This is a genomic window from Trinickia dabaoshanensis (assembly GCF_002879885.1).
Lineage (GTDB): Bacteria > Pseudomonadota > Gammaproteobacteria > Burkholderiales > Burkholderiaceae > Trinickia > Trinickia dabaoshanensis.
On the sequence record NZ_PNYA01000026.1, the window covers coordinates 1 to 56,540 of the forward strand.

Annotated in this window: 52 protein-coding genes (1 of these 52 running past the window's edge); 31 read left to right on the forward strand and 21 right to left on the reverse strand. The window is 61.6% G+C overall.

Annotation, left to right across the window (positions count from 1 at the left end):
* Positions 1-164: 164 nt before the first annotated feature.
* The 4 genes from C0Z18_RS24215 to C0Z18_RS24230 all read left to right on the forward strand — a co-directional run bounded on the left by C0Z18_RS24215 (position 165) and on the right by C0Z18_RS24230 (position 6,771).
* On the forward strand, positions 165-1,772 hold the full coding sequence (locus C0Z18_RS24215; protein WP_233217464.1) for an ABC transporter ATP-binding protein: 1,608 nt from the start codon (positions 165-167) through the stop codon (positions 1,770-1,772).
* Between the two features lie 405 nt (positions 1,773-2,177).
* On the forward strand, positions 2,178-3,284 hold the full coding sequence (locus tag C0Z18_RS24220) for a triacylglycerol lipase (protein WP_102647998.1): 1,107 nt from the start codon (positions 2,178-2,180) through the stop codon (positions 3,282-3,284).
* Between the two features lie 3 nt (positions 3,285-3,287).
* Entirely contained in the window at positions 3,288-4,337 is a 1,050-nt protein-coding gene (locus C0Z18_RS24225) for a lipase secretion chaperone (RefSeq protein WP_233217465.1), read from the forward strand.
* Between the two features lie 493 nt (positions 4,338-4,830).
* The gene (locus C0Z18_RS24230) at positions 4,831-6,771 is read left to right on the forward strand and encodes a S53 family peptidase (RefSeq protein ID WP_102648085.1); all 1,941 of its coding nucleotides are present in this window, start codon (positions 4,831-4,833) and stop codon (positions 6,769-6,771) included.
* An 85-nt stretch (positions 6,772-6,856) separates the two neighbouring features.
* On the opposite strand, the gene pdxR is transcribed toward C0Z18_RS24230, so the two are convergent.
* A complete protein-coding gene (gene pdxR / locus C0Z18_RS24235) occupies positions 6,857-8,377 on the reverse strand; it encodes a MocR-like pyridoxine biosynthesis transcription factor PdxR (protein WP_102647999.1) in 1,521 nt (506 codons plus the stop codon).
* Positions 8,378-8,628: 251 nt separating this feature from the next.
* Between pdxR and C0Z18_RS24240 the strand changes: the two genes are divergently transcribed.
* The 4 genes from C0Z18_RS24240 (at position 8,629) to C0Z18_RS24255 (ending at position 13,214) form a co-directional block, all read left to right on the forward strand.
* On the forward strand, positions 8,629-9,723 hold the full coding sequence (locus tag C0Z18_RS24240; RefSeq protein WP_102648000.1) for an ABC transporter ATP-binding protein: 1,095 nt from the start codon (positions 8,629-8,631) through the stop codon (positions 9,721-9,723).
* A gap of 88 nt (positions 9,724-9,811) precedes the next feature.
* Complete coding sequence (locus C0Z18_RS24245) at positions 9,812-10,873, forward strand: ABC transporter substrate-binding protein (RefSeq protein ID WP_408647113.1); 1,062 nt, start codon at positions 9,812-9,814, stop codon at positions 10,871-10,873.
* 156 nt (positions 10,874-11,029) lie between these two features.
* Complete coding sequence (locus tag C0Z18_RS24250) at positions 11,030-12,295, forward strand: ABC transporter permease (protein WP_102648087.1); 1,266 nt, start codon at positions 11,030-11,032, stop codon at positions 12,293-12,295.
* Positions 12,296-12,377: 82 nt separating this feature from the next.
* Positions 12,378-13,214, forward strand: coding sequence for an ABC transporter permease (locus tag C0Z18_RS24255; RefSeq protein WP_102648088.1), 837 nt, complete (start codon positions 12,378-12,380; stop codon positions 13,212-13,214).
* Between the two features lie 30 nt (positions 13,215-13,244).
* On the opposite strand, the gene C0Z18_RS24260 is transcribed toward C0Z18_RS24255, so the two are convergent.
* Positions 13,245-14,036, reverse strand: coding sequence for a helix-turn-helix transcriptional regulator (locus C0Z18_RS24260; protein ID WP_456300768.1), 792 nt, complete (start codon positions 14,034-14,036; stop codon positions 13,245-13,247).
* Between the two features lie 98 nt (positions 14,037-14,134).
* On the opposite strand from C0Z18_RS24260, the gene C0Z18_RS24265 reads away from it, so the two are divergent.
* Together C0Z18_RS24265 and C0Z18_RS24270 are read left to right on the forward strand one after the other, a co-directional pair.
* Positions 14,135-15,214, forward strand: coding sequence for an alcohol dehydrogenase catalytic domain-containing protein (locus C0Z18_RS24265; RefSeq protein ID WP_102648089.1), 1,080 nt, complete (start codon positions 14,135-14,137; stop codon positions 15,212-15,214).
* 154 nt (positions 15,215-15,368) lie between these two features.
* Entirely contained in the window at positions 15,369-16,001 is a 633-nt protein-coding gene (locus tag C0Z18_RS24270; RefSeq protein WP_102648002.1) for an arylsulfatase, read from the forward strand.
* A 12-nt stretch (positions 16,002-16,013) separates the two neighbouring features.
* Here the strand turns inward: C0Z18_RS24270 and C0Z18_RS24275 are convergent, their stop codons facing one another.
* A complete protein-coding gene (locus tag C0Z18_RS24275) occupies positions 16,014-16,901 on the reverse strand; it encodes a LysR family transcriptional regulator (protein WP_102648003.1) in 888 nt (295 codons plus the stop codon).
* A 103-nt stretch (positions 16,902-17,004) separates the two neighbouring features.
* On the opposite strand from C0Z18_RS24275, the gene C0Z18_RS24280 reads away from it, so the two are divergent.
* Genes C0Z18_RS24280 through C0Z18_RS24290 form a run of 3 tightly spaced genes read left to right on the forward strand, consistent with a single transcriptional unit; the run spans position 17,005 to position 19,331 of the window.
* Positions 17,005-17,619, forward strand: a complete 615-nt coding sequence (locus tag C0Z18_RS24280; protein WP_102648090.1) for a nitroreductase family protein — start codon at positions 17,005-17,007, stop codon at positions 17,617-17,619.
* Positions 17,616-18,509, forward strand: a complete 894-nt coding sequence (locus C0Z18_RS24285; protein WP_102648004.1) for an EamA family transporter — start codon at positions 17,616-17,618, stop codon at positions 18,507-18,509. Before C0Z18_RS24280 ends, C0Z18_RS24285 begins: the two co-directional genes overlap by 4 nt.
* 12 nt (positions 18,510-18,521) lie before the next feature.
* Positions 18,522-19,331 carry a dienelactone hydrolase family protein gene (locus tag C0Z18_RS24290; protein WP_102648005.1) on the forward strand — a complete coding sequence of 270 codons (810 nt, stop codon included), beginning with the start codon at positions 18,522-18,524 and terminating at the stop codon, positions 19,329-19,331.
* Between the two features lie 60 nt (positions 19,332-19,391).
* Here C0Z18_RS24290 and C0Z18_RS24295 read toward each other — a convergent pair whose 3' ends face one another.
* Entirely contained in the window at positions 19,392-19,700 is a 309-nt protein-coding gene (locus tag C0Z18_RS24295; protein ID WP_102648006.1) for a DUF4148 domain-containing protein, read from the reverse strand.
* 277 nt (positions 19,701-19,977) lie between these two features.
* On the opposite strand from C0Z18_RS24295, the gene C0Z18_RS24300 reads away from it, so the two are divergent.
* Both C0Z18_RS24300 and map read left to right on the forward strand, forming a co-directional pair.
* On the forward strand, positions 19,978-20,190 hold the full coding sequence (locus C0Z18_RS24300; protein WP_102648091.1) for a ParD-like family protein: 213 nt from the start codon (positions 19,978-19,980) through the stop codon (positions 20,188-20,190).
* On the forward strand, positions 20,187-20,951 hold the full coding sequence (gene map, locus C0Z18_RS24305; protein ID WP_102648007.1) for a type I methionyl aminopeptidase: 765 nt from the start codon (positions 20,187-20,189) through the stop codon (positions 20,949-20,951). The genes C0Z18_RS24300 and map overlap by 4 nt, the downstream gene beginning before the upstream one ends.
* A gap of 15 nt (positions 20,952-20,966) precedes the next feature.
* On the opposite strand, the gene C0Z18_RS24310 is transcribed toward map, so the two are convergent.
* The gene (locus C0Z18_RS24310) at positions 20,967-21,941 is read right to left on the reverse strand and encodes a helix-turn-helix transcriptional regulator (RefSeq protein ID WP_102648008.1); all 975 of its coding nucleotides are present in this window, start codon (positions 21,939-21,941) and stop codon (positions 20,967-20,969) included.
* A 100-nt stretch (positions 21,942-22,041) separates the two neighbouring features.
* Between C0Z18_RS24310 and C0Z18_RS24315 the strand changes: the two genes are divergently transcribed.
* Complete coding sequence (locus tag C0Z18_RS24315; protein WP_102648009.1) at positions 22,042-22,704, forward strand: glutathione S-transferase family protein; 663 nt, start codon at positions 22,042-22,044, stop codon at positions 22,702-22,704.
* Between the two features lie 244 nt (positions 22,705-22,948).
* Here the strand turns inward: C0Z18_RS24315 and C0Z18_RS24320 are convergent, their stop codons facing one another.
* A complete protein-coding gene (locus tag C0Z18_RS24320) occupies positions 22,949-23,257 on the reverse strand; it encodes a DUF4148 domain-containing protein (RefSeq protein WP_102648010.1) in 309 nt (102 codons plus the stop codon).
* A 301-nt stretch (positions 23,258-23,558) separates the two neighbouring features.
* On the opposite strand from C0Z18_RS24320, the gene C0Z18_RS24325 reads away from it, so the two are divergent.
* Complete coding sequence (locus tag C0Z18_RS24325) at positions 23,559-23,984, forward strand: VOC family protein (protein ID WP_102648011.1); 426 nt, start codon at positions 23,559-23,561, stop codon at positions 23,982-23,984.
* 100 nt (positions 23,985-24,084) lie between these two features.
* On the opposite strand, the gene C0Z18_RS24330 is transcribed toward C0Z18_RS24325, so the two are convergent.
* Complete coding sequence (locus C0Z18_RS24330) at positions 24,085-24,663, reverse strand: transglutaminase-like domain-containing protein (RefSeq protein ID WP_102648012.1); 579 nt, start codon at positions 24,661-24,663, stop codon at positions 24,085-24,087.
* A gap of 158 nt (positions 24,664-24,821) precedes the next feature.
* Here C0Z18_RS24330 and C0Z18_RS24335 point away from each other — a divergent pair, with 158 nt between their 5' ends.
* Positions 24,822-25,409 (forward strand): LysE family translocator, encoded by a 588-nt coding sequence (locus C0Z18_RS24335; protein ID WP_102648013.1) that lies wholly within the window; start codon positions 24,822-24,824, stop codon positions 25,407-25,409.
* A gap of 9 nt (positions 25,410-25,418) precedes the next feature.
* Here the strand turns inward: C0Z18_RS24335 and C0Z18_RS24340 are convergent, their stop codons facing one another.
* Both C0Z18_RS24340 and C0Z18_RS24345 read right to left on the reverse strand, forming a co-directional pair.
* Positions 25,419-26,258 carry a helix-turn-helix transcriptional regulator gene (locus C0Z18_RS24340; RefSeq protein ID WP_102648014.1) on the reverse strand — a complete coding sequence of 280 codons (840 nt, stop codon included), beginning with the start codon at positions 26,256-26,258 and terminating at the stop codon, positions 25,419-25,421.
* A gap of 104 nt (positions 26,259-26,362) precedes the next feature.
* Positions 26,363-26,581: a hypothetical protein gene (locus C0Z18_RS24345; RefSeq protein WP_199189535.1), complete on the reverse strand. Its 219-nt coding sequence runs from the start codon at positions 26,579-26,581 to the stop codon at positions 26,363-26,365.
* On the opposite strand from C0Z18_RS24345, the gene C0Z18_RS33260 reads away from it, so the two are divergent.
* On the forward strand, positions 26,582-26,791 hold the full coding sequence (locus C0Z18_RS33260) for a hypothetical protein (protein ID WP_199189536.1): 210 nt from the start codon (positions 26,582-26,584) through the stop codon (positions 26,789-26,791).
* Here the strand turns inward: C0Z18_RS33260 and C0Z18_RS24350 are convergent.
* The 3 genes from C0Z18_RS24350 to C0Z18_RS24360 all read right to left on the reverse strand — a co-directional run bounded on the left by C0Z18_RS24350 (position 26,788) and on the right by C0Z18_RS24360 (position 35,891).
* A complete protein-coding gene (locus C0Z18_RS24350) occupies positions 26,788-27,294 on the reverse strand; it encodes a GNAT family N-acetyltransferase (protein ID WP_102648015.1) in 507 nt (168 codons plus the stop codon). The two genes, C0Z18_RS33260 and C0Z18_RS24350, sit on opposite strands and share 4 nt — an antisense overlap.
* Positions 27,295-27,336: 42 nt before the next feature.
* Positions 27,337-29,739: a penicillin-binding protein 1C gene (pbpC, locus tag C0Z18_RS24355; protein WP_233217467.1), complete on the reverse strand. Its 2,403-nt coding sequence runs from the start codon at positions 29,737-29,739 to the stop codon at positions 27,337-27,339.
* A gap of 92 nt (positions 29,740-29,831) precedes the next feature.
* Positions 29,832-35,891 carry an alpha-2-macroglobulin family protein gene (locus C0Z18_RS24360; RefSeq protein WP_102648093.1) on the reverse strand — a complete coding sequence of 2,020 codons (6,060 nt, stop codon included), beginning with the start codon at positions 35,889-35,891 and terminating at the stop codon, positions 29,832-29,834.
* Between the two features lie 413 nt (positions 35,892-36,304).
* On the opposite strand from C0Z18_RS24360, the gene C0Z18_RS24365 reads away from it, so the two are divergent.
* The 6 genes from C0Z18_RS24365 (at position 36,305) to C0Z18_RS24390 (ending at position 42,977) form a co-directional block, all read left to right on the forward strand.
* Entirely contained in the window at positions 36,305-37,393 is a 1,089-nt protein-coding gene (locus tag C0Z18_RS24365) for an ABC transporter ATP-binding protein (RefSeq protein ID WP_199189537.1), read from the forward strand.
* Entirely contained in the window at positions 37,383-38,309 is a 927-nt protein-coding gene (locus tag C0Z18_RS24370; RefSeq protein ID WP_102648017.1) for a carbohydrate ABC transporter permease, read from the forward strand. Before C0Z18_RS24365 ends, C0Z18_RS24370 begins: the two co-directional genes overlap by 11 nt.
* Positions 38,306-39,169: a carbohydrate ABC transporter permease gene (locus C0Z18_RS24375; RefSeq protein ID WP_102648018.1), complete on the forward strand. Its 864-nt coding sequence runs from the start codon at positions 38,306-38,308 to the stop codon at positions 39,167-39,169. The genes C0Z18_RS24370 and C0Z18_RS24375 overlap by 4 nt, the downstream gene beginning before the upstream one ends.
* 123 nt (positions 39,170-39,292) lie before the next feature.
* Positions 39,293-40,624 carry an extracellular solute-binding protein gene (locus tag C0Z18_RS24380; RefSeq protein WP_102648019.1) on the forward strand — a complete coding sequence of 444 codons (1,332 nt, stop codon included), beginning with the start codon at positions 39,293-39,295 and terminating at the stop codon, positions 40,622-40,624.
* Between the two features lie 58 nt (positions 40,625-40,682).
* Positions 40,683-42,194 (forward strand): arabinosylfuranosidase ArfA, encoded by a 1,512-nt coding sequence (arfA, locus tag C0Z18_RS24385; RefSeq protein ID WP_102648020.1) that lies wholly within the window; start codon positions 40,683-40,685, stop codon positions 42,192-42,194.
* Between the two features lie 18 nt (positions 42,195-42,212).
* Positions 42,213-42,977: a FadR/GntR family transcriptional regulator gene (locus C0Z18_RS24390; RefSeq protein ID WP_233217468.1), complete on the forward strand. Its 765-nt coding sequence runs from the start codon at positions 42,213-42,215 to the stop codon at positions 42,975-42,977.
* A gap of 82 nt (positions 42,978-43,059) precedes the next feature.
* On the opposite strand, the gene acnB is transcribed toward C0Z18_RS24390, so the two are convergent.
* The 3 genes from acnB to C0Z18_RS24405 form a co-directional block, all read right to left on the reverse strand.
* Positions 43,060-45,645, reverse strand: a complete 2,586-nt coding sequence (acnB, locus tag C0Z18_RS24395; protein ID WP_102648021.1) for a bifunctional aconitate hydratase 2/2-methylisocitrate dehydratase — start codon at positions 45,643-45,645, stop codon at positions 43,060-43,062.
* A 273-nt stretch (positions 45,646-45,918) separates the two neighbouring features.
* Positions 45,919-46,209, reverse strand: a complete 291-nt coding sequence (locus C0Z18_RS24400; protein WP_102648022.1) for a hypothetical protein — start codon at positions 46,207-46,209, stop codon at positions 45,919-45,921.
* Between the two features lie 117 nt (positions 46,210-46,326).
* Entirely contained in the window at positions 46,327-46,863 is a 537-nt protein-coding gene (locus C0Z18_RS24405) for a peroxiredoxin-like family protein (RefSeq protein WP_102648023.1), read from the reverse strand.
* 90 nt (positions 46,864-46,953) lie between these two features.
* Here C0Z18_RS24405 and C0Z18_RS24410 point away from each other — a divergent pair, with 90 nt between their 5' ends.
* Positions 46,954-47,721 (forward strand): helix-turn-helix transcriptional regulator, encoded by a 768-nt coding sequence (locus C0Z18_RS24410; RefSeq protein WP_102648095.1) that lies wholly within the window; start codon positions 46,954-46,956, stop codon positions 47,719-47,721.
* Between the two features lie 35 nt (positions 47,722-47,756).
* Here C0Z18_RS24410 and C0Z18_RS24415 read toward each other — a convergent pair whose 3' ends face one another.
* Positions 47,757-48,260 carry a hypothetical protein gene (locus C0Z18_RS24415; RefSeq protein WP_146014090.1) on the reverse strand — a complete coding sequence of 168 codons (504 nt, stop codon included), beginning with the start codon at positions 48,258-48,260 and terminating at the stop codon, positions 47,757-47,759.
* A gap of 268 nt (positions 48,261-48,528) precedes the next feature.
* On the opposite strand from C0Z18_RS24415, the gene C0Z18_RS24420 reads away from it, so the two are divergent.
* Complete coding sequence (locus C0Z18_RS24420; RefSeq protein WP_102648025.1) at positions 48,529-49,233, forward strand: GNAT family N-acetyltransferase; 705 nt, start codon at positions 48,529-48,531, stop codon at positions 49,231-49,233.
* A 10-nt stretch (positions 49,234-49,243) separates the two neighbouring features.
* Here the strand turns inward: C0Z18_RS24420 and C0Z18_RS24425 are convergent, their stop codons facing one another.
* Positions 49,244-49,660 (reverse strand): GNAT family N-acetyltransferase, encoded by a 417-nt coding sequence (locus tag C0Z18_RS24425; RefSeq protein ID WP_233217470.1) that lies wholly within the window; start codon positions 49,658-49,660, stop codon positions 49,244-49,246.
* 109 nt (positions 49,661-49,769) lie between these two features.
* The gene (locus tag C0Z18_RS24430) at positions 49,770-50,591 is read right to left on the reverse strand and encodes a lysozyme inhibitor LprI family protein (RefSeq protein ID WP_146014091.1); all 822 of its coding nucleotides are present in this window, start codon (positions 50,589-50,591) and stop codon (positions 49,770-49,772) included.
* Between the two features lie 189 nt (positions 50,592-50,780).
* Here C0Z18_RS24430 and C0Z18_RS24435 point away from each other — a divergent pair, with 189 nt between their 5' ends.
* From C0Z18_RS24435 to C0Z18_RS24445, 3 genes are all read left to right on the forward strand, one after another.
* Positions 50,781-51,623 (forward strand): class I SAM-dependent methyltransferase, encoded by an 843-nt coding sequence (locus C0Z18_RS24435; RefSeq protein ID WP_102648096.1) that lies wholly within the window; start codon positions 50,781-50,783, stop codon positions 51,621-51,623.
* A 74-nt stretch (positions 51,624-51,697) separates the two neighbouring features.
* A complete protein-coding gene (locus C0Z18_RS24440; RefSeq protein WP_102648028.1) occupies positions 51,698-52,525 on the forward strand; it encodes an AraC family transcriptional regulator in 828 nt (275 codons plus the stop codon).
* An 82-nt stretch (positions 52,526-52,607) separates the two neighbouring features.
* Positions 52,608-53,033, forward strand: a complete 426-nt coding sequence (locus tag C0Z18_RS24445) for a cupin domain-containing protein (RefSeq protein ID WP_102648029.1) — start codon at positions 52,608-52,610, stop codon at positions 53,031-53,033.
* A gap of 81 nt (positions 53,034-53,114) precedes the next feature.
* On the opposite strand, the gene C0Z18_RS24450 is transcribed toward C0Z18_RS24445, so the two are convergent.
* The 3 genes from C0Z18_RS24450 to C0Z18_RS24460 all read right to left on the reverse strand — a co-directional run bounded on the left by C0Z18_RS24450 (position 53,115) and on the right by C0Z18_RS24460 (position 55,703).
* The gene (locus tag C0Z18_RS24450; RefSeq protein ID WP_102648097.1) at positions 53,115-53,861 is read right to left on the reverse strand and encodes a glucose 1-dehydrogenase; all 747 of its coding nucleotides are present in this window, start codon (positions 53,859-53,861) and stop codon (positions 53,115-53,117) included.
* A 159-nt stretch (positions 53,862-54,020) separates the two neighbouring features.
* On the reverse strand, positions 54,021-55,070 hold the full coding sequence (locus C0Z18_RS24455; protein ID WP_102648030.1) for an aldo/keto reductase: 1,050 nt from the start codon (positions 55,068-55,070) through the stop codon (positions 54,021-54,023).
* Between the two features lie 42 nt (positions 55,071-55,112).
* Complete coding sequence (locus C0Z18_RS24460) at positions 55,113-55,703, reverse strand: flavodoxin family protein (RefSeq protein WP_102648031.1); 591 nt, start codon at positions 55,701-55,703, stop codon at positions 55,113-55,115.
* 118 nt (positions 55,704-55,821) lie between these two features.
* Here C0Z18_RS24460 and C0Z18_RS24465 point away from each other — a divergent pair, with 118 nt between their 5' ends.
* A protein-coding gene (locus tag C0Z18_RS24465; RefSeq protein WP_102648032.1) for a LysR family transcriptional regulator crosses the window boundary here: on the forward strand, positions 55,822-56,540 show its 5' portion. Its footprint extends 187 nt past the window's final position; 719 of the gene's 906 nt are visible here — the first part of the coding sequence; the start codon lies at positions 55,822-55,824; the stop codon falls past the right edge of the window.

Below are 56,540 nucleotides of genomic sequence, written 5' to 3' on the forward strand. Positions count from 1 at the left end.
ATGGAACCGCTCGGCTATATCCCGCCCGCTGAAGCTGAGGCAAACTACTACCGGCAACTCTGCAACCCAGTTGCAATGCCGGCATCAACTTAAACCAACCAGCCTCCACGATTCCCGGGGCGGTTCAGGGCGCACTGCACGGCGCACTCCAATCGTTCGCGGCGATGATCGCGCTCGCGCTCGGCAGTGCCGTTTTGCGCTACCTGACGTACGCCGGCATCATCGCGCTGACGCTGCGAATGATGAGCGAAATCGCGGGCGACGCGTTCCATCGCGTGCAGCGCTTGTCGACCGACTGGCATGCGAACAGCTTCGCCGGCTCCACCGTGCGCAAGATCACGCGCGGTATGTGGGCGCTCGACATGCTCAACGACACGCTGCTGCTCGGCCTCTTGCCGTCCGTCGTCATGCTGGTCGGCGCGACGATCTTGCTCGGCATGCACTGGCCGATCATGGGTGCCGTCGTCGGCGTGGGCGCGGTGCTGTACATCGGCACGACCGTGGCGTTGACGATCGGCGTGGTCGCGCCCGCCGCGCGGCTTGGCAATGCGTGGGACACGCGCATGGGCGGCGCGCTCGCCGACGCCGTAACTTGCAATCCCGTGGTCAAGGCATTCGGCGCGGAGTTGCGCGAAGAGCAGCGTTTGTCGCGCGTGATCGGCAAGTGGCGCCATCGCACGCGCCGTGCGTGGGTGCGCGGTACGTTCAACGGTAGCCTGCAAAACGTCATGCTCGCGTTCATGCAAGCCGCCATGCTCGGCGTGGGACTCGTGCTGTGGCTCGAGGGCCGGGCCGGCGTGGGCGACCTCGCATTTTCGTTGACGATGTTCTTGGTCTTGCAAGGTTATCTGCGCGACGTCGGCATGCTCGTGCGTCAATTGCAGCGGTCGGTGAACGATATGGAAGAGCTGGCGCAATTGACGCGGCAACCGCTCGGCATCGACGACAAGCCCGGTGCGGGTTCGCTCGTCGTCGAGCGCGGCGAGATCCGCTTCGAGCACGTGACGTTCCGCTACGACGCGCACGCCGAGCCCTTGTACGCCGATTTCTCCGTACGGATCGCGCCGGGCGAACGGGTGGGCTTGATCGGACATTCGGGCTCGGGCAAGACGACGTTCATCAAGCTGATCCAACGCTTGTACGACGTCTCGGAGGGCGCCATCACCATCGACGGGCAAAACATCGCCGACGTCCGGCAAGCCTCGCTGCGTTCGCAAATCGCGATCGTGCAGCAAGAGCCGCTTTTGTTTCATCGTTCGCTGGCCGAGAACATCGCTTATGCGCGCCCGGGCGCCTCGCAGGTCGAAATCGAACGCGCCGCAAGGCTCGCCAACGCGCACGAGTTCATCATGTCGCTGCCGAACGGCTATGACACGCTCGTGGGCGAGCGCGGCGTGAAGCTCTCGGGTGGCGAGCGTCAACGCGTGGCAATCGCGCGTGCTTTCTTGGCGGATGCGCCGGTGCTCATTTTCGATGAGGCCACGTCGAGCCTCGATAGCGAAAGCGAAGCGTCGATTCAGCAAGCCATGGAGCGGTTGATGCAAGGGCGCACCACGTTGGTCGTCGCGCATCGGCTGTCGACGGTTCGCTCGCTCGATCGACTGCTCGTGCTGGACAAGGGCCGTATCGTCGAAGAAGGCAATCACGAGGCGTTGATCCGGCTCGATGGCGGCTTGTATCGACGCTTGTTCGAGCGGCAGGCGCTCGAGTTGACGAAGGGTTTGACGGCCGAGTCCCATCGCGCCGTGGCGGCCGCGATCGACGTCGCCTGAGCGAGCCGGGCGAGCTAGTAGAAAATAGCGGTTCAAGGGCTGGGTCCGTGGTGAACGGACCCAGCTTTTTTTTCGTCCGCATCGGATCAAAGACGAGATGCGGAAAATTACCCTCCTGGATTTGGTAGCGAGGTGTTATGCGAATCTTTAATCAATGGATAAAAATCGTAATCCGTGTTAATGCGGTTTTCATGTAATGGAAATGAAAAAACGTCGTACATAACGGTTTATTCAGATTAGTGACACTTTTCTAATTGAATGATTTCCCTTACGTCCAGCGTAATTTGATGCTTCACTCCAATGCGCCGTGTGGCGCCTGCAGCAAGGGTTCCATCGCGGTTGTGTTTAAAACGCCGTATGAATTTCTATTCGACATTTCATTTAAATGGAATTGGAGGAAATAGCATGGCTAGGACGTTCAAGAAGAAAATAATGAGTAGTTTGGCGGCGCTCGCCCTCGGCAGCGCCTCATTAGCGGGATTCGCCAGTTCCGCCGCGGTTCTTGCGCTTGCCGAACCGAGTGCCGCCATGGCGGATACGGGGCCGGCGGTGGACGATTACGCCGCGACGCAATATCCGATCGTGCTGGTGCACGGGCTCTCGGGCACCGATCGCTATGCGAACGTGCTCGACTACTGGTACGGCGTGGCAAGCGATCTCGAAGCGCATGGCGCCAATGTCTATGTGGCGAACCTATCGGGCTTCCAGGGCGATCTGGGGCCGAACGGACGCGGCGAGCAATTGCTGGCCTACGTGCAGCAAGTGCTCGCGGCAACGGGAGCGCAAAAGGTGAACCTCATCGGCCACAGCCAAGGCGGACTGACGGTGCGATACGTCGCCGCGGTTGCGCCCGACCTAGTCGCATCGGTGACGACGATCGGCACGCCGCATCGTGGCTCCGAATTCGCGGATTACGTGGCCGGCGTGCTCGCGAAAGACCCGACGGGTTTGGCCGAGCCGTTGATCGCGAAGTTCGCCAATCTGCTCGGTACGCTCTTCAGCAGCAACTTCAACACGAATCAAGACGCGATCGCCGCATTGACCGCGCTGACCACGTCGGGGGCGGCTCAGTACAACCAAGCCGTGCCGAGCGCCGGCCTCGGCGCTCCCGGCTCGTGCCAGACGGGCGCTGCGACCGAGACCGTCAACGGCAACGTGCATTACCTGTATTCGTGGGCGGGCAGCGCGATTCAGCCGACATGGTCCGCGCTCGGGTTGCAGGGCGCGAGCGACACGAGCGTATCGGGACCGCTCGATCCGGCCAATATCAAAGATCCGTCCACGGTGACGCTGTACGGTTCCGGGACGATCATGGTCAATCGGAACTCGGGTCCGAACGACGGGCTCGTATCGGTGTGTAGCGCGCTCTTCGGTCAAGTCTTGAGCACGAGCTATCACTGGGATCACGTCGACGAAATCAATCAAGTGCTGGGCGTGCTGGGTCAAAATGCGGAAGACCCGCTCGCGGTGATTCGCGCGCATGCCAACCGGCTGAAAGTTCAGGGGCTGTAACTCATGATGCGCCCTGCCGATGCAAAGAAGACCGCGGGTACGCTCGCGCTGTTCGGTCTAGCCGGTGCCGCCGCCGCTACCGCGATCTGGTTTTTCAATGCGCCGGCCAGGGCGCCTAGCGCACGCTCGCCCGACCCCGTCGTCGCGGCGAGCGGTGCCTTGCCGGCCCACGCGGCGCGCCCGGGTGCCACCCCGGTGGCGCCCTCGCTACCCGTTTCGCTAAACGGCTCCACGCCGCCGCGGCTAGCGCTCGATGACCACGGTCATTTGCGCAAAACACGCGGCGTACGCGAGTTCTTCGACTATTTCCTCACGGCGCAACACGAGATGCCGCACCCGGCGCTCGATGCGCTCGTGCGCCGGGAGATCGCGGCGCAACTCGACGGCACGGTGGCGCAGCCCGAGGCGCTCGATGCGTGGCAACGCTATGAGGCTTACCTCGCGGCGATGAGCAGCTTGCGCCAACTTTCCACGTCGGCGCCGGCGGACGGCACCGCTCGCACGAGCGATCTCGATGCGATGCAATCCTCGCTGGACGAGTGCGCGTCGGTCGCGACGCGAACGCTCGGCGCCGATTGGAGCGAAGCCTTTTTCGGCGCCGACTGGCGGCACGCGCATTACATGATCGAGCGCTGGCGGGTGCTGCGCGATTCGAGTTTGAGCGAGGCGCAAAAGGCGGCGCGCCTGCAAGCGCTCGCGCAAAGCTTGCCGCCTCGGGAGCGCGCCGCCCTAGAGAAAAGCGAAGACGCTCAGGCGCGCATTCAAGCCGTAGCGACGCTCGAGCAACAAGGGATGACGCTCGATCAGTTGCGAGCGAAGGCTACGCAGGAATTCGGGCCCCAAGCGGCGGAACGCATCGTGAAGATGCAGCAAAGCGATGACGCGTGGCATGCGAAATATGCCGACTACACCGTGCAGCGCGAGCGCATCGACGCGATGGGCCTATCGCCGGCCGAGCGCGAGGCGCAAGTCGCGCAGCTCAGGCAGCGGGTATTCGCCGATCCCGGGCAGGCACTTCGCGCGGCGTCGTTGGATCGTGGGGCGGGGCGGTAAGCCGCACGGGTATGGGGGTGCCCCTTGCCCCGGCTGGGGTATTCCCATCGCTTTCAGCCCGCGATGCCATATCGCATAAAAACAAACCGGTATTTACAGCTTCGGGCCGTCATCTTCTACAAATGCTTATCAATGAAATTCGCGGATGCTTATCGCCGCGTATTCGGTTTGACTGTTGAATTTTCGGCTGCTATGTTCACGCGGAACAAATGATTTCTAGTACCCGCGCGCCCTACTAACCAGTCGGTCTCATCGGCATCGTCCCATCGAAGGGCCGGTTCTTGCTCCACCCGGCCAGGTGGTCTCACGCGGGCAGCCCAGCGGCTGCTCGCAGGACGTCCGACGTTCATTCCATTTGCACATGGGAGGGCTCGATGTCGCCATAAATCGCGCGAAAAAATTCGATTATTCATCGGCCGCACATCATCGAATCCCGGAGCTAGTGCCATAAGCCATGCCGCCGGGTTTTTCAAAAAGAACCGCGGAGTTTCTCATGTCGAAGAATAAGAAAACCGATTCCATGATTTTCAAGCGTTTTTCATTGGCAGCGCTTCCTCTTGCGATCGCGCTTGCGCAACTGCCGTCGAGCGCACAAGCGGCGACGTCTTGGGTATCGACGGCGACGAGCGCGTTTTTGCTTCCCGGTGCGCAGCGCACGGCCGGCGTTCGCCCCGATACGAGCGTTGCGGCGCCGACCGGCTACGCACTCAACGTTTCCGGTATGCCGGCACTGACCGATACGAAAGTGACGCCGCTCGAAGTGAGCCAGCCATTGCATATCGTGGTGGTGCTGAAGGGCCGCGACGAGGCGGGGCTCGATGCGCTGTTGCGGGAGCAGAGCGAGCCCGGAAGCGCGAACTATCAGCGGTATTTGACCACCGCCGAATTCAACGAGCGTTTCGCTCCGACGCAAGCGCAGGTGAAAGCCGTGGTCGCGCACCTGCGGGCGAACGGCTTCGGCAACATCTCGGTTTCGGAAAACAACAAGCTGATTTCCGCCGAAGGCAACGTCGAGAATGCGCGCGGCGCCTTCAACGTGACCCTCAAACGTTTCAACTATCGCGGCAAATCGGTCTACGGCAACGATGCCCCCGCTCAAGTGCCGGGTGAACTCGGCGGCGCGGTGCAGGCCGTGTTGGGTCTGCAAAACGCGGAAGTGCCGCACCGGCTGATCCATCGTCTGTTGCCCCCGAGCGCGTTGATCGGCGAGCAAGACCATGCCGCGCAAATGCTTTCCGGTCAGCAGGTGGGCCACAAGCCCACCGATTTCGCGCAGATCTACGGCGCGAGCGGCCTGCCGCCCGCGACGAAAACGACGGTCGGCATCGTCACCTGGGGCGATATGACCCAAACGATCGCGGACCTGAAGCAATTCACGCAAAGCGCCGGTTTGCCGACGGTCAACACGGCCGTGGTGCCGGGCGGCCAGGGCACGCTCGCCGACGACGGCGATCCGGCCGAATGGGACTTGGATAGCCAGGACATCGTCGGCGTCTCGGGCGGCGTGAAAAAGCTCGTTTTCTACGCGGCGATCAATGGCGACAGCAGCGACAGTGGCTTGACCGATGCCACGTTGACGCAGACCTACAACACGGTGGCGACGCGTAACGAGGCGAAGCTCATCAACGTGTCGCTCGGCGAAGACGAAGCGGCCGCATACGCGGACGGCTCGCTCAAGGCGAACGACGCCGCGTTCAAGCAGGCGGCGGCACAGGGCCAGATCTTCTCGATCGCCTCCGGCGATGCGGGCGTCTATCAATGGTCCTACTCGCCGCAAGGCGCCCCGGGATTCATCGGCAATTACAACGGCAGCGGCACGGCGATCACCACGACGATTCCGATGACGAAGTACAGCGTGTCGTGGCCGGCGAGTTCGCCCTATGTGGTCGCGGTCGGCGGCACGACGCTCGCGACGACGAACAGGACGACCTGGGCCGGCGAGACCGTGTGGAACGAAGGCGCGGCCTATGCCGATCTCGATTTCTTCGGCAACCCGGCCGATAATGCCGCCCGCATCTGGGCGACGGGTGGCGGCGTGAGTTCGTACGAGGCGGTGCCCGCGTGGCAAACGGCGGTGCTCGGTTCGGCGGTGAAGAAGCGGGCGTTGCCCGATGTGGCATTCGATGCTGCCTCGAGTACGGGGGCGCTGATCGTCATCGGCGGCCAGGCAGACCAGCAGGTGGGCGGCACGAGCCTGTCGTCGCCGATTTTCGTGGGTGGTTTTGCGCGGATCGAGTCGGCGCACAACAACGTCATCGGTCTGCCGACTTCGTGCTTGTATAGGAAGCTATCGAGCAATAAGGCGCTCGTGCGCGACGTGACCGCCTCCAGCAACAACGGCTATGGCCAGTACGGCTATAAGCCGGCGACCGGGTGGGACCACGACACGGGTTTCGGCAGCCTGCAGTTTTCCAAGCTGAGCGCGACGTATTGACGGATCGCGTGTTCGAAACCGCTCCGCGGGCACCGCGCAACGCGTGTCCGCGGCCGGACGAAGCGGGTCAAGCGGGTCAAGCGGGTCAAGCCGCGCGCGCCGATCCGATCGCGATGTGCCGCTCGATGACACGAGCCAGCGCATCGAACGCCGGGCCGATCCGCTCATGCGGCACGCACGCGTAGCCGAGCAGCAGGCCCGTCTTCGCTGCGTCCTCGTGGCTGTAGTAAGTGGAGAGCGGCCTCACGATCACGCCTGCTTCGAAAGCCGCGGACGTGATGGCTCGGTCATCGGTGCCGTCGGGCAAGCCGAGCACGAAGTGCAGGCCCGCTTCGTCGCCCATGACCGGCAGCGCGTCGCCGAAGCGGGCGGTGATCGCATCGATAAGGATTTGGCGGCGCTCACCGTACATCGTTCGCATGCGGCGCACGTGCGATGTCAGATAGCCGTCCATGATGAACTCGGCCAGCACCGCTTGGTGCATCAGTTGGCCTTCGCGATAGAGTTCGGCCACGCCCGTGCGGAACGTATCCACCAGATGCTCCGGGGCGACCATATACCCGATGCGCAGGCCCGGATACAAGATCTTCCCCAAGCTGCCGACATAAATGACCCGTCCCGCTTCATCGAGTCCTTGCAGCGAGGCGATCGGGCGGCTGCCGTAGCGAAACTCGCTGTCGTAATCGTCCTCGACGATCCATACCCCGTGCTGACGCGCGTATTCGAGCAACGTCCGGCGACGGGCAAGACTCATCACCATGCCGAGCGGATATTGATGCGACGGCGTGACGACCGCGATGCGCGGCGGCGCCGAGAGCGCGGGCCCGCGCGGATTCAACCCTTCGTTGTCCACAGGCATCGGATCGAGTTCGAGCCCCGCCGCTTGCAGCACACTGCGCGCACCCCAGTAACACGGCTCCTCCACCCAGGCGCGATCGCCGACGTCGGCCAATAGCCGAACGGCAAGGTCCATCGATTGATGAATACCCGTCGTGATGATGATTTGATCGGGAGAGCATTTGACCGACCGCGCCACGCGCAAATAATCCGACAATGCGCGCCGCAACGGCCGGTAGCCGCTGCCGGGAGAGTAGGTCAGCAAGTCGGGGTTCGCCTCTTTCCATAGCCGCGCTTGCAAGCGGCTCCAGGTACGGGCGGGAAATTCGGTGACGTCGGGCACGCCCGGCATAAAGGCGCCCCATTGCTTGGGCGCCACGCCCGCGCGTCCGATCAGACGCCGGCCGCGCGCCGACAGACTTTGCTGAGCGAGCGCTTCGCGCGGCTTGCTCGGCTCGTTCGCGCGCGGCGCGCACCGGGGCCGAACCGCGCTCGCGTCCGGACGCGTGTCGGCTACATAAGTGCCGCTGCCCGTGGTCGAGAGCACATAACCTTCGGCCGTCAGTTGGTCATATACGCGCAGAACCGTGTTGCGTGCGATATCGAGATCGTCCGCCAGCATTCTCGAACTCGGCAACTTCGTGCCGGGAGCCAGTTGGCCTGTCAGGATGGCCTGCTGCACAAGGCGCAGCACCTGGCGGTACATCGGCTCGGCCGCGCCGCGTTCCAGTCTGGCCGCGAGCCAGTCCGACAGAATGATCGTATCCAAAGTGGTTCCCTTCGGAATAATGAAATGGTTCCGTTGCGTGGAACCGTGACCGATTATATTGGATTGCAACTGCGGTGCGGAGCTCGCTCGTCGATGGAGCCAATCCTCGCAACCGCGGACTGCGGAGCGAGGCGTGGTATGTAAGCGCTGAAATCATTGTGCCGAGCGCGAGCGGTGCTTGCGATCGAGCGCAGCGTGGGGCCTCGGCGAACGCTCGAGCGCCGCTCAAGGCGAAACGGAGACAACGGACGATGAAGACGGATCAGGTGATCGTGAGCTTTCGCGGCGTGCGAAAGACGTATGACGGGGAAACGCTCGTCGTCAAATCGCTCGACCTCGACATTTATCAGGGCGAATTTTTGACGTTGCTGGGGCCGTCCGGTTCGGGCAAGACCACTTGTCTGATGATGCTGGCCGGCTTCGAATTCCCCACCGGCGGGGAGATTCGTCTCGACGGCCAACTGCTCAACACGGTGCCGCCGCATAAGCGCAACATCGGCATGGTGTTCCAAAACTACGCGCTCTTTCCGCACATGACGGTGGAACAGAACGTCGCCTATCCGCTGACGGTACGCAACCTAGGCGCCGCCGAGCGCGCCCACCGGGTGGCCGAAGCGCTGAAGATGGTGCGCATGGAAGGTTTCGCCAAGCGTTATCCGTCGCAACTGTCGGGCGGGCAGCAACAGCGGATCGCGCTTGCGCGCGCACTGGTATTCGAGCCGAAGCTCGTGCTGATGGACGAACCGCTCGGCGCGCTCGATAAGCAGTTGCGCGAGCATATGCAATACGAACTCAAGGCGCTGCACGAGAAGCTCGGGGTGACGTTCGTCTATGTGACGCACGATCAGGGCGAAGCATTGACGATGTCCGATCGCGTTGCCGTGTTCGACAAAGGCATCGTGCAGCAGCTCGACACGGTGGACCGCCTCTACGAAACGCCGTGCAATGAATTCGTCGCGAACTTCATCGGCGACAGCAACCGCTTGCGCGGCACGATCGCCGATGTGGACGGAGAGTTTTGCCGCCTGCGCTTGAGCGACGGCACGCATGTCGTGGGCCGCAACGTGGCCGGTGCGCGGGCAGGGACGCCCGCCGTGGCCTGCATTCGTCCCGAACGGTTGCGTCTATCGACCGAAGCGGGCGAGCGGCAAGGCGGCAACGCGCTTGCGAGCGAAGTGCGCGGACTCATCTATTACGGCGATCACGTGCGCATGCGCTGCGCGCTGCCGCAACAAGACGAATGTTTCGTCAAGGTGCCCCTGAGTACCCAAGCACTCGACACCTACGTGCCGGGCGTGCCCGTCGCATTGGAGTTCGCCCCCGAGCATTTGCGCGTTTTCGCGTGAATGCGTGCGCTTACATCGAACAAATAGTCCCGTTAGCCCCCGCAAGACCCACGAAGACCCACGAAGATCCACGTTGAGGAGAGCCTAGATGAAGACGAACACCATCACGATGCGTCGCACTGCCGCGCGGGTAGCCGGCGCTTGTGCACTCACGATGCTCGGCGCGGCCGGCGTGTCGGCTGCCGAGCTGACCGTCGTCAATTTCGGCGGCGCCAACGCCGATGCGCAGAAGGTTGCCTACTACCAGCCGTTCGAACAGAAGACGGGCGACAAGGTGACCGCTGTCGAGTACAACGGCGAAACGGCCAAAATCAAGGCCATGGTGGAAGCCAAGCATGTGAACTGGGACGTCGTCGAAGTCGAATCCGGCGATTTGGGCCGCGGCTGCGACGAAGGCCTCTATGAAAAGCTCGACTGGTCGAAGATCGCCAAGAAGTCGGAATTGATTCCCGAGTCGCCGCGCACCTGCGGCGTGGGCTTTTTCGTATGGTCCACGGCGATCGCCTATAACGCCGACAAGCTGAAGACGGCGCCCACGGGCTGGGCCGACTTCTGGGACGTGAAGAAATTCCCCGGTAAGCGCGCCTTGCGCAAGGGCGCGCGCGGCAACCTCGAATTCGCCTTGATGGCGGACGGCGTTGCCCCGAAGGACGTCTACAAAGTACTGGCGACGAAGGCCGGGCAGGACCGCGCGTTCAAGAAGCTCGACGAACTGAAGCCGAACATCCAATGGTGGGAAGCGGGCGCACAGCCGCCGCAATTCCTGGTGGCCGGCGACGTGGTGATGTCGTCCGCGTTCAACGGCCGTATCGATGCCGCCCAACGTGAAGGCAAGAACCTGAAGGTGGTTTGGAACGGCAGCATCTACGACCTCGATTACTGGGTCATCCCGAAGGGTTCGCCCAACAAGGCGTTGGCCGAGCAGTTCATTGCTTATTCGGTGTCGTCCAAGCCGCAACAGGTCTATGCGCAGCATATCGCCTACGGACCCGCGAATCGCGATGCGATCAAGTCGCTCGATGCGAAGACGCTGTCGAACCTGCCGAATTCGCCGGCCAACGGGAAGAACGCCGTCTTGCAAGATGCGGCGTTCTGGACCGATTACGGCGACGAGCTCGAGCAGCGTTTTACTTCGTGGGCGTCGAAGTAACGTCGCCGCGCGTTTAGGTGGTAGCGGCCATGCCGGTGCGACTGCCGGTGTGGCCGAGTAACAGCACGCGGCGCCGCCCGCTTCAAAAGCCGGGCGGCACACCGCGAGAAGGATAAGGGCAGGGTGGGGGCAATGCAGGAGATGAGCGTGCAAACGATGACGATACCGGGCGAGCCGAGCGACGCATCGACCGCGACTTTAAAGCGCGAGTTGAAAGCGGCACACGCACGCAAGCGACTGACGGCGCTGCTCTTGATTGCACCGCTTGCGATTTTTCTGTTCTTGATTTTCGTCGTGCCGATTGCGGCGCTGCTGACACGGGCGGTGCAAAACCCCGAAGTGGCCGACGCGCTGCCTAAAACCGCTGCCGTATTGAGCCATTGGGATCGCAAGAGCGAACCGCCGGCGGGGGCCTACGTTGCGCTCGCTACCGACTTGGCCGCGACGCAGGACGGCCAAATCATGGGCAGTTTGGAGCGCCGGTTGAACGTGGAGATTCCGGGGTTCCACTCACTGGTTTCGAAAACGGCCAATGCGTTGCCGTTCACCGACGACGATAGCCACCCGCTCAAACTATCCCCCGAACAATTGCGCGCGAAGCTGATCGACCTCGACGCGCGGTGGGGCGAGCTGCCGTATTGGCGAGCGATTGCAAAGAACGGCTCGCGCTATTCCCCGTTCTACCTGCTGGCCTCGCTCGATCATCGAGAAGATGCGTTCGGCCGGATCGAGAAAACCGACCCCGATCAACGCATTTATCTGAATGTGTTCAGCCGCACGTTCGTGATCGGCGCGGTGGTCACGCTCGCCGCGTTGCTGCTTGGCTATCCGCTCGCCTATTGGATTTCGACGCTGAGCGAACGCCGCGCGAACTTGGTCATGATCCTCGTGTTGATTCCGTTTTGGACGTCGATTCTCGTGCGGGTGGCCGCATGGATCGTCATCTTGCAGACGGAGGGACTCGTCAACCGGACGTTGCTCGATCTGCACGTGATTCAAGCGCCGCTCGAATTGCTGTTCAATCGCACCGGCGTCTACATTTCCATGACGCACATTTTGTTGCCGTTCATGATTTTGCCGCTCTATAGCGTGATGAAGTCGATTCCGGCGACCTATCAACGCGCCGCGGTTTCGCTGGGCAGTCATCCGTTCGCCGCGTTTTGGCGCGTGTACGTGCCGCAGACTTATCCGGGTATCGGCGCGGGCGCGTTGCTCGTGTTCATTCTGGCGATCGGCTACTACATCACGCCGGCGTTGCTGGGCGGACCGAACGATCAGATGGTGAGCTACTACGTGGCGTACTTCACGAACGTGACGATCAACTGGGGCATGGCCTGCGCGCTCGGCGGTCTGCTGCTCGCAGCGACGCTCGTGCTGTATGCGGTGTACGGCCGCTTTACGAAAGCGCAGCCGAGCCTATAGCGACGCGATTGCCTTGCAGTTCTCGACCCGTTGATTGGATTGACCCGCGATGCCCCCGAAGGGCATCGAGCCGGAGCCGACGATGAAACTTTCTAAACCGCTGTTCGCACCGCATACGTCGCTCGTCGAACGCGCGTGGTATTTCTTGTTGCGCGGCGCCGCCGTGCTGACGCTGCTGTATTTGATCTTGCCGGTACTGGCGATCGTGCCGCTCTCGTTTTCCTCTAGCACGTTCCTCGTCTATCCGATCCCGAGTTGGTCGTTGCGCTGGTACGAGCATTTGGTCACCTCCGATGCCTGGCGCATGGCGGCGAAGAACAGCTTTATCGTCGCCCCGTCGGCCACGATCTTGGCGACGGTGCTCGGCACGCTGGCGGCGCTGGGCCTGGCCAAAGCGAACTTCCGCGGCAAGGCGATTCTGATGGCGATCTTGATTTCGCCGATGGTGGTGCCCGTGATCGTGGTGGGCGTGGGCATGTATTTGTTTTTCGCGCCGCTCGGTCTTGCCAATACTTATATCGGCCTGATCATGGCGCATGCGGCGCTGGGTGTGCCGTTCGTGGTCACGACCGTCGGCGCCACCTTGCAAGGATTCGACGGCAACCTCGTTCGGGCCAGCCTCTCGCTCGGGGCCAATCCGACTCGTACGTTCTTCCGGATTACGTTGCCGGTCATCGCGCCGGGCGTCATTTCCGGTGCGTTGTTCGCATTCGCTACTTCGTTCGACGAAGTGGTGGTGACGTTGTTTCTCGCGGGGGCCGACCAAACGACGCTGCCGCGTCAGATGTTCACCGGCATCCGCGAGAACATTACGCCGACCATCGCCGCGCTCGCCACGATATTGATTCTGTTTTCGACGGGGTTACTGCTGGCATTGGAATGGCTGCGTGGAAGAAACGCGGCGCGCGCGGTTGCTTGAGATCAGGCGGTATTGACCTTTTCTAGCGGCTTATTCTCCCGCCGGCGTATAGATCGCCAACTTCAGCGCCGGGTCGTCGTTCGCTTGAAACGTAGCGTACTCATAGCGTTGCACGCCCCGTTTCGGATGCACGAGCACCTTATGCCCCGAGGCGGGACCGCGCACGTCGTGCGCTTTCCACCACTTGGCGAACGAAGAACTCGCCGCCCGCAATTGCTCCACCAATTCGACGAATGCCGGGTCGTTCGCATGAACGTCGTATGTCGCGCGAAAGAGCGCGATCATCCGGCGCGCTTCATCGGCCCAAGTCGCGTCGAACAATTGCTGCGCGTTCGGTTCCGTGAACATATAGACCAGCACGTTGCGATTCGCCGGCGCCACGCGGCCGAAACCGAACAAATCCTGTGCCGCCTTGTTCCAGGCGAGGATGTCCCATCGTCGTCCGGTGACGTAGGCCGGCAGCGAAATCCGCGAGATCATCCGCACGACAGCGGGCGGGACGCGCTCGGGCACGAAGGAGCGCCGATCGTCGCCCGAGGCAAGGGTTCGCAGATGCGCGGCCTCCGCTTTATTGAGCCGCAGCGCTTGGGCGAGCGCATCCAGCGTGGCCTCGGATGGACTGACCGTCCGGCCTTGCTCGAGCCGCACATACCAATCCACGCCGATGCCCGCCAGTTCGGCGACTTCTTCGCGACGCAAGCCCGGTGTGCGCCGCCGCCGCCCCGTTTTGAGCATGCGCGGATCGGGCGCCAGTTTTTCCCTGCGCGAACGTAGGAATTCTCCAAACTCACTGCGCCTCGACTCGGTCACGTGCGATCTCACTCGGTGGTATCAAGCAATCCTAGGATAGTACCAGGCCTGGCTACGAATCCCGCGGCTGCCAAAATGGTCTCATGCAACCCCTACCGACGGAGCATACGATGAAAGCAGCCGTACTGAAATCCCTGGGCCAGCCGCTCGCGATCGACCACATCGCAGACCCCGAGATGCGCTCGGGCGAAGCGATCGTGGATGTCGTTGCCGCCCCGGTGCTGCCCTACGCGAACGAAGTGTTCAGCGGCGAGCGCCGCTATCCGATCGAACTTCCCCTCGTGCCGGGCTGCGGCGCGATCGGACGCGTCAGGGCGAGCGGACCCGACGCAACGCGTCTGAAGGTGGGCGATTGGGTGTTTTGCGATCCGACCGTGCGATCGCGCGACGATGCGTCGATGCCCGACATTACGCTGCAAGGCTGGAGCGCGCGCGGCGAGGGCGGGCTGCGTCTGCACCGGTATTACCACGACGGCGCATTCGCCGAACAGATTCGCGTTCCGACGGAAAACGCGATACGTATCGGCAATATCGAACCGGAGCAGGCAGCGCGCTGGTGCGCGCTGACGGTCATGCTCGTGCCGTACGGCGGGCTCCTCGCCGCATCGTTTCAAGCCGGCGAAACGTTGCTCGTGAGCGGCGCCACCGGAAACTTCGGCAGTGCCGGCGTCGCGGTCGCGCTTGCGATGGGCGCGGGTTGCGTCGTCGCCCCTGGGCGTAACGAACGCGTGCTCGACGATCTACAGCGCCGATTCGGCGAGCGCGTGCGGACGGTCAAGCTATCGGGGAATGAGGAGGAAGACCGCGAGCGGATGCGAGAGGCGGCCCCCGGCCCGATCGATTGCGTGCTGGATTTGTTGCCGCCGTCGGCGCCGACCACTGCGGTACGAGCCGCATTGATGACGGTGCGCCCCTACGGACGGGTCGTTTTGATGGGCGGCGTGGGCATGCTCGGCGGCGACGGCCTCGACTTGCCTTATCCGTGGATCATGCGCAACGACATTACCGTGCGCGGAAAATGGATGTGTTCGCCCGACGCTATCCCGCGGATGGCGGCGCTCGTTCGTTCAGGATTGCTTCCGCTCGACCACATCGACGTCACGACGTTCTCACTCGATTGCGCGAACGAAGCCGTGGAGCACGCGGCGGAACATGCCGGGCCGTTTAGGATGACCGTCATTCAGCCGTAAGGACCGCATCTCCGCGCTTGAAAATGCGTTGGGGGGTATCGGCGATACCGGTAACAACGGTTGCCTTGTTAAGCGAATGCGGCAACGGAACAATGCCTGGTGATTCGAATCCCGATTCGCGACGTTCCGAATCGACCCACGGAGGAAAAGAAGCATGCGCATTTCGCTTTTGCACACGATCGACGGCAATAGGCGCGTCTTCGACGACGCAGCCACCGCACTGGGCCTGGATGTGGGTGGCCTGCGTCACGAAGTGCGCGCCGATTTGCGCGAAGCGGTTCAGCAGGCCGGAACGTTCTCGCTCGAATTGAAGGAGAGAACGAAGCGCTGCATCGCCGATCTCGCGGCCGAATCGGACGTCGTTATCGTGACGTGCGCGACGCTCTCGCCCGTCGTCGATGAGATGGAGGAGCGGGTCATTCCCATCATAAGGGCCGATAAAGCGCTCGCTGCCGCTGCGGCAAAAGCGGGTGGAAGGATCGTCGTGTTGTGCGCGCTCGAGTCTACCGTCGAACCTAATCGGAAGCTGTTCGAAGCGAATGTTACGAAGACCGGCACATCGGTCGACGTCGTTCACGTGGCAGACGTATGGACCCTTTACGGTAGCGCCGATTTTGCCGCATGCTTTGCGGCCGTCGCACATGCCGCCGACGAAGCCTACGAGGCCGGGGCGACGGTCGTTGCCTTCGCTCATCCGTGGATGGCGCCCGCCGCCGATCTCGTGCGCGCGGGGCCGCGCCCGCTGCACAGTGCGGAAAGTGCGCTGCGCGCAGCCGTGTCCGGATGATCCGCGCCGCCCCTACCGGCTGAATTCTTCGATCAGGAATGCAACGAACGCGCGAAGTTTCGGCGTGACGTGCTGCCGCGAAGGATAGATCGCGTACAACGTGGTCTGCACCGTGTCCCATCCATCCAGCGCCGTCTGCAGCCGTCCTTCCTTCAGATCGTCTTCGACATACGGAAGCGGGATGAGACTCAATCCGAAGCCGGCGCGCAATGCGTCGCGAATGGCAAGGCTCGATCCCACCGAGTAGCGCGCATCGATTGCGATGCGCTCGATGTGCTCGCCCTTTTTGAACTCCCAAACGTCCGCGTGCCCGGATAGGCTGAAGCGGATGCAGTTGTGCGCTTTCAAATCGGACGGCACGCCGGGCTTGCCATGCGCCTCGAAATAAGTGGGCGACGCACAGACCACATGCGGCATGACCGCCAGCGGTCTCGCGATCAAGCTCGAATCTTCCAAGCTGTCGGTGCCGCGAATGGCAAGGTCGAAACCTTCCTTGACGAGGTCGACCCGCCTATCGTCGAGGTGCAAGTCCAGTTTCAGGTCGGGGTAGCGCGCTAGAAATGCCGGGATGGCGGCCGATAAGCGCGTCAACGTCACGGTCATCGGCGCGCTGACGCGCAGGATGCCGCGCGGCGACGCCTTGATCGGCGATAAAGCGTGATCCGCTTCGGCGAGCGCATCGAGCCCGCGCGCGACATGCTCCAAGTAGATGCGCCCTTCTTCTGTGAGCGCCATTCGCCGCGTGGTGCGATTGATGAGCCGTGCACCGATGAACGTCTCCAATTCGGCGATATTCTTGCTGATCGCCGCCGCCGATAGCCCGAGCCGGCGCCCGGCTTCCGCGAAGCTGTTGAGTTCCGCCACGTGGCGAAAGACCTGCAAGGCGGTATAGCGATCCATCGATCATTCACCATCGGTTGATTTTGTTGTTCTGCGGCGAACATTATCATCGTTCGGTCAATTCCGTATGCTGATCGCAATCTCTTCTTCGCCGGATTGCGCAATGATCAACCCTACCGTCGCTTTAATCGAACAACGTATCTCCACGAACTTATTCGACACGTCGCATCGACTGGACGACACCGAAATCGAGGAGCTCGTGCGGCTCGCCACGCGCGCGCCCACTGCCTACAACCTTCAGAATTGGCGATTCATCGCCGTGCGCGATGCCGCATCGAAGGCCACGCTGCGCGAACTTTCGTTCGGTCAACAAAAGGTATCGAACGCCGCGGTCACGTTCATCGTGTGCGGCGTGCTGCCCCGTTCGGAAGGTATTCCCGAGCGGCTACGGCTTTTCGTAGAAGCGGGGCATATGCGGCCGGAAATGTCGTCGGCTTGGCAAGAAGGCGCGCAGGCCAAATACGCGGACCCGCAGGCCGCACGCGACGAGGCGATCCGCTCGGCGAGCTTGGGCGCCGCAACGCTGATTTACGCCGCTCAAGCGCTCGGTCTTGCCTCCGGCCCGATGAACGGATTCGACGCCGATGCCGTGGCGAAAGCGTTCGAGCTCGCGCACGACGAAGTCCCGGTGATGCTCGTTGCCGTCGGTCGAGCCGCACCGGGTAATTGGCCGCAGAAGCCGCGTCGCGCGCTATCGGAAGTTTTGCGAATCATATGAAAACCAATGCCGCCGACGTGCTGTCGACCGCCGTGGCCCCGGTCGTCTGGGGCAGTACGTATATCGTCACGACACAATTCCTGCCCAATTTCTCGCCGATGACAGTGGCGATGTTGCGCGCTCTACCGGCGGGCTTGCTGCTGCTCGCCATCGTGCGGCAGGTGCCGAGGGGCGCGGATTGGCTGCGCGTATTCATTCTCGGCGCCCTCAATATCTCGGTCTTCTTGAGCATGTTGTTCGTAGCAGCCTATCGGTTGCCCGGCGGCGTGGCGGGAACGGTGGCGGCGGTGCAGCCGTTGTTCGCGGTGTTCCTCGCGAGGCTGATACTGTCGAGTCCCTTGCGGCGAGTATCGATCGTCGCCGTGCTGATCGGTATCGCCGGGGTGGCGCTGCTCGTGCTGACGCCGCGTGCCGCGCTCGACCCGATCGGGGTCGCGGCAGGGCTCGCCGGGGCCGCGTCGATGGCCGTCGGCAACGTATTGGCGCGCAAGTGGCAACCGCCGGTCTCGCTGCTCGCCTTCACGGCATGGCAACTCACGGCCGGGGGTATTTTATTGATCCCTGTGGTACTGCTGTTCGCACCGCCGATGCCCGCGCCGACGTTGATGAATGCGGGCGCGCTCGCATGGCTTGCGTTGGTCGGCGCCGCGTTGACCTATGTTCTCTGGTTTCGCGGCGTTGCGCGGCTCGAATCGGCTGTGCTCTCGCCGCTGCTTTTCATTAGTCCGCTCACCGCGGCGGTGCTGGGATGGGTGTTCTTGAATCAGACGCTGACTCGGATTCAAATCGCCGGTATCGTGTTCGTCGTCGGCAGCATTTGGCTTAGCCAACGGCCCGCTCGCGCGGCCGGCGCGCCGATTTCGACTACGAACCTGCGTTCCAACCGATGAGAGAACATTGCCATGCGATTCGTGCGCGTCGCCTTGATGGTGCTCGGTATTTTCGTTGTGTCGCCCGTATGGGCGAAGATGGTGGCCAAACCTGTAAGTTGGCAGCTCGACGGCACGACGTTCAAAAGCATGCTCGTCTATGACGATGCCGTGACGGCCAAGCGGCCCGGGCTCTTGATGGTGCCGAATTGGTACGGCGTCAACGACATTGCCGTCAAGAAAGCCGAAATGATCGCCGGCAAAGACTACGTGATTCTGTTGACCGACATGTACGGCGACGGCGTCCGCCCGAAAAGCGACGACGACGCGCGTACCGCTGTCGCGCCGCTCTATCACGATCGCGGTTTGATGCGCGCGCGCATGGTTAAAGCCTTCGAACAATTGAAGGGGCAAGCCAAGGATGCGCCGGTCGATCTCTCGCGGCTGGCGGCAATCGGATTTTGTTTCGGCGGCGCCGCGGTGCTCGATTTGGCGCGGACCGGGTCCGATGTGAAGGCCGTCGTTGCCTTTCACGGAGACTTGAGCACGGACAATCCCGCGTTGGCGGCGAAGATCAAAGCGCGGGTACTCGCGATGAACGGTTCGGCGGATACGTTCACGATTGGACAGGTGCCCGACTTTACGAAGGGGATGGAGCAAGACTCTGCCGATTGGCAGTTCGTCGAAATCGGCCATGCGGTGCATTGCTTCACCGAAACCGAGGCGACGGCCAAGACGGGAAACTGCCGGTATGACGCGAAGGTCGCGGCGCGTTCCTATCGGCTGATGCGCGATTGGCTGACCGAAAGCTTCGCGGTGGATTCGAACGCCGCGGGAACCTAAGCGGCTGCCGCTCCGGGCGCCGACTGAGGCGCCTCCGAGCGACTTTCAAGCGCGACCAACTCAGATGCCGAAGAAGATCGACTTGGCACCGTCGGCCTTGGCCGAGGCACCCGAAGCCGACGAACCGGCTTGCACGCCACCAATCCCTTGATTGTTGCTGTTTTGCGCATTAACGCGAGCTTGCGCCAGTTGGGCATCGGCCGGGTAGTACGGGTCGTTGCTGAAATTCACGCGGCCGCCGGCTTGTGCGAATTGAACGAGTTCGGCCTTGACTTGCGCACGGGTGACGGGTGCGTTCGATTGAGCGAAAGCGGCCACGGGAGCGGCAAAGGCGGCGGCGATAACGACGGATTGAATGAGCGATTTCATGATTACTACCTCCAAGATTTAGTTGTCGTACCTGCTGGTTTCATCGAGTTCGTTGCGTGAACCGATGACTGAAGTGTAGTGATTTGCGGCTCTAGGGTTAACACCTACTTTGATAACTCATCGTTGCAAATCTGTTCACAATCGCTTGGCGCCGGCACGCTCGGCGTATCCCGACAGCCCTTATGCGCAACAGCGCGCCACGCCGATCGGCAAGAATCGATTGCGTGGCCCCGTCACAAACGATATGATTCGTATACGTTTCATATACGGGGTCTGTATGGGTATTGTGAATATCGATGACGATTTGCACGACCAGATACGCAAAGCAAGCGCGGTGTCCTGCCGGTCGATCAATGCGCAAGCGGCGTTCTGGATCAAGATCGGCATGTTGTGCGAAATGAATCCGACTCAGAGCTTCAATGAGATCGTGGCTAGTGAGTTGCGAGCAGCGGGCGTGGTGGCGCAAGCCGTGAAGGCGGCCTGCCCATGACCAAGCGGCCGGAAGAAATCGAATTGATGGCACACGCCGGCCGGTTGCTAGCCGATGTGTTCACCCATTTGGACCGATTGAATCTGATCGGCATGTCGACGATGCAAGTGAACGATCTCGTCGACCGCTACATCGTGCACGAACTGAATGCGCGTCCCGCGAGCAAAGGGCAGTACGGGTACGCGTATGCATTGAACGCGTCACGCAATCATGTCGTATGTCATGGCGTGCCCTCCGCCGCCGAAATCCTGCAAAGCGGCGATATCGTCAATTTCGATATCACGCTGGAGAAGGGCGGTTACATTGCCGACTCGAGCAAAACGTATCTCGTGGGCGAGGTTTCACCACCGGCTCAGCAGCTCGTGCAGGTGACCTACGAAGCGATGTGGCAGGGCATCAAGGCGGTTCGCCCCGGCGCCACGCTCGGCGACGTGGGGTACGCCATCGAGCGGCATGCTCGACGAAACGGCTATTCGGTGGTGAAAGAATATTGCGGCCACGGCATCGGGCGCGAGATGCACGAGCCTCCCGAAGTGCTGCATTGGGGAAGGCCGCGAACGGGTTTGACCTTGCGCGAAGGCATGGTGTTCACCATCGAGCCGATGATCAACGAAGGGCGCCACGCCGTGCGAACCGAAGCCGATGGTTGGTCGGTCGTCACCCGCGATGGGCGGCTGTCCGCACAATTCGAGCACACCGTGGCGGTCACGCGAAACGGCGTGCGCGTGCTAACGTTGCGGCCGGACGAAGTGATGCTCTAGCGCGCCGAGCCGCGATCACATACCGGCGTAGAGCCCATTCAATCGCGATAGCTCCTCGATGAATCGCTGCTTGAGCGCTTCAGGGCCGATGACTTTCAGATCGGCGCCGTGTTCCATCAGTTTCCGGATTCCGTGGTCGATCGACTCGATCGGCATGATGAACTCTTTCCATCCGGCGGGTACCTCGGCGCGCGCTCCTTCGCTGACGACGGGCGCGGTTTTCACGCGCCCATTGACAAGCCAACTCTCGCCGCGCGGCGACACCGCGATATGTGCGCTCATCCGATAGAGTTCGGCCTCGTATTTTTCCATCGCCGCTCGCCAGTGTTTGGCTAGATCGAAGCGCGCGGGACGCTTGAAGCGGCGGTTGGACGGCTTGAACTCGAGGATGTTTGCTAGGCGAAACGTCGAGGGCTCCGGTTTGCCCAGTACCTTCGCGACCAAATACCAGGCACCGCCTTTCAGTACCAAGCCCAGCGGTTCGAGTTCTCGGCGCGAGACGCCTCGCCAACTCTCATAGCTGACTTCGATACGGTAGGCGCCCCAGACGGCGTCCGCCGCCTCTCGCAGGAACGCGGGCGTTTCTTGCGCGCGATACCAATCCACCGTATCGACGTGCAGTCGGCTGGCTACGCGATCGGCCTGCTCGCGCGATTCGACGGGAAGGCTTGCGATGACTTTTTGCCGGGCGGAAGCGGCCATCGCATCTAGCCCGAGTTCGGTTGCCGGCCCCGGCAAGGCCGCCAGAAACAGTGCGTGCGCTTCGGGCTGCGTGAGCCCGGTCAGATCGGTACTCCAACCCTCGCGCAGTTGGAAGCCGCCATTGCGCCCGCGATCTCCCCAGATCGGTACGCCAGCCGTGGAGAGCTGATCGATGTCGCGCAGGATCGTGCGCTCGGAGACCTCCAACGCTTCGGCCAAAGCCGGCGCGGTCATCTGCCCGCGGGTTTGCAACATCATCATGATCGACAACAAACGGCTCGCTTTCATAGGCGACACAGTACCGAAAATACATGACAAAAGGTGTCAGGTTACGGGGCCTATTATTCGCCGTATCGTCAAGCTGCTCAATCGAACGAAGAGGGACACAATGAAAATCATATCCGGGCCGTTGAGTATGTTCGGTGCAAAGGTGGAGATCGCGGCGCTCGAGAAAGGCGTCGATTTCGAGCTGGTCATGGCGCCGTTCAGTCAGTTTCGAGGCTACGAGCCGAAGCACCCCGATGTGTTGCGCATCAACCCCAAGCGTCAGGTACCCGTGCTCATCGACGGAGACTTGGAGATTTTCGATTCGACGCAAATCTTCGAATATCTCGAGGACCTCGTGCCGAACCCGGCACTGTGGCCGGCCGATCCCAAAGCACGCGCGAGGGCGCGTCAACTCGAGCATCGCGGCGATGAGATCTACTTTCCGCACATCGTCCGGCTGATGGGCCTCGAAGATACGCCCGACGATCCGGCGGCGCAGACGGCGCGTCACGAGGCATCGAAATTCTATCGGCACATGGAGCAAACGCTCGGCAATCAACCGTTTTTGGCCGGCACCTATTCTTACGCCGACATCGGCTTTTATATGGCGCAGTTGTTCGGCGCGCGAAAGGGCGCACCGATGACGGCCGAGACGCCGAATCTACTGGCGTGGCGCGAACGTATGAGCGCGCGCCCGGCCGTACGCAAAGTCGCCGGTGCGATGGCCGCGTATCTCGCGTCGATTGGAAGTTCGATGCCGGACTTTATGCTCGCGCTGGATTGATCGGCTGCTGCCCGTGGATACTTCCGGGCGCGCGCGAAAGCGCAAAGGATAGCCGGTGAAAAAGCGCCCAGCCGAATGAAGGGCCAGGCGAAACCGCCGAAGATCGGCGGCGGAGGTATCGATGCGAGAACGGCTTGCCATCGTCACCGCGACGCAAGCCGAAGTCGATTCGAATCAGCGAATCGTTTGTGTACCGGCCAGTGCGCCCTTTGGGCGCTACCGGCCGGGATTCGTTGGTGCGAAATTATTGCCCGAAGAACAGGGGCTTCAGGCCGTCGGCCTTGGCCGGTGCACCCGAAGCGGACGAACCGGCTTGCACACCACCCACACCTTCATTGTTGCCGTTTTGCGCATTAACGCGTGCTTGGGCGAGTTGCGCGTCTTCCGGGTAGTGCGGGTCGTTGCTGAAGTTCGTGCGGCCGCCCGCTTGCTTGTATTGAATGAGTTCGGCCTTCACTTGAGCGCGGGTGACCGGGGCGTTCGACTGGGCGAAAGCGACCACGGGAGCGGCAAGAGCGGCGGCGATGACAACGGATTGAATGAGCGATTTCATGATTACTACCTCCAAGTTTATTTGTCGTTCCTGCTAGTTGCATCGAGTTCGTTGCGTGAACCGATGACTGCAGTGTAGCGATTGGAGGGCCTAGGGTTAACGCCTACTTTGATAACTCATCGTTGCAAAATTGTTCATAATCGCAACGACCGGTGCCGGTGCTAGCCTTAAGATGCCGGCTCGCTTTGCCCGCAATCCCGGCGAAATATGCAGCGTGGCGGCTTGGGGAGCGAGGAGATAACATCTTCGACGGGCGCTCGACGCAGCGCATCGCTCCCTCGACTTATGGATGCTCCTTGCCATGAATACTCCGCTCCTACCGTTTCATATCGCGTTTCCGGTTCACAGTATCGAAGCCGCGCGCGCGTTCTACGGCGATCTGCTCGGTTGCCCGGAGGGGCGTAGCGCGCCCGAATGGGTCGACTTCAATTTATATGGGCATCAGATCGTCGCGCACCTCGCGCCCGAGGAAACGGGCGTCAGCACCACTAATGCCGTCGACGGGCATGGCGTACCCGTCCGCCATTTCGGTGCGATTTTGACGATGCCCCACTGGAACGCGCTGGCCGAGAAGTTGAAGGCGGCGGGGATTCGGTTCGTGATCGAACCGTATATTCGGTTCAAGGGCGAGGCGGGCGAGCAAGCGACGATGTTCTTCTTGGACCCGAGCGGCAACGCACTGGAATTCAAGGCGTTCGCGAACCTCGAGATGCTGTTCGCGAAGTGATTGCGGCTCGAAACCGGCGCCGAGGCGTATGCACGATGAGGGCTGCGCTCGGCGACGATTGCAACGCCGTAGCGGCGAACGCTAGGAAGCAGCAGATGCGCTAGACGATCAACTCGATATCGGGAAGGTTGGCCAACACCTGGTCATAGGTGTCGAACGATTCCAGCGTGTGTACCACCACCGGCAAAGGCTCGGCCCAGATTTCCGGAAGGTCCCGCTCGTTGGGCGTTGCAATCGGGAAGGCGAGTGCTTCTTTCGGAGGATGAAATTGCGCGTCCACGCCGGGCTTGTTGCCTCTCGCGTCGATGCGGTACCAACCCACGTTCTGAAGGTACACGGCATTCAGTCCGTGTAGGCAGTAGGGCGCGCCTTCGCCCGTTACCGAAAGCCGTTGATAGCAAAGCCCGGCCGGCACGCCACTGGCGCGAAGAAGCGCGGCCAGCAAATGGCTCTTCGCATAACAGTAGCCCGTCTTGTACCTCAATACATCCGAAGCCTTGCAAGTGACGGGATTGAGTTTGAAGTCCGAACTGTGGCGAATCTCGTCTCTCACGAATTCGAAAGCAGAACGCACGAGTTCGTTTTCCGAAGTTGCGTGAGCGGCCAGCTTGATAGCGAGTGCCTTCACTTCGGGTGCATCGAAGTCGATGTACTTACTCGGAGCCAGATAGCGATGCATAGGCGGGGTGTTTATCGATGAGGGGTTGCGCGGCCGCTCGACTATACACAGGTGCGCCCGTTGCCGGCGGGCGCAAGGGTGATTTTCTTCAATACCTGTGCGCCCTCGCGCTGTACCTTCGAATCCATGACTTTCCAATATGCGAGTCGAGGGAATGAATGAGTGATGTGCTTTCGATGGGCGCCTTCGCGCTCGCTGCGTCGATTACCCCCGGTCCTGTCAACGTCGTGGCGCTGGGCGCGGGCGCGCAATACGGGCTGCGCGCGGGTATGCGGCACGTGACTGGCGCGACGGTGGGCTTTACCTTGCTGCTGCTGATGACGGGATTCGGACTACACGAGTTCTTAGCGCATTGGCCGATGTTCACGAAAGCGATCCAGTGGACCGGCGTGTTGTTCCTTCTGTATATGGCCTACAAGCTAGCGGCGGACGATGGCCGGCTCGGAACGCAGCGCATGACGAAGGGGCCTTCTTGGACGTCCGGCGCCGCCATGCAATGGCTGAATCCGAAGGCATGGGTGGCGGCACTCGCGGGAATGGGGGCCTACGCCGCCAACGGCGATGGCCGGGTGGTCGCGCAGTTCGCCGTCATCTATTTCCTGATTTGCTACGGATCGATCGCGTGCTGGGTATACGCCGGCTCGCGTTTGCAGCGGCATTTGCGTGAGCCCAAGCAAGTTCGGTTTTTCAACCGCATCATGGCCTTGTTGCTTACGGCGAGCGCGATTTACTTGATTCGAGCCTAGCCGGTTCCCTTAGCCGCGATACTGACGAGGCGTGACCGCCGTGAATTGACGAAAGGCGCGTTGCAGATGCGCTTGATCGGCAAACCCTGCTTCAACGGCAACATCCGCGATTGCGCGTCCTCGTTTCAATTGAGAACGGCTGTATTCGATGCGGCAGTTGACGAGATACGCGTGCGGCGTCATCCCATACCGTCCCTTGAACGCACGAATGAGATATGACGAGGAGAGCTCCGCGGCCTCGCAGATCTCCTCGAGCTTGACCGGGCGCGTGAAATTCGAGCGGATATATTGCGCTGCCTTGGTGAGCTTCGGGTTTGATTGTTCGGTTGGCGTGGCTTCGGTGTCGCCGAGCATCGATTGCACTTCGCAGAAGAAGGCGCGCGCCGCGCTTTCTTTATCGGCAGGATTGGTTTGCTCGTCGATCAGGACCGTATAGAGACGGTTCAGGCCCGCGAATATCTCGGGCTCAGTCGTCATATGGGTTGGGAACGGGCGAAACGCCCGGCTTTGATGGGTCCCAAACGCTTGTTGGACCTGCGCCAACCAGTGCACGTCCACGTAGAGCATGATGTACGACCATGGCCGATCGTCGATGGGATTGCAGGCGTGCACATCTTCCGGATTGATCAGCACGACGGTGCCGGCGCTGACACGCTCGTTCGCCGCGCCGTTGATATAGACGCTTTCGCCGGCCGTGATCGCACCGATCGAAAAGAAATCATGCGCGTGCCTGGCGTAGCACACGTGCCGGCCGTCTTCGACATAACGTGCTTCGATGAACGCGAGACGCTCGTCGCGCCAGAATACGGGCGTCGATGCGGGTTTGGGCGGAACGGTCGCGAGGGCCATCGAATTCTCCGGTCTTTAGCGCAACAGCGAACATGATAATGACGACGAGGACGTTTGGGGCGAAAACTACGTCCTCCCCGCAGCGCGCAAGGTGTAGCAGTGGGTTATCGAATGGCGAGCCCCGGTGCGGACGCAAACGATTCGGCCAAATAGGTCATCACGGTGCGCACGAGGTGCGAGCGCTTCAAATCTCGATGGGTAACGAGCCAGATGTCACGCGAAAAGCGCTTCGCATCGTGCTCGAGCTTGACGAGGCCGGCATGCGCGTCTCCCAGGAAGCAAGGCAAGCCCGCTACGCCCGCGCCGGCGGTTGCCGCGATCAAATGGCTACCGATATCGCTCAGTTCGCACGCCAGCGCACGCCCATCGGCAAGGCCAAGGATTCATTGCTGCTGAGGCATATCCGCGAATTGCTCGTCGTAGACGATGAAACGCCAGTGCTCGGGCGTGGCAAGCGCCGGGTAATCGCGGCGTTGTTCTGTCGATGGAGGCTCGGTGCCGCGCGCTCGGCTGAAATGAACCCGGTCGTCTAACGCAACCGCTTACACATATGCTCCTCGTCATAGAACCGCTCACCCACGCGCATCGCGCGCGGCTCCACGCCGAAGGTTCGAAAGCCTTGCGAGAGATAAAGATTCTTCGCCGCGATGTTTTCCGCGTTCACGCAAAGCATGAGTTGGACGACGTTCCACATTTCCGCCGCATGAGTCGATGCGGCGGACAGAAGTGCTTGCGCGATTCCTCGCCCACGATAGGAAGGATCGACGAACACACCCCAGATCGTGGCCTTATGCGTGACCTGAAGCAGCGGCTCTCGGCGAACGCCCGTTATGCCCACCAGTGCTTCGCCGTCGAACGCGCCGAACACCGCCTGAGTGGGTGTGGTTTCGATGCGCTCGCGCACCTGCTCGATCGGCCTTGCCATTTCCTCGTCGCGGGTCGGCCAGATCGATGTGCGCGAAGTGTCGACGGCGAGAAGACGGATGGTCTTGAAACGTTCGGCATCGTCGGGGCCTAAGAGACGGACGGTGGCCATGGTTCTAACACCTTGCATGATGGAATCGAAGCGGCCTACCGGCTACTCGATCAAACTGACTTGCAGCGTGCGCTGATCGACACGGCCGTGATCGTCGATCGCTCGCACGCGGTAGGAGCCGGCGGTACTCGGCTGCCAATACATCGCGCTGCCCGGGGCGCTACGGCCGACGTATGCGTCGTTGACGAACCAGTAAAGCGCGTGCGCATCCGCATCGGTCGTCGCGCTGAAGGCGATGCGCTGTTTATCGGGCTGCGCAAGACGCATCGTATAGATACTGCCCAACACCGGCGAGGTGATTTGCGGCGGCGTGCCTTCGAGCGCCCCCGCATTGAAGCATTGCGGATTGCTGGGCGGCTTGCGGCGCGCAATCCCCGCCTGCGCGAACACTTGCTGCAGATCGGAAGACCAAAATTCGTACACCTCCTCGTGCGTGTGCTTGCCGGAGTAGGGCGGGCATGCCGGGAGGCCTGTCGCGTCGTCGATGATCAAAGGACGATGCACGTTGCTCACGCGAATCGGCGACTTGCCGGGAATGAACCAAGTCCAGCCGCGTTGCGGACACCACTGGTTCGGCAAGTCCCCGCTCGCCAGGCAGATCTGTACGCGTTTGAGATTGGCCGGCTTGGGCCGCGAGGGCTCCGCCAATTGCGGGAACTCGGCCTCCATTCCATCGACGATTTGAAAGAACAGCGGCGCGCCGGCATCCACGCCGACGAAGGCCGGATTGCCGGTGCCGTCGAAATTTCCCACCCACACCACGAGCACGTATGGACCGAATACGCCGGCGGTCCATGCATCGCGGTAGGCCCAAGACGTGCCCGTCTTCCAATACACCGGGAGACGCGATGGTTGCGCACCCGACGTCTCGTCGGGCCGCAAGTGTTGGCGCAGAATGTCCATCGCCATGAAACTGGCCTCGTCGCTGAGCAGCCGGATGCCGCCCGAGCGAGGATCGCTCGCGCGCAATCGCAACGGCTCGAGCGCGCCGCGATTGGCGAGCATCGCGTAGAGCGACGCCAGTTCCTGCATCGATACCTCGCCGCCGCCCAGTACCAGCGCGAGGCCGTAGTGCTGCTCGCTCGCCATGTGGCCGATGCCGGCTTCTTGCAGGAATTGATAGAGGTTGGGAGCGTGCAATTGGGAGGCGACCCACACCGCCGGGACGTTGCGGCTGCGGTTCAATGCATCGGTCGCGGTAATCGGCCCGAGAAAATGTCCGTCGAAGTTTTCGGGAGCGTAGGGGCCGAACGACGTGGGAACGTCGCGCAATACGGTTTGCGGGTGCAATACGCCTTGATCGAAGCCGAGCGCATAGATGAACGGCTTGAGGGTGGAGCCCGGCGAGCGCCGGGCAAGCGTGCCGTTCACTTGCCCTTGTATCGACCGGTTGAAGTAGTCCGCCGAGCCGACCAGCGCCTTGATGCCCATATCGCGCGTATCGACGAGTAGGGCGGATGCATTGCGAATGCCGACGTTCTCGTTGCGCGCCACATAGCGCGAGACTTCGCGTTCGAGGATGTGTTGCAGCCGCAAATCGAGCGTGGTGCGCACACGCGGCTCGCGATCGGTGCCATCCATTCGCCGCGCCGCCAACACCTGGTCGACGGCGTGAGGTGCCTCGAACGGGAGGCGCGATAACGGTCGAATGTTCAACGGCAGGGCGAACAGCGGTTTGAGCGCGGCGTCGCGCGGATGCCGCTCCAGCCAGCGCGCGTAGAGACGATTGCGCGCAACGGTCAGGCTGCGGTTGATGACGCCCTCCGTGCCCGAGGCGCCGTTGGCCGGAGCGCTTTGTAGCCGATGGGTGGGGTCCTGCGGGATCACGGCCAGCGTCAGCGCTTCGGGTAAGCTCAAGTCGCCCACGGCGCGGTTGAAGTACGCAATGCTCGCCGCCCCTGCGCCTTCGACGTTCCGGCCATAGGGCGCATCGTTCAGATAGGCCTCGAGAATTTGCGCTTTCGAATAGAACAGTTCGAGTTCGATCGCGCGCGCCACTTGCTTGAGCTTGCCCCATGGCGATCGAGTGTTCATCTGCCATAGCGAGCGCGCGAGCTGCATCGTGATCGTCGATCCGCCTTGCCGATTGCCATGGCGCACATAAGTCACCCAGGCGCCGCGTACGAGCCCGTAAGGGCTGAAGCCCGGGTGCCAGCGAAACCAACGGTCCTCGTGCAAGAGCACTGCGTCGACCAGTTGCGGCGACATGTCCTTGAGCGGTACCCATAGACGGAATCGATCGTCGCTCGCGAGGGTCAGGCGCAGCAGCCGTCCCCGGTCGTCATAGACGGCCGTGGACGACGGCTTCCAGTCGCGCAGGGGTGGATGCGGCCAGAGCCGGCAGGCGAGCACGAGACCCGCGACCAGCGCGGCGCCGGCGAGCCAGTTCTGCCGGCGCCGGATCCACACGCCGCACGCCTGCAATATGAAGCGGAAGGAAAGCACGATAACGCGTTCGACGAAATTCGAGAGCGGCGTTCGCAACCGGGCGGCACGTCGTCGAGCGTAAGCTGGCGACGTGCCGCTGCGCGGCGCGATTACCTCGGGCGCTCCACCGTGAGCGTGGCGCCGCCTTGCGAGCGTGCCTGGATGCGGCGATCGTACATCGACTCGCCGAAAGCGGGCGGGACGACGTACTTGCCTGCGTTGCCGGCCCGGATGCGATAGACGAACTCTTTGACGTCCGACGTCGCCGTGCCGTAAAGGACGACGCGATCCTCGCGGATGTCCGCATACTCGGGATGCCAGGTGGAACTCGGCAAACCGATCGGCGAGCGCCACGGTGCCGGTTGGGCGCCGCCGCCGTTCTCGGCGTCTTGGCTCGATGCGTCGCCGGACTGATCGCCCTGCTGATCGCCCGATGCGTCGCTCTGTCCGTTACCGCTGTCGTCGGGCTGATTCGCGGCCGGTGCAGGCTCCATCACAGGATCGAAGCCGCCGGGCAGCAGATCGACGATCGCGACATTGCCGACGGCTTGGCTGCCCGTCGCGCGAATCTTGACGTGGACCTGGATCTCTTGGCCGACCGTGATCTTGTCGAGCGCTTTGCCGTTTGCATCCGTGTACTCGCGCACGATCTCGAGTCCATTGGCGATCGCCTTGTCGGGCACGCCGCGATCGTAGCCCGATTGGCTCGTGACTCGCCACGCCGGCATGGCGCTGCCGTTCGCGAAACGCAGCTTCGTCGCGGCCGCGCTCCAACTACCCGATTGCAGCAGGCCGCCTTGCAACGAAGATATCGCTTTGACGCTGCCGTCCGCATGCACTTCGTTGATCGAGAGCTTCTCGAGCCCGCTCGCGTTCAGATTGGCGTATGCATCGAGCGCGAGAACCGTCATCGCCGAGGACAGAGTATTGAACTCGTTATGCGCAAGCGGGATGGCGATGTTTTCCATCACCTGCGGCGAGAGCGCCTTTGCACGATCGGGGAAATGCTTCGCGAGCAAATAGAGCACGCTGGCATCGCGCGTGAGCGGGTCGGTGTAATAGCCGTAACCGAAATTCTTATCGTCCAGCTTCGCTTCGAGCGCGCGCTGCGGTCCGGCGATCAGGGCTTTGGCTTCCTTGTCTTGCATCAGCAACTCGTAGGCCGCCGCGAGCCATGCGGCCGCGAGGTCGTTCTTCCAATCGTTCGGGAAGGCTTCCTGCAAGCGCTTTTGCACGGCGGCCAGATCGTTCGTCGTCACGTTGCCCTGCCGCGTCAGCAGATAGACCGCATAGGCCCGCTGGCGCAGCAAGTCGAGCGAATCCAAGCTGTCGTCGCTCGCCAGACGGTGCAGGTACTGATTGCCCGCATCGAGCATGTCTTTGGGTACCGCCACCCCTCGGTCGCGCGCTTCCAGCAGGAAATGCATCGCGTACGCGGAGACGAACGGGTCGGCGTCCGGCGTGGCGGTCCAGACACCGAAGCCGCCCTCGCTGTTTTGGCGCGAACGCAGCGCATCGAGCATCTGCGCGAGCGCTTGATCGTTGCCTTGCCGCGCGGCCCCATTGGTCGGCTGGAGCGCGCGCGTGAGCGCCGGCACCGTGGGCCACTTCGTGGCGATCATCCGCGGCATGGCCTCGCTCACGAGTTGCTCGCTACAGTAGTTCTGCGTGTTGACGAGCCACGATGCGAGCCCTTGCGACAGTACGACCGGCACCGTCGAGATGCTCGCCTCGCGCGCGGCGTAGGCGTCGTACATCGTGCGTAGCCCCGGGACGTCCGCGCTGCTGTTCGCTCCCACTCGCGCGATATCCACCTGCGTGCGATAGGCGGCTGCGGGACGCACGGAGAGATCGACGCTTTGCGCTGCCGACTTGCCGCCGTAACGTGCGCTGAAGTTCAGATTGCCCGAGCCGAGCGTGCCGGTTGCTTTGACGTGAAAGAGCGCCACACCTTCGTGCATCGATGCCAGGTTCAATTGCTGCGAGGCGTTGCCGAGCACCTGCAATTGCGGACCGGTGGACAGCGCCACGGTGACCGGGATCGGCTTGTCGCCTTGGCCCGTGAGATTGTTGGCTACGCCGACGCTGACCTCGGCCTCGTCGCCGGGCGCGAGCGTCGTCGGTACGTTCGGCGACAGCACGAAGTCGCCACGCACCGTGGTGTTCGAGGTGACCGTGCCGACCTGATCCGGAGACACCGCCACCGCCATCACGCGCAGCTTGCCGTTGAAATAATCCGGCACCGTGTAGCTGACATCCTTCTCGCCGTTCACGTCGACGATACCCGACCAATACACGACGGGCTTGTCGCGTTTGCGCTTGAACGGATTGAGCTGGCTGCCGATCGCATCGTCGGCGTCGCCGCCGGGAGCCGCCATTTGCATCAGCTTCTCGAACTCCGGCAGGATCAGATCGAGAATCTGCGACGTCCCCACTTCGAGCATCCGTTTGCGGAAGAAGAATTGCAGCGGATCGCCGAGCTTGTAGCGGCCGACTTGCAAGATGCCCTCGTCGACGGCGAAAACCACGGCCTTGGTCGGGTGCGCGGCATGCAGCTTGAACGTTGCCGTTTGTCCCGGCTTGACGAGCGCCGGTGCGTCGAGCGTCAGCGCGTTGCGCCGCGCGTCCATGCTCGCCGAGAACGGCACGACGCCGTAGCTGAGCGGGCTCATGAAGATCTCGTCGGACGACGGGTCGCGAATGTACTGGACGTTGATATAGCCGTTGCCTTCGAAACCGGGCGGCACTGTGATGTGCTGCACCGAACTCGTGGTATCGGAATGGAACCAAGCGTGCGCGTACACCTTGTCGCGCTCGATCGTAATCAAGCCGCTACCGGCATACGGCGCGCGAATCGCGATCTCGACTGGTTCGCCCGGCGCATAGTCGTGCTTGCTCAAGTTGATTTGCAATTCGGCATTGCGATCGAGCGAGCGCGAAACGTTCGCATCGCCGGCCACCGAGTATTCGACGCGATTCACTTCCGTGCGGTCGGCGCGGCGGATCACGAGGGCGTAGTTGCCCGGCTTGTCGGTCGCGAGCGTGTAGGCGAGACCCGCGGCCGGGATCGTCAGCGGACTTTCGCTGATCGGGATCTCCTTCAGGCGCGAGTCGTACTTGTAGACGCCCGAGTCTTGCTTGGTCAGCACCGAGACATAGCGGCGTTCGACGAGTTGCACCGTCAAGCCCTTGAGCTCCATCGCTTTCGCCTTCGGATCGATCGCCACGAAGCGGACCGAGCGCGGGCTGCCGCGCGTCACGTAGCTCAGATCGTCGACCGATTTGTAGCCGACGAGCCAGTCATCGTTGGAGACCAGCGTTTGCGCGCTCGCCGCGACGCTGCGGCCGCCTTCGGCTTCGTGGGCCTTGGCGAGGAAATACAACTGGTAGGTCGCGTCGGCGTATTTCTTGAGATCGAGATCGAACTGAGCATGGCCTTTATCGTCGGTTTTGCCGTCTTGCAGGTTGGTGGTATAGCCCTCCTGCGCGCGGCGAACGTCGAAGAAGTGATAGTCCTGCCAGCTACGGAATTGCGGCCACACCGGACGCAGCGTCAGCGACGCCTCGACGCGCCGGTCCGCGGCCGGCGTGCCGAAGAGGTTTTGCGCATCGACGAGGCCCGTCAATTGGTCGGGCTTGACCCATCCTTCGGCGACTTGCTGCGAAAGCTTTGCCTCGACCTTCATGCGGTCGGGCATGAATTCCTTCACTTGGACCGTCGTCGAGCCGATCGGCGCATCCGTCTTGCCGTTCTTGACGATATAGAGATTGACCGTCCACGTGCCCGTGGGTGCCGTTTCCGATGGCGTGTAGGACACTTCGCCAAAGCCGGCATCGCCGACGGACACCGGCATGCGCTTGACGGTGATGCCGCGCGGATCGACGACCTCCGCTTGTAACGGCACGCCGGACGGACTGCGCGACCAGCTTGCCGCGCGTACGATCAGGCCGATATGAAACAGGTCGCCCGGGCGATAGATGCCGCGATCCGAGAAAAGGTACGCGGAGAGCTGGCCTTCGCTCGTCGGATTGCGCTCGCCGCCTACGTCGAAACGCGAGAAGTCGAGTTGGCGATCTTGGCCGCCAATCGGCAGGAACGAGAGGTCGTCGTTCTTCTTGACCACGTAGAGCATGGGCTTCTTTTCATGGTCGAGGCCCTTGAACGTGGGGAAGTGCACGACGCCATCGGCCGTCGTGTCCTGTGTGTACAGCGTCTGACCGTTCAGCGCGAGGACCGATACCGTCGCCCCGCCTACGGGGGCGCCCGTATGGATCGACTGGACGAACACGTCCTGGCTGCCGTCCAGCGCGCGCTTGACCAGCATGCCGAGGTCGGTGACGACGATCATGCGCGTGTCGGTCGGCGACGGCGAGTTGTCGTTGTCGCTGCTGTCGCCGTTGTTGGCGTCGTCGCTGCCGTTGCTGTCATCGGCATTGCCATTGCCGTCGGCCGCTTGCGCGGCCTTGTCCGCCTTTTTCTTTTCGGCGACCGGGTCGTACGCCGACAAGTGCAACAAGAATACGCCGCGCTTGCCCTCTTTCAGATACTGGCCGAGATCCACGCCCTCGTAGTGCGCCTCGCCGGGGCCCGCTTTCGGGAATACCCGCTTTTGCTCGAAGCGTTCGACGATGTGATCCTCGCTGAAGCTATAGCCCAGGTCCGGCTGCGTATAGCTGCCTTGATTGAAGCTCACCAAATGCTGCAGTTGGTCCGGCAAGACGCGGCCGATTTCCAACTTCATGCCGGGCAGATTGCGCGACACCACGGAGATCCGTTTGCTGCCGCTCATCGACAGCAGCGAGCCATCGGCCATGAAGCGCAGCAGCTTCGGGTAATCGGGCACGGTGAAGGTTTGGACGGTCGACTTGCCGAGCATGTAGCCGCCAAACGATTTCAAGCCGGAGGCGATGCGTACGTAGACGCGTTGGCCGGGGTCGGCGTGAAACTTGAAGCTCTGCAGCTCGGCGTATTCGTTCTCGGTCGGAACCAGCTCGAGGTTGAGCGGCTTCGATTGCCGCAGCACGCTTTCGCTAACGTCGGCGGCGTCCCACTCGTACGGGGGATCGTCGTCGCTTTGATCGGCGTCCGGCTTGCGTTTGGGCAATACCCACGCCTTGATCGCCCCGGTCAGGTCGCTGCCGCGCACCGCGCCGCTCATCTCGGCGACGAGCACTTGTTCCGGTTCGTAGTGGTCGTTGTCGACGAGGGTCGGACTCAGGCTTTTGACGGTCAGGCTATACAAGCCAGGCACACGCACGACCGACGTCAGCGGATCTTTCGTGCCCGCGCCGCCGCGTGCGCTGCGCACGCCGCTATCGAGCGTCAGTTGAACCGCCCCGTCGTCATGCGGCAGATCGAGCGGCTGCGAATGGACCCAGGCGTTCAGCTTCGTTGCATCGTAGACGACCGAGAACTTCAGCGGCGTATTGAATTTGCCGTCGGGACCGGCCATGGCCAGCGCGATGCGTTTTTCGAATTGAGCGACGTCCACCGGGTAGTTGAACCGCACCGGCATGATCGTTTTCTTGGCCGTGGCGTTTTGCGGATCTTGGTAAAACTCGGCCTCGCCGGCCTGCGCCGTGAAGGGCGCCGTGTCGAAGGCGAGATGATCGTCCGCCATCAGCACGTGCGGGGCGAACGCTTGCTTGACGTCGAAGCTGACTTCGAAATGCGTGCCGATGGGCCAATCTGCGGCGGGCATGAAGCGCAGCGTACGATCGTCGGCCCATGTCCATTCGCCTTTGAGCGCCGGCTTCATGACGATGCCCTTCGTCACCGTCTTGCCCACCAGCGAAATCGGCGCGCCCGAGCGCGAAAGATCCACTTCAAGCGGATGGATGGTGATCTTCGGGGCGCCGTCCGCCTGCACGTAGCTCGTCACCGGCGGGGCCTTCACCTGGAACGTAATGCGCTCGGGCTCGGGCGGCCTTGGACGATGCGCATACCAGTGCCAGCCGCCCCACGCGGCGGCGATGAGCGCGAATGCGGCGAGACCGCGGCCTGCGAATTGCCGCGGATTGCGTTGGACCGCGGCGCGGGCAGTGGAAACCCATGCCGGTGCGGACCAAGAGACGCTGCCGAATATCGGGCGCGCGATGAGCGCCAAGAAGTGGAGCAGGCCGCGAACGATGCGCAGCGGCAGGAGAATCAGAAATCGCAGGAGGCCCATGCTTTCCATTTCGAGGGAAAAGCGTGCAAGCCGCGGCCCCCCGATTCTTTTAACGTTTGTTATTACCGCCGAATTCGTACGCGGTCTACTCGTGGCGCACGCACTTTTTATTGCAGAGCAGTTGGGGTTTAGCGCCGCGCCTCTCAACGCGCGGGCATTGCCGGTATCGATTGGTTCGGTCCGGAGCAATGCAAAAACTGGTCGCGATCATGCCATACAGGGTGTGACCAGAACAAGCGCGAGAGAGCGGTGGGCAATGACGTGCGTAATGCCGGGTCACCGGCTGCATGCGTGCGTCTCCGAAAGCGGGATTCTTTGTACCGTCAGTGTTTACACGGATGGGTGCCACCCGCATTCTTTTCATAATATCAACATACTATTTGCGGCGGTACGAGACTACTCCGGGAGGCACCGTGACGGGCATCCGATTGAGCGGCGTAACGAAGCGGTATGGAGACAACGAGGTCATTACCGGCCTCGACCTCGACATTCACTCGGGTGAGTTCCTCGTCTTCCTCGGCCCCTCCGGCTGCGGAAAATCCACCTTGTTACGCATGATCGCGGGCCTGGAGACCGTCAGCGAAGGGCAGATCAGCATCGGCGATCGACGCGTGAACGAGCAGGCGCCAGGCAGGCGCGGCGTGGCGATGGTATTTCAGCATTACGCGCTCTATCCGCACATGACGGTGTACGACAACATGGCCTTCGGCTTGCGCAACACGGGCGTCGGCGCGGGCGAAGTCGAACAGCGCATCAACGAAGCGGCTCGCATGCTGGAACTCGGGGCGCTGCTGCAACGCCGTCCGGCCCAGCTATCGGGTGGGCAGCGTCAACGCGTCGCGATCGGCCGGGCCGTGGTCAAGGAGCCCGAAGCCTTCTTGTTCGACGAACCCTTATCGAATCTGGATGCCGCGCTGCGTGCCCGTACGAGGCTCGAACTCGCGCGTATCCATCGGCGTTTGCATTCCACGATGGTGTTCGTGACGCACGATCAGGTCGAAGCGATGACGCTGGCCACGCGTATCGTCGTCATGAACCGAGGCCGCATCGAGCAGATCGGTGCCCCGCTCGACATCTACAAGCGACCTGCCACGCGGTTCGTCGCGGGCTTCGTGGGCTCGCCTGCAATGAATTTCATCGATGTCGAGCGCGCGGGCGAAAACGGCGGACGATTGATCGTTGCGCTGCCATTCGAAGGCGTGCAAGCGCCCACCGCCATCCAGGCGGCGAGCGTACCGGCAGGCAAGCTGACGTTGGGCGTGCGCGCCGAACACGTTTTGCTCGATCCGCAAGGGCCGTTGGCCGGGCGCGCGGAGGTGATCGAGCGGCTCGGCGACCGTTCGCTCGTGCATACGACGATGCCCAACGGCCAATTGCTCGTGGCCGAACTGCCGCGCGCATCCGACCGCGAAGTCGGAATCGGCGACACGATCCGGATGACTCTGGATGCGGCCCACGTGCATCTGTTCGACGAGATCGGGAAGGCCTGGCATGGCCTCTAACCGTTCCTTGACCATGCCGCTGCCGGAAGCGCGCGCAGGTGGGCGGCGCGATGTGCGCGCCCCGTGGTCGAACGCTTTGTTCGTGCTGCCGTTCTTGATCGTCTACTTGCTGCTGCTGATCGTCCCGCTGGGGTTCGGCTGGTGGCTCAGTTTGCAACGCGTCGATCTACTCGCGGGCACGAGCGAGTTCATCGGCATCCGTAATTATCTCGATCTCGCGCTCGACCCGATATTCCGCGGCGCGATGCGCAATACGTTCTATTTCGTGGCGCTGACGGTACCCGTCTTCGTGGTGCTCGGCCTCGCACTCGCGCTCGTGCTCAATCGCCCGGGCCGATTGGGCGCCGCGCTGCGTGCACTGTTTTTCGGCTCGTCGGTTCTCTCGGTCACCATCGTCACATTGGTGTGGAAGCTGGTGATGATGCCCGGTAACGGCCTGCTCGCCGACGTCAGTCACGCGCTGCACCTTCCGGAATTCGTTCCGTTGATGCACGAAGCCACCGCGCTGCCTGCGATTGCCGTCGTAACGGTCTGGTGGATCATGGGACTGCCGATGATGCTCTTCCTCGCCGCGCTTCAACAGATTCCGCCGGAACTCTATGAAGCGGCCGCGCTGGACAGCGCGACGCGCTGGCGCACCTTTACGAAGATCACGCTGCCTTCGATTTGGCGCACCGTCGCGCTCGTCGCGGTTATCGAGGCGGTACTGCAATTCCAGTTGTTCGGCCAGGCTCAATTGTTGACGGATGGCGGACCGAACAACTCCACGCGGCCGCTCGTCCAATTCATCTACGAGGCCGGTTTCCGGCAATGGTCGTTCGGCTATTCCGCAGCGGCGGCGCAGGTGTTGTTCGTGTTGATGCTGATCGGCGTGGCCGTGCAGGCGTGGCTGCTGCGCAAGAAGGAGAAGGCATGAGCACACTCGCTTTCGAAACGCGATCACGCGGCCGTCTGACGGGACTGCTCGGCGAGCGCTTGATGCTCGGCGCGGTGATCGTGTTCGCGCTAATCTGGATCACGCCGCTCGTTTGGGTGCTCTGCCTTTCGTTCAAACCGAACGCGTTTCTCGAGCAGCATACGGACGTGCTCTTCTCTCCGCCGTTCACGTTGCGCAACTATACGAACATCTTGAATACCTCGGCGGTGGGCGGATGGCTCGTCAATAGTCTGATCGTCGCCATCGGCCAGACTGTGTTGACGCTCGTCATCGCTTCGCTCGCGGGCTACGGATTCGCCCGTACCGAATTCCCCGGCCGGCGCTACGTCTACGTCCTCTGCTTGTGCGGCCTGGCGGTGCCCGAGCAGGCGCTCGTCATCCCGCTGCACCATATTTTCGCGACGCTCGATTGGCACAACACGTACGGCGCATTGATCCTTCCGCGCCTTGCCTCTCCCTTCGGCGTTTATCTCATGACGCAGTACTTCAAGGCCGTGCCCGTCGAGATCGAGGAGGCGGCATTGCTCGACAACGCGTCGCGCTTCAAGGTGTTCTGGCGCATCGTGCTCCCGCTGTCGTTGCCCGCACAGGCCACACTTGCGATCTTCACGTTTCTCAGTGCTTGGAACGACTATCTTTGGCCGCTCGTTTCCGCGTCGAAGCCGGAGATGTACACGTTGACGATCGGACTCGCTTCGACGCAAGGCAATTTCGCGCAGTCCGAAGGCATCGGCTATCTCATGGCACAGGCCATATTCGCTGGACTGCCCATCTTCGTGCTGTATCTGTTCTTCCAAAAATACATCGTGGCGGCCGTGTCCGGAACGGCCGTTCGGTAGTCGAAAACCGCGTCTAGGCGGGTGCTTGTGTCATCCGATCGCAGTTCATTAGCAGTACTAATGAAATAAGCCGCGAGCATGCGAACAAGTATGTATGCCGCCGGCTTTCCCAGGAGACGAAAGATGAGTAGATCGTTGGTGCGCGGCATTGTCGCGTTGACCGTGCTCAGTGCCGCCGCGACCATAGCGGTGCCGGCTCGAGCGAAAACGGAGATCACGCTATCGCGTTTCTTTGGCGCTTGCGACGCCGAATACGGCAAGGTCAACGACGTGAGCAAAGCGTCGGGCGAGTGCGGCATCATCACGACGATCGTGAACGAGTTCAATGCGACGAACAAGGAAGATATCGTCGTCAAGCCGCAGATCATCGAATGGACGCCGTACTACACGCAGCTCGATGCGCGAATCCTAAGCCGCGACGTGCCGACCATCTCGGTCATGCACGAGGCCGTGCTCGGCGACTATGTGAAGCGCAACCTAGTCGAGGCGCTCGATGACGGGTTCAAAGCGGTCGGCATCGACAAGAACGACTTCACGAGCCAGGCCCATCGCGCCATCACGTTCGGAGGCAAGACCTATGCGCTGCCGTTCGATACACATTCTTGGCTCTGGCATATCAATCTGAATCTGTTCAGGAAAGCGGGGCTTCTGGACGCGAGCGGCAAGCCCGTCCTGCCCAAAACGCCCGATGAACTGCTCGCGCAGGCGAAGCAGTTCAAGGACAAGACGGGCTTGCCTTACTTCGCCGTGCCGATCGCCAATGAGTCGGCGGCGCAAACGCGCACGTTCTACACCTGGGTGTATCAGCAAAACGGGACGCTGTTTCCGAACGGTCCGACGAAGATCGATATGCACACGCCGGCTGCCGCCAACGCGCTCACGCTATACGACAAGCTCATGAAAGCGGGCGACATCACACCCGGGCTCGACTATGGCGCGGCGAACCAGGCATTCGAAAACGGCAAGGCCGGCGTGCTCATGTGCGGCACATGGGTGATCGAGGACTTCACCAATCTTGCCAACAAAGCCGGTACCGCGCTTGCAAATGGCTATGACGTCGTCCCGTTCCCGAATCTCTTCCAAAAGAAGGCGGTGTGGGCCGATGGACACTCGTGGGTCATGCTCAAGGGCGGGGCGAAGGACGAAAAGACACGGCACGCCGCGCTCGTCTTTCTGAAATTTCTATACGACCATGATGGCGATTGGGCTCGTACAGGCCATTTACCGGCGCGTCAGTCGGTGATCACGAGCGCCGCCTTCAATGCGCTGCCGCACCGCTCGGAAATCAAGGAGATCTCCACCACCGGATATGCGTTACCCAATACGGTGCCGCGGCAGTTCGCGATTCAACAGATCGTAGGCGAAGAGATCAGCAACATGCTCTCGACCGGAAAGTCGGTTGCCGATGTGCAAAAGCAAGCCGAACAACGCACCAACGCTTTGCTCGCGCGCTGATTTCATCGCAGGCTAGCGCGCCATTTACCTATAGCTCAAGGATGGATAGAGGAACACCATGATCGCTTCCCGCCTCATCGTCGATCGCGACTTCGTCATTTCCGAGCTCGACCGGCGCGTATTCGGCGTCTTCGTCGAGCATATGGGCCGCTGCGTCTACACCGGCATTTTCGAGCCCGGGCATCCCGAGGCCGGCGAGCGCGGCTACCGCAAGGACGTCATGGAATTGACGCGCGAGCTCGGCCCGACGATCGTGCGCTATCCGGGCGGCAACTTTCTATCGGGCTACAACTGGGAAGATGGGGTGGGGCCGCGCGAGAAGCGTCCGCGCCGCCTCGATCTCGCATGGTATTCGACGGAAACGAATCAGTTCGGCACGAACGAGTTCATCGAGTGGTGCAGGGCGCTCGATATCGAGCCGATGTACGGCGTGAACCTCGGTACGCGCGGCCCCGACGAGGCGCGCCGCTTTATCGAATATTGCAACCATCCCAGCGGAACGGCGCTCTCTGACCTTCGCCGCGAACACGGCTACGAAAAACCGCACGATATCAAATTCTGGTGCTTGGGCAACGAGATGGACGGACCATGGCAGATCTGTCGCAAGACGGCCGACGAATACGGGCGCGCCGCCCTGGAGACGGCGAAGGTCATGCGTTCGGTGGACCCCACGATTCAGCTTGCCGCATGCGGTTCATCCACGCACGAGATGCCCACCTACGGGATGTGGGAGGACCGCGTCCTCGACCACTGCTTCGAACAGGTCGATTTCATTTCACTGCATACCTACTTCGAGAATCGGCGCGATTCGACGGCGGAATTTTTCGGCAACATCGAAGTGATGGACCTGTTCATCAAGGAGATCGTCGCGGTGGCCGACAGCGTGGCGGCGCGCAAGCATTCGTCCAAGCGGATCATGCTCTCGTTCGACGAGTGGAACGTTTGGTACAAAGCACGCACTATCAACGACTTGCGCAAGCCGGGGTGGCCCGAAGCGCCGCGGCTCATCGAAGAGGTTTATAACCACGAAGACGCGATCGTGGTGGGCGGCGCGTTGATCACGATGATGAACAATGCCGACCGGGTAAAGAGCGCTTGTCTTGCGCAACTCGTCAATGTGATCGGCCCGATCATGACCGAGCCCGGTGGCCGTGCATGGCGCCAAACGATCTTCCATCCGTTTTCGCATGCATCGAAATTCGGTCATGGGCGCGTGCTCAAGCCGGTGATCCAATCGCCGAGTTACGAGGCCGAAACATTTCCCGAGATCCCCTATCTGTGCGCCGCCGTGGTGGACGATCGCGCCACCGGAACGACGGCGATTTTCGCGCTCAACCGTCACTTGAGCGACGACATGGAGCTCGACATCGAGTTGCGTGGGCTCGGTCGAGAACGAACGCTCGGTCAAGCGATCGAGTTGTATCATGCCAACATGAAAGCGGTGAACACGGTGGATGCGCCCGCGACGGTTGCGCCGGCGGTCAACGAGGCCGTGTCGGTCGATGGGGAGCGCGTGCGCGCGAAGCTCAAGCCGGGCTCGTGGAACGTGATCGTGACGACTGCCAAATAACGCGGCACGGACGCCCTTGTGCGCGATGCCTATGAAGGGGAAGTGATGTTCGAGCGCGAACCGATCGTTGGCAATATTACGACGCAGATCGCGAAGATAATCGGCATGCGTGTGGTCTCGGGCGAGTTCGCCCCGGGCGATGCGCTGCCGGTCGAAAGCGAACTATGCAGCGCGTACGGCGTGAGTCGAACGACGCTGCGCGAAGCGATCAAGCAATTGGCCGGCAAGCGGCTGATTGCCGTCTCCCCCAAAATCGGTACGCGCGTTCTGCCTTTCTCCGACTGGAATCTACTGGATCGCGACGTGCTCGCCTGGCGCCTGCACGCGCAATTCGATTCGAAGATCGTCGAAGATATCTTCGAAATGCGATTGTGTTTCGAGCCGCGCGCGAGCTTTTTGGCGGCACGTCACGGTAAAGAGGAAACGTTCCAGATCATCGAACGGCGCTATCTTGAACTCGCCGCGGCGTATGACCAATCGGCGAAGCACGGAGCGTCGGACATTCGGGCTGCCGCCGACGCCAACCTCGAATTCCACCTGGCGATTATCACGGCTTCGCAGAACGGTATGTTCATCACGATCGGCAACGCGATCAAAGCGGCGTTGCGCGTGTCGTCGGAAATGATGCAGCGGCAGGCCGCGCAGCCGAGCGAGGATCTCGAGCTGCACGATGCGGTGCGCAAGCACATCCTGGCGCGCGAAGCCGATGCGGCATCGAAGGCCATGACGCGCTTGCTCGAATCGTCACGCGACCGGATTCAACGCTATACGATCGCGCCGTGATCCGTATTGAGGTGTGCTCAGCGCACGCGGGATGAGGATGGCGCTACGACGAGCTGATCTCGCCGTAGCGCCGTGGCCTGCTTTACGCCTGCACGGTATCGGCGACTTCCTTGAAGTCTTCGATTTGATCGAAGTTCATGTACTTGTAGATCTTGTCGCCGTTGGCGGTGAGCACGCCCATGTCGGCCATGTACTCTTCCTTGGTCGGGATCTTGCCCAGACGCGAGCAGATCGCGGCCAATTCCGCCGAGCCGAGATACACGTTCGTGTTCTTGCCCAAACGGTTCGGGAAGTTACGCGTCGACGTGGACATGACCGTCGCGCCTTCGCGCACCTGTGCTTGGTTGCCCATGCACAGCGAGCAGCCCGGCATTTCGGTACGGGCACCGGCGGTGCCGAACACACCGTAGTGACCTTCCTCGGTCAACTGCTTTTGATCCATCTTGGTGGGCGGAGCCACCCACAGCTTGACCGGGATATCGCGCTTGCCCTCGAGCAGCTTCGATGCCGCGCGGAAGTGGCCGATGTTGGTCATGCACGAGCCGATGAACACTTCGTCGATCTTGGCGCCGGCCACGTCCGAGAGCGTCTTCACGTCGTCCGGATCGTTCGGGCAGGCCACGATCGGTTCGTGGATATCGGCCAGGTCGATCTCGATGACGGCTGCGTAATCGGCGTCGGCATCGGGGGACAGCAATTGCGGATCGGCCAGCCACTGCTCCATCGCCGCGATCCGGCGTTGCAGGCTGCGCGGGTCTTGATAGCCCTGAGCGATCATCCACTTGAGCAACGTGACGTTGCTGTTCAGGTATTCGATGATCGGCTCTTTGTTCAGATGCACCGTGCAACCGGCGGCCGAACGTTCGGCGGAAGCATCCGACAATTCGAACGCTTGCTCGACCTTCAAATCGGGCAAACCTTCGATTTCGAGAATGCGGCCCGAGAAGATGTTCTTCTTGCCCTGCTTGGCAACGGTCAGCATGCCTTGCTTGATGGCGTACAGCGGAATCGCGTTGACCAGATCGCGCAGCGTGACGCCCGGCTGCATCTTGCCCTTGAAGCGGACCAGCACCGATTCGGGCATATCCAGCGGCATCGTGCCGGTGGCGGCCGCGAAGGCGACCAAGCCCGAGCCCGCCGGGAAGCTGATGCCGATCGGGAAACGCGTGTGCGAATCGCCGCCCGTACCGACCGTATCGGGCAGCAGCATGCGGTTCAGCCACGAGTGGATGACGCCGTCGCCCGGACGCAGCGCGATACCGCCGCGCGTGCTGATGAAGTTCGGCAGCGTTTGATGCGTCTTCACGTCCACCGGCTTCGGATAGGCGGCCGTGTGGCAGAACGATTGCATGACGAGGTCGGCCGAGAAGCCAAGGCACGCCAGGTCTTTCAGTTCGTCGCGGGTCATCGGGCCCGTGGTGTCTTGCGAGCCCACCGACGTCATCTTCGGTTCGCAATAGGTGCCCGGGCGCACGCCTTGGCCTTCCGGCAGACCGCACGCGCGGCCGACCATCTTCTGCGCCAGCGAGAAGCCTTTATTGCTGCTGGCCGGCTGCTGCGGCAGGCGGAACAGCGTCGACGCGGGCAAGCCCAGCGCTTCGCGCGCCTTGGCCGTCAAGCCGCGGCCGATGATCAGAGGAATGCGGCCGCCTGCGCGCACTTCGTCGAACAGGACTTCCGACTTGACCTGGAATTCGGCGATGACTTCGCCATTCTTCAGGGCTTTGCCTTCGTACGGACGCAGCTCGACGACGTCGCCCATTTCCATCTTGGAGACGTCGAGTTCGATCGGCAGGGCACCGGCGTCTTCCATCGTGTTGTAGAAGATCGGGGCGATCTTGCCGCCCAGGCACACGCCGCCGAAGCGCTTGTTCGGAACGTAGGGGATGTCTTCGCCCGTGAACCAGAGCACCGAATTGGTGGCCGATTTGCGTGAGGAGCCCGTGCCGACCACGTCACCTACGTAGGCGACCAAGTGGCCCTTTTCCTTCAGCGACTCGATGAATTTGACCGGGCCACGCTTGCCGTCTTCTTCCGGGGTGATGCCGGGGCGTGCGTTCTTGAGCATCGCCAGCGCGTGCATGGGGATGTCGGGGCGCGTCGTGGCGTCCGGAGCCGGCGAGAGGTCGTCGGTGTTGGTTTCGCCCGTGACTTTGAAGACGGTGATCGTCAGGCTTTGCGGCACTTCCGGGCGGCTCGTGAACCACTCGGCGTCGGCCCAGCTTTGCATGACGGCGCGCGCGTTGGCGTTGCCCTTGTCGGCGAGTTCCTTGACGTCGTGGAACTGGTCGAACATCAAGAGGGTTTTCTTCAGCGCGTCGGCGGCCACGGTGCCCACTTCGGCGTCGGCCAGCAACTCGATCAGCGGCTGAATGTTGTAGCCGCCCAGCATCGTGCCGAGCAACTCCGTTGCGCGAGCGCGCGAGATCAGCGCACAGGCGGTTTCGCCCTTGGCCACGGCGGCCAGGAATCCGGCCTTCACGCGGGCGGCTTCGTCCACGCCGGCGGGAACACGGTGGGTGATCAGATCGACCAGAGCCTGCTCTTCGCCCGCGGGCGGATTCGTCAGCAATTCCACCAACTCGGCGGTCTGCTGAGCCGTTAGCGGCAGGGGAGGAATACCGAGCGCGGCGCGTGCGGCCACGTGTGCACGAAAGTTTTCAAGCATGGGGGACCTGCTGATATGGCGTTTCAGGGGCGGTTCGTCAGGTGCGCCGAGGGGGTTGCCGTTCCCCGGCGCGCTGCTTTCCGTACGCGATTCTATGCGCGATGGTGGCGGATCGTCAAATATCTTATATCTTATATAAGAGTTCGGAGGCGGATCACGGGGGCAGGGTGGGAGTAGGTTGGCTGATGTGGGAGCGGAGGCTGGATGTAAAAAGACCGCTGCCCTGTTAGGGCAGCGGTCTTTTTTTCGCAACGCCCGTTGGAGCGGTGAGCGTTATTGACCCGCCGGCGACTTCGTGGACGGCGTGGCCAGCGTATTGTTCACGCCATTAGCGGGCATGGCGGACGTCGAGCCCATATTGGCGCCGTTCGACTGTCCCGAGTCTTGCCAACCCGTGCCACTCTCGGAAGTCGTGGCGCCTGGCGTGCCATAGCCGCTGCTCGACATATCGGCCGGCGATTTCGTGCTCGGTGTGGCCAGCGTGTTATTGCCTTGCGCAAACGCTCCGCCCGATAGCGCGAGTGCGACGCCCGCAGCGATTAATGTACCGATAGTCTTGTTCATGGCCCTTTCCTCCTTAGTTGAACTCATAAAGAGTAGGAAAGCGAGCGCCGCTTATAAATCGCGATGTTAGCAATGGTGAATTTCGTTTCTCGAAGGCTGGCGGGGCGGGCTCGGCGATCATAGTTCCCCGATGTACTCGCCGCGCGCCGGATAATCGTGCGCGATGGCGAAATCGATAGCCTGTAACAGTTCCCTGAAATTTGGCCGCACGAACGGCATCGATTGGACCGAAAGATAGTAGATGGTCCGGTCCGGACGGATCAGAAACAAGCCGGGCTCGGAAAACCGTTCGGGCTCTTCGATCCCGATGGAAGTCTTGCCGCGAGAGGTCGAGATATAGAGGCCCCACTTGCGGGCATCGACTAACGAAAGTCCGTAGCCGAGACGCAAATCGTTGGCCCCGATCTTTTTCCCCATCTCTAGCGCGCGTGATTCGTTATCGGAACTGATCGCGATCGTCGTGACGTTTCGTTCCGCGAATTCCGGGGTCAATCGTTCGAGTTCCTTCAAATACATGGCGCAGATCGGGCAATGCAGTCCACGATAAAAACAAACTAGCGTCATGCGTCCGGGCGCGTCCGCGGCGAGATCAAACCGACCGTGGCTCAAGGTTTCGACGATGAGTTCGGGGGCGACTTGTCGAGGGATAAGCATGGCGAGACTCCTTTCTGGGCGGACGAACGGCGCCGGTTGACGATGAGACTCGACTCTCGCATACTTTTTGACATGGATAATCCGAAATACATGACTGAGCGTCCGGTGCCTGCGGGCAAGGTCGACCGTCTGTCCGCGTTTTTCAGGGCATTCGATTTGTCGGTCTCCGTGTCGGACCGTCCTACACCGGGGGCAGATGCACGCTTGATGGTCGTTGGCGACGCGCGGCAGTTGGCGCGGCAACTCGTTCTCGATACGGACTCGCCGCTGAGTGCGCCGGTTGATGGCCAGGTGCTCGTCGTAGCGTCGATCAGCTTCGGTGGATCGTCGAATCCGCTTATCGTTGCGTTGCCGGAGCGAGTCGTCGTGGATGTCGACGAATCGACCGTTTTGCACGGGATTGCAAGTGGGTTCGTGGAGGAGGCGTTAAATGCACGATGCGGTCAAAGCGCGGTAATCGGCCGGCTTTGCGAGGTCATGCTGTTGTTGGTGCTGCGACAAGTGATCGATGCCGGTACGAGAGCACCGGGACTTCTTGCCGGACTCTCCCACCCAGCGCTTCATCGCGCGCTGGTTGCGATGCACGATGCTCCCGATCGGCCTTGGCGCGTGGAGGACCTTGCGTGCGTTTCGGGGCTCTCGCGTAGCCAATTCATGGCTTCGTTTCGCCAGACGGTGGGCACGACGCCCAGCGCTTACCTCACGGCGTGGCGACTGATGCTCGCCCGGCGGGCGTTGGCCAACGGAGCCAAAATCAAGGCGGTGGCTCAGCGAGTCGGGTTTGGCAGTGCGTCCGCGTTCTCTCGCGCGTATGTGCGTGCATTCGGGCACCCGCCCATTGTGGCGCGGCACGGGTAGTTGCGGCGCGCCCGGCTATTTGTGACGGCGATCGGTCACTGCCCTAGTGCTTTTTTAAGGCAGGCTGTATAGGCGATTCTCGTGCCGCGTGGATCCGCGGCCTGCGGATGTGAGCCAAACAGTGTCTGAAGGTACGGCGCGTAGAGCCGTTCGTAGCATGCGTCGACTTGCCCGAGCGGTGCGCCAGTGATGTTCGCGACGCAGTTGTCGTGCTTTTGCCGAATGTCATCGGCGATTGCCTTCTCGTCGACGCTGTAGAAATCGGCGAGGTACGTCTCGAGTTTTGGGTTGCTCGCCAATTGATCGGCGAGCTGCTTACGCAGTTGGTCCGGCGTGACACCGTCGGCCCGCTCCTTGGCCAGCGTAGATTCGAACACTGAACTCGCCAGGCATGGGGTGATGTGAACCCACAGTGGATCGACGCCAGTCATGCGGCTCAATTGTTCTTCCGTCATATCGGCGTTTTGGGCGAATGCTTGGGGGACGATCATCGCGCTTGCGCAAGCGAGCAAGGCGAGGAGCATATGGGTACGAGACATAGGCGGGTCGTTCGGGTAGCTATGAACGGTGGCGGGGCGGCAGCGATAACACCGTGCAGACAGCGGTTGAGTGAACGTATTTCAATGGATGCGCGCGCAGGCGCGGGATAGCGGGTATATCGGCAGCGCCTGTGCAGACTTTATAGAGCTTGCGGCTGGGCACGCGCCGGGGCAAGCTCGTCCCGAGCGCTCGCGTTCGTATCCGTTGCCTCGCTATTGATTGCTTTCTACTGGGCGTGATAGAAAGCCTTAAATTCAGGGGCGACACATGCTTGAACGCGCAGCAAGGAAAGCATCGATGGATGACCACCCGCTCGACGAGGCGATATGGAATGCACTCACGGGCGAGCAAAGTCGCTTTGCGCTCGGCGGCGATAGGGCGTTACGGTTTCCGGCGGCCATCTCGCCCTTTGCGGCGATGGCCGATACTCATCCGGCGTCGTTCGCGGCTTTACGCGAACTCATCGAGGCGGAGGGACCGGCTTCTCTGCTTACACCGGACGAATTGGACGTTCCGGCCGGCTTCACGGTTATCTGGCGGGCCAAGCTGCTGCAAATGGTCTGGCAAGGCATGCTCGAGTCCTCAAGTACATGCGACCACGTCAGGCTCTCCGAAGCCGATGTGCCGGAAATAATGGCCTTGATCGCCGCCACGCAGCCCGGCCCCTTCGGGACGCGCACCATTGAACTCGGTTCCTATAAGGGTGTGCGCGAAGACGGGAAGTTGGCTGCGATGGCGGGGGAGCGCTTACGCGTCGACGGATATACGGAAATCAGCGCCGTCTGCGTGGACGCGGCGTTTCGAGGGCGAGGCCATGCGACAGGGCTCGTGAAGCAGCTGATCACGGCCATCAGCGCCCGAGGCGAGACCCCCTTCCTGCAGGCTCTCACGTCGAACCATGGGGCCATTGCGCTCTATCGCGCGTTGGGCTTCGTCGAACGGCGCGAGATGTACCTCACGGTGCTGGGCTAACTCGGGGTACTCACGCATTCGAATTTCCGCCACGTATCAGCGAGTATCGATCGATATCCGTTCTCAGCGTCCATCCTTGGCTACTCCAGTAGGAATGCGCGAGTTGGTTCGACTTGAGGACATCGACGTGACTTTTAACGATGCCGAGTCTTTCCAATTCGGCTAAGCACTTTTCGACAAGCGAATGGGCAATGCCCTTGCGGCGATGCGTCGGTAGCACGATGAGATGCTGGAGATATCCGCGACGGCCGTCGTGCCCGGACATCAGGCATCCCACGATTTCATCGTCGACAGTTGCAACGAAGCTCAAGCCGGGGTTCCGGTCGAGGTATCGTCGCGTGGCCTCGCGCGAGTCGGCGTCTCTGAACGTAATGCCCGGTGTCTGCTTCATCAAGTGGATGACCGCATCGTAGTCTTCTATGGTCATTGCCCTGATGGAAAACATTTTTGTGTTCCTCTGAGTTTCGATTGCCGTTGCGTTAGAAACCGCTACGTGGTTGCATGCAACGGCGTTGACTATGCTCCAGACTTGAGCGTTAGTCGCCTGCGACGTCACCCGTGCGGGCAACCGTCTCGAATTCGAGCTGCATGTGCTGATCCCATGCCGATACGCACGCTGCATCATCGCATTTCCGATCACGTTCATCCCAGCGGCGTTGGGCAAAATTTTCAAGGTCCGTTTGGTTCTTTGCAACGAGTTGCGCAATGAAATAGCTTTCGGCGAGACGCCAATCCGCACGCGTCAGGTCCGGATTTGCGCAGATCAAGTTCTCAGCCGTCGTATGTGCGCTTTTGCAGTCGAAGCTGGGCGCCAACGGATTCTTGATTGAGACTGCGTAAGGCGTGGATATCCATGGTCGCGGCGCGTTGACGAGGTTCCACATGCGCTCCCCCGCGTCCTGCGGTGGGCCAGAGTCGCCTTGGACAGCCTTTCCGAAAAGAACCAGCTTGTCATCGATCGCATCTTTTATGATCGAACTCAGTACAGACGTTGATGGCACCGCGACGGTTTGGACTCTTGGTGCAAGTGGCGGCACGATCTGTCCGAGCGTGGCAACCGAACAGGGCAGTGTGCAACGGATATCCAAGCTCTCCAACGGCTCGTAGTCGTGCTGGATATTGATCTCGTATTCATCGCCGTGGTGGCCGACGTACGAGGCCAGTACGAGAGGCGTGCCCGTAGTGCCGTTACGCCGCTCTTCCTCTCCGGGCGAACGCTCGTAACCATATGTCCCGTCGCGGTCGTACACGTAGTTGTGTCCGCTCTGAGCGGGCTCTTGGGACGTGCCCGGGATCGCTGAATTCTGCGCGGCGGATACTGCGCTATTGAACATTAAAGCGGTGGTGGTGGCGAACAAGAAAAATCGCGTGATTGAGAGCATCGTCGTGGGCGTGAACGGTTATGCGAGATCGTTTGGCGAATTGTCGGCGATTGAGCCGATTGGGTCGAGCGGTTGAATTTAACTCTGTCATGATGTGCCGTACACGTCGCGAATCATTTCGATCAGCTAACATGCTCGCTCCCAAGCTCGTTATGCGTGCGCCACATGGACGTGTTCTCGCCCAGCGAACGATATCTGCAGGATTTCCATCAACGCGTGCCAGGCGCGACGAGTGCTGCTTTTGCCGGTTTGCCGGCCGAGACCAGGTTTCGTACATACAAGTCTTCTTACGAGGTCCTCGCCGCTGCCGCGCTCGATTGCCCCGCTCATGGCACCATTCTCGATGTCGCTTGTGGCGATGGATATCTCCTTGGCCTTCTCGATGCGGCCTCGATCCCATCCAAGCTAATTGGCGTCGACCTCAGTGACGGCGAACTTGGCGTCGCCAGGCGACGCCTGCCGCGTCGAATACTTCTGCTGAGAGAGCTTGCGCAACGCATGTCTCTGGCAGGCGGGTCGATCGACGTCGTCGTGTCTCACATGGCCCTGATGCTCATGGACGACATCGAAGCCGTGCTCTCTGAGATTCACCGGGTTCTGATTCCCGACGGGAGATTTGCCGCGATCGTTGGGCGCACGTTTTTGTTGGGCGAGGCGAACGATATCTTCCTCGATATTTTTCGACCCATTGCGAAGGTTGATCTTCGACCGATGGCGATGGGGGATCGTAGAACGCGCAGCATAGACGGCTGGACAGGCCTCTTGGACAGCAATTTCCATGATCTAAAGATGGAAGACGTCGATGTCCCATGGCAACCGACGCTGGACGAACTCTGGGGTGCGCTTATCGAAACCTACGACATCGACAGACTGTCGGGTGCGGCTCGGCTCAAGCTGAGAGAGGCGCTTGTTGGAGAACTGTCCAGCATGCTCGACAGAGAAGGGCGGCTCCGTACCGGTTGGGGGCTTCGCCTGATTGAAGCACGCGCGACGAGGCTGCGCGAATGACATGACTGTGGCATTGTGCTACGCACAAGTCGCCGAATATCGCCCCGAACTTATTTTTATCGCCCGCGCCCCTCATGCCCCGCAAACCAGTCGCCGCATGCCAAGACTGGATATCGCACGCCAAAACGGCGGATGGTATCGAGCGGATAGAGGCTTGGTTTCAGGGCAACGCGTATGCGATGCATCGGCACGACACCTACGCTATCGGCCGTACGCTCGCGGGCGTGCAAAGCTTTAACTATCGCCGTGGCCGACGAGATAGCCTTCCCGGAAACACCATCGTCCTTCATCCCGACGAACCCCATGACGGCCAAGCCGGTACCGGAGAGGGTTTCCGCTATCGAATGATTTACATCGAGCCCGCGCTCTTCCAGGACGCGCTAGGCGGTTGCGCGTTGCCGTTCCTAGACGGGGGCGTCACGAACGATCCCCGTCTGGCGGCCGCAACCGAAACCTTGCTGCAAGGTATCGGCCACACGCTCGAACCGCTCGAACAAAGCGACGCATTAGCTGAACTCGCCCATGCGCTTGCCGCTGTCGCCGGACAGCCCCGCGTCCGCGGAAAGGGCGATTACCTTGCCGCACGCCGCGCGCGCGAATACCTGAATGCGAATTTCACGCGCACCGTCGCGCTCGATGAACTAGAAATGATCACGGGCCGGGACCGTTGGAGTCTTTCTCACGATTTCCGCACCTATTACGGCACGAGCCCCTATCGCTACCTGACGATGCGCCGCCTCGATGCCGTGCGTCGCATGGCGCTCTCGGGCGTGCCGCTCGCGATCGCGGCGGCAGATACGGGGTTCGCCGATCAGAGCCATATGACGCGTCATTTTGTGAAGACGTTCGGACAGACGCCGGGGCATTGGCTCCAAGTTGTGAGCGCCGTGCGGCGCGCCTGAACGCTTTCCCACGATCGTTCAAGACGCGGCCGGGGCGACCGCGTATTCTCGGCCCCACATCCCCACCTGCACGGAGAGCACGATGTCGGCGTCAACGCATTCTGAAACCACCCCCGCTACGCGCGGCCAATGCGAATCGATCGATTTGGTCGGCAAGATCGGATTGATCGACGGCCATTGGCAACCGCGCGTAGTCGCGGAAATGAACGACTACCAATTCAAAGTCGCCAAGCTCTTGGGCGACTTCGTTTGGCACGAACATAGCGATACCGATGAGACGTTCATCGTGCTGGACGGCGAGTTGCGTATCGATTTTCGCGGTGGACCGCAGGGCGATGGATCGATCGTATTGAAGGCCGGTCAAATGGGCGTCGTACCGAAAGGCGTCGAACATAAGCCTTGCGCCCAAGGCGAGGTGAAACTGCTGCTGATCGAGCCGAGAGGGGTGGTGAACACGGGTGACGGTGCAACGACCGAACGCACGGTGGCGAACGATCAGTGGATCTAAGGTGCACGCTTTAAGCGCGAAGGAGGGGGCGAATGCGCTAGCTCGCCCCCTCCTCGAAAGAAACCGCGCTGGCGCGTTTCTTTAACGCATACCGCCGCTTGCGACGATTCGTTCACCCGTGAGCCAGCCCGAGTCGTCCGATGCGAGGAATACGGCAATCGATGCGATATCGTCCGGCTGACCTGTCCGGCCGAGCGGCGTTTGACTCACCGCCATCGCTTCGAAGTCCGACCCGGCGATCCCCGCCGTGTGCGTACCTTCCGTGATCACGATGCCGGGATTGATCGCGTTGACGCGGATCTTTCTCGGTCCCAGTTCGCGCGAGAGTACGCCCGTGATTGCATCGACGGCCCCTTTCGTCCCCGAATAAACGGCGCTGCCCGGCGGCGTGATCGTAGTCACGACGGAACTGACGTTGATGACGCTCGCGCCTTCGTTCAAATGCTTGAGCGCAGAGCGCGTCGTGAGCAACACGCCGAGCACGTTGATATTGAACTGCCGGTGGAACTGCTCCTCGGTGAATTCTTCGATTGGGGCCAACTCATAGACGCCCGAATTGTTGACGAGGATATCGAGGCGCCCATACGTTTCGACGGCCGCGTCGATGATGCCTTGCGCGTCGGCAGCCTTGGACACGTCGCCGCCCACGGCAATCGCTTTACCATTGGCCGACGTGATCTCGGCGACGACGGCGTCCGCCCCCGCCTTGCTGCTGGCGTAGTTGACGACCACCGACGCGCCTTCGCGCGCCAAAGCTTTGGCGATACCTGCACCGATACCCTTGGAGGCGCCGGTCACGACGGCCACTTTGCCTGAGAGCTTGCCCATATCCATTTCTCCGATCGAATCGAAAGCATTGAAAAGAACCGGCTGCTGCCGAAGCCGACCGGTTCACGGTGAGATGAATGTAGACAGTCGACGTACTTCTAAAAAGCGGCTCGACGCGAATTGACTTGAGGGTTTTGACGAACAATCGGTTCGAAGCGCCTACGCGGCGGGTTTGAAGGGTTGAGGTCGCCGGCTCGATTCTTGGCGATCGACCATCCAGCCCGGATAGAAGGGCGGCAGTGCACTCACGGCGTCGAGCCGGGCCAGCTCTTCCTCGGTAAGGAGAACATCGACTGCGCCGAGATTGTCCTCGAGCTGTTCCACGCGTTTAGCGCCGATGATGACGCTCGTGACGTGGGGCTTCGCGAGTAGCCAGGCCAGCGCGATGCGGGCGACGGAAACGCCGCGCGCGTCGGCGATGGTGCGCATTTGTGCAACGCAAGGCCAGGCCCGTTCGAGATCCACCGGCGGAAAATCGAAATTCGTTCGCCGCGATCCTTCTTCCGTCGCTGCTCCCGGGCCGAATTTCCCAGAAAGCAAGCCACCGGCGAGAGGTGACCAGACGAGCAGCCCCATTTGTTCTTCGACGACGAGCGGCACCAACTCTCTCTCGATATCGCGCCCGGCGATCGAATAATAGGCTTGCAGCGTCTCGAAGCGCGTGGCGTGAAGGGCCGCGCTGAGCCCGAGTGCCTTACCGATTTTGCCTGCGCGCCAATTCGATACGCCCACGTATCGAACCAGCCCCTGCCGAGAGAGATCGTCGAGGGCGCGCAGGGTCTCTTCGACAGGCGTGACGGAATCGTTCGCGTGAATCTGATAAAGATCGATGTGGTCGGTTTGGAGCCGTTCTAGACTTCGCTGTACGGAATCCATGATGTGGCCGCGCGATGCCCCCTGATCGTTCGGGCCCGGGCCCATCGCGCCGGCTGTCTTCGTCGCGAGCACGATGTTGCTGCGCGGCACGCCGATGTCTTTCAGCGCTTGCCCGACGAGCCGTTCGGATTGACCGAAGGAGTAAATGTCGGCGGTGTCGATGAAATTGATGCCTTCGGCCAATGCGCGGGCGATCAACTGATTCGCTTCTTCCTGGCCGACAGATCCGATCGCGCGCCACATGCCGGCGTCGGCATTGCCGCCAAGCGTCATCGTGCCGAGACACAGTTCGGAGACGTATAGGCCGGTGCGGCCAAGCTGCTTATATTTCATGCCGGTTCCTCGAAGATTGGATTGAATATCGTGTGACGGCGGTCAGTTGGTTTGGTGTCTTCCCGACCGAAGCTGCGAGGCGATCAATGCGACGCGTGCCCCATAGCGGCGCGCCGTCTCGAGGTCACCCGGCGACATTTCTTCGGGCGATGCATCGGCCGGCGTTTGCGCCATCGGTCCGATATAAGAACCCATGCGGTTCAGATCGTCGCGCACGGACGCTTTCAAGTTAGCCGGCTTGATGTCCATGCTGACCCAGATACCGCTGTGCTGCCCGGCGAGTAGGACGAAGTATTCGAGCGTATTGAGTTTGTCGCCATTGATGCTCGCGCTATTCGTAAAGCCGCCGAAGACCTTGTTCTTCCATCCGCCTTCAAACCATGTTTTCGACGATGCATCCGCGAACTTCTTGAACTGCCAACTGGGTCCGCCCATGTAGGTCGGCGAGCCGAAGAGGATCGCGTCCGCGCGGGCAAGCGTTTCCCAGCCGTCCTGAGCTACGTTGCCGTCGGCGTCGATGGCGACGAGTACGGCGCCGGCACCTTCGGCGACAGCCGCTGCCATACGCTCGGTATGCCCGTAGCCGGAGTGATAGACGACGGCCGTTTTAACCGGCGAGGTGTGGTCAGTCATGTTTGCTTCCTTTCGTTTGACGGGGCCTCTTGCGAGGATATGGAGTGCTAGTCTATTGAGTCACTAATGAGTTATAAATGAGGCCAAATCGAACGGTCCGTTCCTCCTGCGGTGAACAATGCAAAACCTTGACGCACTTTTGATCTTTGCTCGAGTGGCCGAAATGACGAGCTTCACGCGGGCCGCTGAGAGCCTGGGTATCCAAAAGGGGCGTGTTTCCACGGTGATTCGTACACTCGAGCAAGAAGTGGGGGCGACGCTCCTGCATCGGACGACGCGCAGCGTGCAACTGACGGAAGATGGGCGCGCTTTTTATTCACGCGCGCGCGACCTCTTGGCTGAAGTGCAAGAGTTGCAGTCGATGTTCGCGGATAACGGCGCGCCGCTTCGGGGCAAACTGCGCGTGGACATGCCGACTGAGTTGGCGCGCGGCGTTGTCGTTCCGGCTTTGCCGCAACTGTTGTCGGCAAATCCGGAATTGGAGCTGGAACTGTCGAGCACCGATCGGCGCGTGGATCTCGTTCAGGAAGGGTTCGATTGCGTGATTCGTTTGGGCCCGATCGTCGACGAAACGCTGATCGCTCGGCCCCTGGGCAAGCTGCGCATGATCAATGCGGCGAGCCCGGGTTACTTAGCGCGCCATGGCGCGCCGCATACGTTAGACGATCTTCGCACTCAGGGGCATCAAATGGTGCACTACACGCGCACATTCGGCGGCAAGCCCCCAGGATGGGAATATCCGGACGGGGACGCATATGCCACACTTTCGCTGCCCGGGGCGATGCAGGTCAATAACGTGCAGGCCTATCATGCAGCCGGACTCGCGGGGATTGGGTT

Excerpts from the sequence above, each read along its gene's own strand:
- C0Z18_RS24320 (WP_102648010.1), bottom strand. The coding sequence starts at position 23,257 with ATGAAATCGCTCATTCAATCCGTTGTCATCGCCGCCGCTCTTGCCGCT.
- C0Z18_RS24285 (WP_102648004.1), top strand. The coding sequence starts at position 17,616 with ATGAAAACCAATGCCGCCGACGTGCTGTCGACCGCCGTGGCCCCGGTC.
- C0Z18_RS24420 (WP_102648025.1), top strand. The coding sequence starts at position 48,529 with ATGCTTGAACGCGCAGCAAGGAAAGCATCGATGGATGACCACCCGCTC.
- C0Z18_RS24340 (WP_102648014.1), bottom strand. The coding sequence starts at position 26,258 with ATGGCCCTCGCGACCGTTCCGCCCAAACCCGCATCGACGCCCGTATTC.
- C0Z18_RS24265 (WP_102648089.1), top strand. The coding sequence starts at position 14,135 with ATGAAAGCAGCCGTACTGAAATCCCTGGGCCAGCCGCTCGCGATCGAC.
- map (WP_102648007.1), top strand. The coding sequence starts at position 20,187 with ATGACCAAGCGGCCGGAAGAAATCGAATTGATGGCACACGCCGGCCGG.
- C0Z18_RS24310 (WP_102648008.1), bottom strand. The coding sequence starts at position 21,941 with ATGAAAGCGAGCCGTTTGTTGTCGATCATGATGATGTTGCAAACCCGC.
- C0Z18_RS24325 (WP_102648011.1), top strand. The coding sequence starts at position 23,559 with ATGAATACTCCGCTCCTACCGTTTCATATCGCGTTTCCGGTTCACAGT.
- C0Z18_RS24450 (WP_102648097.1), bottom strand. The coding sequence starts at position 53,861 with ATGGGCAAGCTCTCAGGCAAAGTGGCCGTCGTGACCGGCGCCTCCAAG.
- C0Z18_RS24220 (WP_102647998.1), top strand. The coding sequence starts at position 2,178 with ATGGCTAGGACGTTCAAGAAGAAAATAATGAGTAGTTTGGCGGCGCTC.
- C0Z18_RS24245 (WP_408647113.1), top strand. The coding sequence starts at position 9,812 with ATGAAGACGAACACCATCACGATGCGTCGCACTGCCGCGCGGGTAGCC.
- C0Z18_RS24425 (WP_233217470.1), bottom strand. The coding sequence starts at position 49,660 with ATGACCATAGAAGACTACGATGCGGTCATCCACTTGATGAAGCAGACA.
- C0Z18_RS24230 (WP_102648085.1), top strand. The coding sequence starts at position 4,831 with ATGTCGAAGAATAAGAAAACCGATTCCATGATTTTCAAGCGTTTTTCA.
- C0Z18_RS24250 (WP_102648087.1), top strand. The coding sequence starts at position 11,030 with ATGACGATACCGGGCGAGCCGAGCGACGCATCGACCGCGACTTTAAAG.
- C0Z18_RS24225 (WP_233217465.1), top strand. The coding sequence starts at position 3,288 with ATGATGCGCCCTGCCGATGCAAAGAAGACCGCGGGTACGCTCGCGCTG.
- C0Z18_RS24405 (WP_102648023.1), bottom strand. The coding sequence starts at position 46,863 with ATGCTTATCCCTCGACAAGTCGCCCCCGAACTCATCGTCGAAACCTTG.
- C0Z18_RS24455 (WP_102648030.1), bottom strand. The coding sequence starts at position 55,070 with ATGAAATATAAGCAGCTTGGCCGCACCGGCCTATACGTCTCCGAACTG.
- C0Z18_RS24400 (WP_102648022.1), bottom strand. The coding sequence starts at position 46,209 with ATGAACAAGACTATCGGTACATTAATCGCTGCGGGCGTCGCACTCGCG.
- C0Z18_RS24415 (WP_146014090.1), bottom strand. The coding sequence starts at position 48,260 with ATGTCTCGTACCCATATGCTCCTCGCCTTGCTCGCTTGCGCAAGCGCG.
- C0Z18_RS24360 (WP_102648093.1), bottom strand. The coding sequence starts at position 35,891 with ATGGGCCTCCTGCGATTTCTGATTCTCCTGCCGCTGCGCATCGTTCGC.
- C0Z18_RS24445 (WP_102648029.1), top strand. The coding sequence starts at position 52,608 with ATGTCGGCGTCAACGCATTCTGAAACCACCCCCGCTACGCGCGGCCAA.
- C0Z18_RS24330 (WP_102648012.1), bottom strand. The coding sequence starts at position 24,663 with ATGCATCGCTATCTGGCTCCGAGTAAGTACATCGACTTCGATGCACCC.
- C0Z18_RS24460 (WP_102648031.1), bottom strand. The coding sequence starts at position 55,703 with ATGACTGACCACACCTCGCCGGTTAAAACGGCCGTCGTCTATCACTCC.
- C0Z18_RS24295 (WP_102648006.1), bottom strand. The coding sequence starts at position 19,700 with ATGAAATCGCTCATTCAATCCGTCGTTATCGCCGCCGCCTTTGCCGCT.
- C0Z18_RS24315 (WP_102648009.1), top strand. The coding sequence starts at position 22,042 with ATGAAAATCATATCCGGGCCGTTGAGTATGTTCGGTGCAAAGGTGGAG.
- C0Z18_RS24435 (WP_102648096.1), top strand. The coding sequence starts at position 50,781 with ATGGACGTGTTCTCGCCCAGCGAACGATATCTGCAGGATTTCCATCAA.
- C0Z18_RS24300 (WP_102648091.1), top strand. The coding sequence starts at position 19,978 with ATGGGTATTGTGAATATCGATGACGATTTGCACGACCAGATACGCAAA.
- C0Z18_RS24375 (WP_102648018.1), top strand. The coding sequence starts at position 38,306 with ATGAGCACACTCGCTTTCGAAACGCGATCACGCGGCCGTCTGACGGGA.
- C0Z18_RS24280 (WP_102648090.1), top strand. The coding sequence starts at position 17,005 with ATGATCAACCCTACCGTCGCTTTAATCGAACAACGTATCTCCACGAAC.
- C0Z18_RS24290 (WP_102648005.1), top strand. The coding sequence starts at position 18,522 with ATGCGATTCGTGCGCGTCGCCTTGATGGTGCTCGGTATTTTCGTTGTG.
- C0Z18_RS24240 (WP_102648000.1), top strand. The coding sequence starts at position 8,629 with ATGAAGACGGATCAGGTGATCGTGAGCTTTCGCGGCGTGCGAAAGACG.
- acnB (WP_102648021.1), bottom strand. The coding sequence starts at position 45,645 with ATGCTTGAAAACTTTCGTGCACACGTGGCCGCACGCGCCGCGCTCGGT.
- C0Z18_RS24270 (WP_102648002.1), top strand. The coding sequence starts at position 15,369 with ATGCGCATTTCGCTTTTGCACACGATCGACGGCAATAGGCGCGTCTTC.
- C0Z18_RS24275 (WP_102648003.1), bottom strand. The coding sequence starts at position 16,901 with ATGGATCGCTATACCGCCTTGCAGGTCTTTCGCCACGTGGCGGAACTC.
- arfA (WP_102648020.1), top strand. The coding sequence starts at position 40,683 with ATGATCGCTTCCCGCCTCATCGTCGATCGCGACTTCGTCATTTCCGAG.
- C0Z18_RS24335 (WP_102648013.1), top strand. The coding sequence starts at position 24,822 with ATGAGTGATGTGCTTTCGATGGGCGCCTTCGCGCTCGCTGCGTCGATT.
- C0Z18_RS24440 (WP_102648028.1), top strand. The coding sequence starts at position 51,698 with ATGCCCCGCAAACCAGTCGCCGCATGCCAAGACTGGATATCGCACGCC.
- C0Z18_RS24255 (WP_102648088.1), top strand. The coding sequence starts at position 12,378 with ATGAAACTTTCTAAACCGCTGTTCGCACCGCATACGTCGCTCGTCGAA.
- C0Z18_RS33260 (WP_199189536.1), top strand. The coding sequence starts at position 26,582 with ATGGCTACCGATATCGCTCAGTTCGCACGCCAGCGCACGCCCATCGGC.
- C0Z18_RS24410 (WP_102648095.1), top strand. The coding sequence starts at position 46,954 with ATGACTGAGCGTCCGGTGCCTGCGGGCAAGGTCGACCGTCTGTCCGCG.
- C0Z18_RS24380 (WP_102648019.1), top strand. The coding sequence starts at position 39,293 with ATGAGTAGATCGTTGGTGCGCGGCATTGTCGCGTTGACCGTGCTCAGT.
- C0Z18_RS24215 (WP_233217464.1), top strand. The coding sequence starts at position 165 with ATGATCGCGCTCGCGCTCGGCAGTGCCGTTTTGCGCTACCTGACGTAC.
- C0Z18_RS24370 (WP_102648017.1), top strand. The coding sequence starts at position 37,383 with ATGGCCTCTAACCGTTCCTTGACCATGCCGCTGCCGGAAGCGCGCGCA.
- C0Z18_RS24350 (WP_102648015.1), bottom strand. The coding sequence starts at position 27,294 with ATGGCCACCGTCCGTCTCTTAGGCCCCGACGATGCCGAACGTTTCAAG.